The sequence below is a fragment of the Streptomyces sp. NPDC059957 genome, from assembly GCF_042730015.1.
Lineage (GTDB): Bacteria > Actinomycetota > Actinomycetes > Streptomycetales > Streptomycetaceae > Streptomyces.
Genome location: NZ_JBHWMB010000021.1, coordinates 1 through 55,435, shown reverse-complemented (window position 1 = coordinate 55,435; position 55,435 = coordinate 1). Strand labels below are relative to the sequence as shown.

At 69.2% G+C, this 55,435-nt stretch carries 54 protein-coding genes and 8 pseudogenes (1 of these 62 cut by a window edge); 33 read left to right on the top strand and 29 right to left on the bottom strand.

All coding sequences use genetic code 11. The features are described 5' to 3' along the window. Positions 1 to 244 carry the 5' portion of a hypothetical protein gene (locus ACFWBW_RS16530; protein ID WP_385372984.1) on the bottom strand. Its footprint begins 62 nt before the window's first position, so the window shows 244 of its 306 coding nt (coding positions 1-244); its start codon is at positions 242 to 244; its stop codon lies beyond the left edge, outside the window. A 48-nt stretch (positions 245 to 292) separates the two neighbouring features. Here ACFWBW_RS16530 and ACFWBW_RS16525 point away from each other — a divergent pair. Together ACFWBW_RS16525 and ACFWBW_RS16520 are read left to right on the top strand one after the other, a co-directional pair. Then, positions 293 to 474, top strand: a pseudogene (locus ACFWBW_RS16525) (Loki-CTERM sorting domain-containing protein); the annotation flags it as partial. A 113-nt stretch (positions 475 to 587) separates the two neighbouring features. Next, positions 588 to 929: a DUF5713 family protein gene (locus tag ACFWBW_RS16520; RefSeq protein ID WP_385372982.1), complete on the top strand. Its 342-nt coding sequence runs from the start codon at positions 588 to 590 to the stop codon at positions 927 to 929. 27 nt (positions 930 to 956) lie between these two features. Here ACFWBW_RS16520 and ACFWBW_RS16515 read toward each other — a convergent pair. The 3 genes and pseudogenes from ACFWBW_RS16515 to ACFWBW_RS16505 form a co-directional block, all read right to left on the bottom strand. Beyond that, positions 957 to 1,831, bottom strand: a pseudogene (locus ACFWBW_RS16515) (IS5 family transposase). A gap of 145 nt (positions 1,832 to 1,976) precedes the next feature. Next, positions 1,977 to 2,144, bottom strand: coding sequence for a hypothetical protein (locus ACFWBW_RS16510; RefSeq protein ID WP_385372980.1), 168 nt, complete (start codon positions 2,142 to 2,144; stop codon positions 1,977 to 1,979). A 53-nt stretch (positions 2,145 to 2,197) separates the two neighbouring features. Then, the gene (locus ACFWBW_RS16505) at positions 2,198 to 4,156 is read right to left on the bottom strand and encodes an amino acid transporter (protein ID WP_385373094.1); all 1,959 of its coding nucleotides are present in this window, start codon (positions 4,154 to 4,156) and stop codon (positions 2,198 to 2,200) included. Between the two features lie 588 nt (positions 4,157 to 4,744). Between ACFWBW_RS16505 and ACFWBW_RS16500 the strand changes: the two genes are divergently transcribed. Next, positions 4,745 to 5,194 carry an SRPBCC family protein gene (locus tag ACFWBW_RS16500; RefSeq protein ID WP_385372978.1) on the top strand — a complete coding sequence of 150 codons (450 nt, stop codon included), beginning with the start codon at positions 4,745 to 4,747 and terminating at the stop codon, positions 5,192 to 5,194. Between the two features lie 297 nt (positions 5,195 to 5,491). Then, positions 5,492 to 5,923: pseudogene (locus ACFWBW_RS16495) on the top strand (SUMF1/EgtB/PvdO family nonheme iron enzyme). 180 nt (positions 5,924 to 6,103) lie between these two features. Here ACFWBW_RS16495 and chrA read toward each other — a convergent pair. Beyond that, on the bottom strand, positions 6,104 to 7,513 hold the full coding sequence (chrA, locus tag ACFWBW_RS16490; RefSeq protein ID WP_385372976.1) for a chromate efflux transporter: 1,410 nt from the start codon (positions 7,511 to 7,513) through the stop codon (positions 6,104 to 6,106). A gap of 192 nt (positions 7,514 to 7,705) precedes the next feature. Between chrA and ACFWBW_RS16485 the strand changes: the two genes are divergently transcribed. The 9 genes and pseudogenes from ACFWBW_RS16485 (at position 7,706) to ACFWBW_RS16445 (ending at position 17,931) form a co-directional block, all read left to right on the top strand. Then, positions 7,706 to 8,197, top strand: a complete 492-nt coding sequence (locus ACFWBW_RS16485) for a Chromate resistance protein ChrB (RefSeq protein ID WP_385372974.1) — start codon at positions 7,706 to 7,708, stop codon at positions 8,195 to 8,197. Next, the gene (locus ACFWBW_RS16480; protein WP_385372972.1) at positions 8,194 to 8,628 is read left to right on the top strand and encodes a chromate resistance protein ChrB domain-containing protein; all 435 of its coding nucleotides are present in this window, start codon (positions 8,194 to 8,196) and stop codon (positions 8,626 to 8,628) included. The genes ACFWBW_RS16485 and ACFWBW_RS16480 overlap by 4 nt, the downstream gene beginning before the upstream one ends. Before the next feature lie 659 nt (positions 8,629 to 9,287). Next, positions 9,288 to 9,923, top strand: a pseudogene (locus tag ACFWBW_RS16475) (PP2C family protein-serine/threonine phosphatase); the annotation flags it as partial. Position 9,924: 1 nt separating this feature from the next. Continuing rightward, positions 9,925 to 10,284: an STAS domain-containing protein gene (locus ACFWBW_RS16470; RefSeq protein WP_385372971.1), complete on the top strand. Its 360-nt coding sequence runs from the start codon at positions 9,925 to 9,927 to the stop codon at positions 10,282 to 10,284. Positions 10,285 to 11,436: 1,152 nt separating this feature from the next. After that, positions 11,437 to 13,116, top strand: a complete 1,680-nt coding sequence (locus tag ACFWBW_RS16465) for a CocE/NonD family hydrolase (RefSeq protein ID WP_385372969.1) — start codon at positions 11,437 to 11,439, stop codon at positions 13,114 to 13,116. A 711-nt stretch (positions 13,117 to 13,827) separates the two neighbouring features. Beyond that, complete coding sequence (locus ACFWBW_RS16460) at positions 13,828 to 14,007, top strand: CsbD family protein (RefSeq protein ID WP_385372967.1); 180 nt, start codon at positions 13,828 to 13,830, stop codon at positions 14,005 to 14,007. A gap of 406 nt (positions 14,008 to 14,413) precedes the next feature. Then, positions 14,414 to 15,667, top strand: coding sequence for a globin domain-containing protein (locus ACFWBW_RS16455; RefSeq protein WP_385372965.1), 1,254 nt, complete (start codon positions 14,414 to 14,416; stop codon positions 15,665 to 15,667). 36 nt (positions 15,668 to 15,703) lie between these two features. Further along, positions 15,704 to 16,345, top strand: a complete 642-nt coding sequence (locus ACFWBW_RS16450) for a pyridoxamine 5'-phosphate oxidase family protein (RefSeq protein ID WP_385372963.1) — start codon at positions 15,704 to 15,706, stop codon at positions 16,343 to 16,345. A gap of 215 nt (positions 16,346 to 16,560) precedes the next feature. Continuing rightward, entirely contained in the window at positions 16,561 to 17,931 is a 1,371-nt protein-coding gene (locus tag ACFWBW_RS16445) for a family 43 glycosylhydrolase (protein ID WP_385372961.1), read from the top strand. A gap of 24 nt (positions 17,932 to 17,955) precedes the next feature. Here ACFWBW_RS16445 and ACFWBW_RS16440 read toward each other — a convergent pair whose 3' ends face one another. Further along, positions 17,956 to 18,942 (bottom strand): RICIN domain-containing protein, encoded by a 987-nt coding sequence (locus ACFWBW_RS16440; protein WP_385372959.1) that lies wholly within the window; start codon positions 18,940 to 18,942, stop codon positions 17,956 to 17,958. A 272-nt stretch (positions 18,943 to 19,214) separates the two neighbouring features. On the opposite strand from ACFWBW_RS16440, the gene ACFWBW_RS16435 reads away from it, so the two are divergent. Further along, positions 19,215 to 19,721: a ricin-type beta-trefoil lectin domain protein gene (locus ACFWBW_RS16435; protein ID WP_385372957.1), complete on the top strand. Its 507-nt coding sequence runs from the start codon at positions 19,215 to 19,217 to the stop codon at positions 19,719 to 19,721. Between the two features lie 259 nt (positions 19,722 to 19,980). On the opposite strand, the gene ACFWBW_RS16430 is transcribed toward ACFWBW_RS16435, so the two are convergent. Together ACFWBW_RS16430 and ACFWBW_RS16425 are read right to left on the bottom strand one after the other, a co-directional pair. After that, positions 19,981 to 20,388, bottom strand: a complete 408-nt coding sequence (locus tag ACFWBW_RS16430; RefSeq protein WP_385372955.1) for a PPOX class F420-dependent oxidoreductase — start codon at positions 20,386 to 20,388, stop codon at positions 19,981 to 19,983. A 2,051-nt stretch (positions 20,389 to 22,439) separates the two neighbouring features. Beyond that, a complete protein-coding gene (locus tag ACFWBW_RS16425; RefSeq protein ID WP_385372953.1) occupies positions 22,440 to 22,856 on the bottom strand; it encodes a CBS domain-containing protein in 417 nt (138 codons plus the stop codon). Between the two features lie 380 nt (positions 22,857 to 23,236). On the opposite strand from ACFWBW_RS16425, the gene ACFWBW_RS16420 reads away from it, so the two are divergent. The 4 genes from ACFWBW_RS16420 (at position 23,237) to ACFWBW_RS16405 (ending at position 26,780) form a co-directional block, all read left to right on the top strand. Further along, positions 23,237 to 23,464, top strand: a complete 228-nt coding sequence (locus ACFWBW_RS16420; protein ID WP_385372951.1) for a DUF6479 family protein — start codon at positions 23,237 to 23,239, stop codon at positions 23,462 to 23,464. A gap of 227 nt (positions 23,465 to 23,691) precedes the next feature. Then, positions 23,692 to 23,922 carry a DUF6480 family protein gene (locus ACFWBW_RS16415; RefSeq protein ID WP_385372950.1) on the top strand — a complete coding sequence of 77 codons (231 nt, stop codon included), beginning with the start codon at positions 23,692 to 23,694 and terminating at the stop codon, positions 23,920 to 23,922. Between the two features lie 536 nt (positions 23,923 to 24,458). Next, entirely contained in the window at positions 24,459 to 25,673 is a 1,215-nt protein-coding gene (locus tag ACFWBW_RS16410; protein WP_385372948.1) for a PP2C family protein-serine/threonine phosphatase, read from the top strand. 783 nt (positions 25,674 to 26,456) lie between these two features. Then, positions 26,457 to 26,780, top strand: coding sequence for an STAS domain-containing protein (locus ACFWBW_RS16405; RefSeq protein ID WP_385372946.1), 324 nt, complete (start codon positions 26,457 to 26,459; stop codon positions 26,778 to 26,780). A gap of 42 nt (positions 26,781 to 26,822) precedes the next feature. Here ACFWBW_RS16405 and ACFWBW_RS16400 read toward each other — a convergent pair. Together ACFWBW_RS16400 and ACFWBW_RS16395 are read right to left on the bottom strand one after the other, a co-directional pair. Next, positions 26,823 to 27,681: pseudogene (locus ACFWBW_RS16400) on the bottom strand (NAD-dependent epimerase/dehydratase family protein). 170 nt (positions 27,682 to 27,851) lie between these two features. Further along, positions 27,852 to 28,325, bottom strand: a complete 474-nt coding sequence (locus ACFWBW_RS16395; RefSeq protein ID WP_385373092.1) for a DUF6296 family protein — start codon at positions 28,323 to 28,325, stop codon at positions 27,852 to 27,854. A 343-nt stretch (positions 28,326 to 28,668) separates the two neighbouring features. Between ACFWBW_RS16395 and ACFWBW_RS16390 the strand changes: the two genes are divergently transcribed. From ACFWBW_RS16390 to ACFWBW_RS16380, 3 genes are all read left to right on the top strand, one after another. Then, the gene (locus ACFWBW_RS16390; protein WP_385372944.1) at positions 28,669 to 29,118 is read left to right on the top strand and encodes an SRPBCC family protein; all 450 of its coding nucleotides are present in this window, start codon (positions 28,669 to 28,671) and stop codon (positions 29,116 to 29,118) included. Positions 29,119 to 29,294: 176 nt separating this feature from the next. Continuing rightward, the gene (locus ACFWBW_RS16385) at positions 29,295 to 30,188 is read left to right on the top strand and encodes an STAS domain-containing protein (protein ID WP_385372942.1); all 894 of its coding nucleotides are present in this window, start codon (positions 29,295 to 29,297) and stop codon (positions 30,186 to 30,188) included. A 224-nt stretch (positions 30,189 to 30,412) separates the two neighbouring features. Then, complete coding sequence (locus ACFWBW_RS16380; RefSeq protein WP_385372940.1) at positions 30,413 to 30,856, top strand: DUF5133 domain-containing protein; 444 nt, start codon at positions 30,413 to 30,415, stop codon at positions 30,854 to 30,856. 191 nt (positions 30,857 to 31,047) lie between these two features. On the opposite strand, the pseudogene ACFWBW_RS16375 reads toward ACFWBW_RS16380, so the two are convergent. Beyond that, positions 31,048 to 31,722, bottom strand: a pseudogene (locus tag ACFWBW_RS16375) (HemK2/MTQ2 family protein methyltransferase); the annotation flags it as partial. Between the two features lie 489 nt (positions 31,723 to 32,211). On the opposite strand from ACFWBW_RS16375, the gene ACFWBW_RS16370 reads away from it, so the two are divergent. From ACFWBW_RS16370 to ACFWBW_RS16360, 3 genes are all read left to right on the top strand, one after another. Beyond that, complete coding sequence (locus ACFWBW_RS16370) at positions 32,212 to 32,622, top strand: hypothetical protein (RefSeq protein WP_385372938.1); 411 nt, start codon at positions 32,212 to 32,214, stop codon at positions 32,620 to 32,622. Between the two features lie 84 nt (positions 32,623 to 32,706). After that, entirely contained in the window at positions 32,707 to 33,459 is a 753-nt protein-coding gene (locus ACFWBW_RS16365) for an ANTAR domain-containing protein (protein ID WP_385372936.1), read from the top strand. Between the two features lie 46 nt (positions 33,460 to 33,505). Further along, positions 33,506 to 34,234, top strand: a complete 729-nt coding sequence (locus ACFWBW_RS16360) for a GAF and ANTAR domain-containing protein (protein ID WP_385372934.1) — start codon at positions 33,506 to 33,508, stop codon at positions 34,232 to 34,234. Between the two features lie 178 nt (positions 34,235 to 34,412). Here the strand turns inward: ACFWBW_RS16360 and ACFWBW_RS16355 are convergent, their stop codons facing one another. Further along, the gene (locus tag ACFWBW_RS16355; protein WP_385372932.1) at positions 34,413 to 34,748 is read right to left on the bottom strand and encodes a MarR family transcriptional regulator; all 336 of its coding nucleotides are present in this window, start codon (positions 34,746 to 34,748) and stop codon (positions 34,413 to 34,415) included. A gap of 340 nt (positions 34,749 to 35,088) precedes the next feature. Here ACFWBW_RS16355 and ACFWBW_RS16350 point away from each other — a divergent pair, with 340 nt between their 5' ends. Next, entirely contained in the window at positions 35,089 to 35,211 is a 123-nt protein-coding gene (locus tag ACFWBW_RS16350) for a hypothetical protein (RefSeq protein ID WP_385372930.1), read from the top strand. A gap of 72 nt (positions 35,212 to 35,283) precedes the next feature. Here ACFWBW_RS16350 and ACFWBW_RS16345 read toward each other — a convergent pair whose 3' ends face one another. The 3 genes from ACFWBW_RS16345 to ACFWBW_RS16335 form a co-directional block, all read right to left on the bottom strand. Beyond that, positions 35,284 to 35,838, bottom strand: coding sequence for an isochorismatase family cysteine hydrolase (locus tag ACFWBW_RS16345; RefSeq protein WP_385372928.1), 555 nt, complete (start codon positions 35,836 to 35,838; stop codon positions 35,284 to 35,286). Between the two features lie 334 nt (positions 35,839 to 36,172). After that, positions 36,173 to 36,646, bottom strand: a complete 474-nt coding sequence (locus ACFWBW_RS16340) for a hemerythrin domain-containing protein (RefSeq protein ID WP_385372926.1) — start codon at positions 36,644 to 36,646, stop codon at positions 36,173 to 36,175. Between the two features lie 241 nt (positions 36,647 to 36,887). Next, a complete protein-coding gene (locus ACFWBW_RS16335; RefSeq protein ID WP_385372924.1) occupies positions 36,888 to 37,238 on the bottom strand; it encodes a hypothetical protein in 351 nt (116 codons plus the stop codon). A 611-nt stretch (positions 37,239 to 37,849) separates the two neighbouring features. Here ACFWBW_RS16335 and ACFWBW_RS16330 point away from each other — a divergent pair. Further along, positions 37,850 to 38,653: a hypothetical protein gene (locus ACFWBW_RS16330; RefSeq protein ID WP_385372922.1), complete on the top strand. Its 804-nt coding sequence runs from the start codon at positions 37,850 to 37,852 to the stop codon at positions 38,651 to 38,653. Between the two features lie 928 nt (positions 38,654 to 39,581). Here the strand turns inward: ACFWBW_RS16330 and ACFWBW_RS16325 are convergent. Beyond that, on the bottom strand, positions 39,582 to 40,049 hold the full coding sequence (locus ACFWBW_RS16325; protein ID WP_385372920.1) for an ATP-binding protein: 468 nt from the start codon (positions 40,047 to 40,049) through the stop codon (positions 39,582 to 39,584). A 418-nt stretch (positions 40,050 to 40,467) separates the two neighbouring features. On the opposite strand from ACFWBW_RS16325, the gene ACFWBW_RS16320 reads away from it, so the two are divergent. Continuing rightward, entirely contained in the window at positions 40,468 to 41,028 is a 561-nt protein-coding gene (locus tag ACFWBW_RS16320; RefSeq protein WP_385372918.1) for a hypothetical protein, read from the top strand. Positions 41,029 to 41,103: 75 nt separating this feature from the next. Here ACFWBW_RS16320 and istB read toward each other — a convergent pair. From istB to ACFWBW_RS16300, 4 genes and pseudogenes are all read right to left on the bottom strand, one after another. Next, a pseudogene (istB, locus tag ACFWBW_RS16315) lies at positions 41,104 to 41,898 on the bottom strand (IS21-like element helper ATPase IstB). Beyond that, positions 41,895 to 42,710, bottom strand: a complete 816-nt coding sequence (locus tag ACFWBW_RS16310) for a hypothetical protein (protein WP_385372916.1) — start codon at positions 42,708 to 42,710, stop codon at positions 41,895 to 41,897. The pseudogene istB and the gene ACFWBW_RS16310 overlap by 4 nt, the downstream one beginning before the upstream one ends. Before the next feature lie 217 nt (positions 42,711 to 42,927). Then, complete coding sequence (locus ACFWBW_RS16305; protein ID WP_385372914.1) at positions 42,928 to 43,485, bottom strand: hypothetical protein; 558 nt, start codon at positions 43,483 to 43,485, stop codon at positions 42,928 to 42,930. Positions 43,486 to 43,684: 199 nt separating this feature from the next. After that, complete coding sequence (locus tag ACFWBW_RS16300) at positions 43,685 to 44,035, bottom strand: MerR family transcriptional regulator (protein ID WP_385372912.1); 351 nt, start codon at positions 44,033 to 44,035, stop codon at positions 43,685 to 43,687. A gap of 1,108 nt (positions 44,036 to 45,143) precedes the next feature. On the opposite strand from ACFWBW_RS16300, the gene ACFWBW_RS16295 reads away from it, so the two are divergent. Next, complete coding sequence (locus tag ACFWBW_RS16295; protein WP_385372910.1) at positions 45,144 to 45,536, top strand: ATP-binding protein; 393 nt, start codon at positions 45,144 to 45,146, stop codon at positions 45,534 to 45,536. 60 nt (positions 45,537 to 45,596) lie between these two features. Here ACFWBW_RS16295 and ACFWBW_RS16290 read toward each other — a convergent pair whose 3' ends face one another. From ACFWBW_RS16290 to ACFWBW_RS16280, 3 genes are all read right to left on the bottom strand, one after another. Beyond that, positions 45,597 to 46,037, bottom strand: coding sequence for a hypothetical protein (locus ACFWBW_RS16290; RefSeq protein WP_385372908.1), 441 nt, complete (start codon positions 46,035 to 46,037; stop codon positions 45,597 to 45,599). A gap of 141 nt (positions 46,038 to 46,178) precedes the next feature. Beyond that, positions 46,179 to 46,853, bottom strand: a complete 675-nt coding sequence (locus ACFWBW_RS16285; RefSeq protein ID WP_385372906.1) for a DUF1206 domain-containing protein — start codon at positions 46,851 to 46,853, stop codon at positions 46,179 to 46,181. A 15-nt stretch (positions 46,854 to 46,868) separates the two neighbouring features. After that, positions 46,869 to 47,141, bottom strand: coding sequence for a DUF1206 domain-containing protein (locus ACFWBW_RS16280; RefSeq protein ID WP_385372904.1), 273 nt, complete (start codon positions 47,139 to 47,141; stop codon positions 46,869 to 46,871). Between the two features lie 448 nt (positions 47,142 to 47,589). Here ACFWBW_RS16280 and ACFWBW_RS16275 point away from each other — a divergent pair, with 448 nt between their 5' ends. Together ACFWBW_RS16275 and ACFWBW_RS16270 are read left to right on the top strand one after the other, a co-directional pair. Beyond that, entirely contained in the window at positions 47,590 to 47,784 is a 195-nt protein-coding gene (locus ACFWBW_RS16275) for an isoamylase early set domain-containing protein (RefSeq protein ID WP_385372902.1), read from the top strand. Between the two features lie 44 nt (positions 47,785 to 47,828). After that, a complete protein-coding gene (locus tag ACFWBW_RS16270; protein WP_385372900.1) occupies positions 47,829 to 48,176 on the top strand; it encodes a PRC-barrel domain-containing protein in 348 nt (115 codons plus the stop codon). A 511-nt stretch (positions 48,177 to 48,687) separates the two neighbouring features. Here the strand turns inward: ACFWBW_RS16270 and ACFWBW_RS16265 are convergent. The 3 genes from ACFWBW_RS16265 to ACFWBW_RS16255 form a co-directional block, all read right to left on the bottom strand. After that, on the bottom strand, positions 48,688 to 49,137 hold the full coding sequence (locus ACFWBW_RS16265; RefSeq protein ID WP_385372898.1) for a DUF2267 domain-containing protein: 450 nt from the start codon (positions 49,135 to 49,137) through the stop codon (positions 48,688 to 48,690). Between the two features lie 49 nt (positions 49,138 to 49,186). Then, complete coding sequence (locus ACFWBW_RS16260; RefSeq protein WP_385372896.1) at positions 49,187 to 49,582, bottom strand: DUF2267 domain-containing protein; 396 nt, start codon at positions 49,580 to 49,582, stop codon at positions 49,187 to 49,189. 110 nt (positions 49,583 to 49,692) lie between these two features. Next, positions 49,693 to 50,127: an Hsp20/alpha crystallin family protein gene (locus ACFWBW_RS16255; protein WP_385372894.1), complete on the bottom strand. Its 435-nt coding sequence runs from the start codon at positions 50,125 to 50,127 to the stop codon at positions 49,693 to 49,695. 130 nt (positions 50,128 to 50,257) lie between these two features. Here ACFWBW_RS16255 and ACFWBW_RS16250 point away from each other — a divergent pair, with 130 nt between their 5' ends. The 3 genes from ACFWBW_RS16250 to ACFWBW_RS16240 all read left to right on the top strand — a co-directional run bounded on the left by ACFWBW_RS16250 (position 50,258) and on the right by ACFWBW_RS16240 (position 51,985). Beyond that, the gene (locus ACFWBW_RS16250; protein ID WP_385372892.1) at positions 50,258 to 50,926 is read left to right on the top strand and encodes an HSP18 transcriptional regulator; all 669 of its coding nucleotides are present in this window, start codon (positions 50,258 to 50,260) and stop codon (positions 50,924 to 50,926) included. Positions 50,927 to 51,004: 78 nt separating this feature from the next. Further along, complete coding sequence (locus ACFWBW_RS16245) at positions 51,005 to 51,403, top strand: STAS domain-containing protein (RefSeq protein ID WP_385372890.1); 399 nt, start codon at positions 51,005 to 51,007, stop codon at positions 51,401 to 51,403. Between the two features lie 144 nt (positions 51,404 to 51,547). Further along, positions 51,548 to 51,985, top strand: a complete 438-nt coding sequence (locus tag ACFWBW_RS16240) for a hypothetical protein (RefSeq protein WP_385372888.1) — start codon at positions 51,548 to 51,550, stop codon at positions 51,983 to 51,985. A gap of 796 nt (positions 51,986 to 52,781) precedes the next feature. Here ACFWBW_RS16240 and ACFWBW_RS16235 read toward each other — a convergent pair. The 3 genes and pseudogenes from ACFWBW_RS16235 to ACFWBW_RS16225 form a co-directional block, all read right to left on the bottom strand. After that, positions 52,782 to 53,057 (bottom strand): isoamylase early set domain-containing protein, encoded by a 276-nt coding sequence (locus ACFWBW_RS16235; protein WP_385372886.1) that lies wholly within the window; start codon positions 53,055 to 53,057, stop codon positions 52,782 to 52,784. Positions 53,058 to 54,736: 1,679 nt separating this feature from the next. Continuing rightward, a pseudogene (locus ACFWBW_RS16230) lies at positions 54,737 to 55,153 on the bottom strand (anhydro-N-acetylmuramic acid kinase); the annotation flags it as partial. 83 nt (positions 55,154 to 55,236) lie between these two features. After that, the coding region (locus ACFWBW_RS16225; RefSeq protein WP_385372884.1) for a restriction endonuclease at positions 55,237 to 55,435 on the bottom strand (199 nt) is incomplete at its 5' end.

Here is a 55,435-nt window from a genome sequence, read left to right as displayed (position 1 = left end):
CCAGGGGACCCAGCGGTGTACGGAAGACCAGGACCTCGTTGTCCAGGGAGACGACGACGCTGCCTTCGCTCAGCAGCAGCGCACGCCCAATGACTGCTCGGCTGTCGTCCATGGCGAACAGCTCGTGTCCGGTGAGATCCCTGTCCACGGCGAGCAGCTTGCCGTCGCGCCAGAACACCACGGTTCCCTCGCAGTCCATCGCGGGGTCGGACGTGTAGTAGCCGGTCAGCGCCGGCCCGTCCACGAGGCTGTTGTCCGGTGCGAGCCGTCGGAAGCGTGATCTCGATGGCACATGCGCCGCATCAGCGCCTGGGCGGCATCGCCGTCCCCACCATGATCGTCGGCGTCTACGGCATGAACTTCGAGCACATGCCCGAACTTCGGTCCCCGTACGGCTACCCGGTCGTCTGGGTCCTCATGGTGACCGCGTGCACGGTCATCTACCGAGCCCTGCGCCGCAACAAATGGCTCTAGGGGGTGTTGTGAAAGTCCTGGTCGCGTGGGGTCTGCCCTGCATGGGTAGCGTCGTTGTCAGTGGTGCTGTGCATGATCGACGCATCAGCTCTTCACGGAGCTAAGGAAGCGCCATGCCAATCACAAACCAGCAGGTCGCGGGGCACGCGTTCCTGCAGCCGATGTACGACGACTCGTACTTCCCTGATCACGTAATCGACAGAGGGAAGACGATCCTGCTGCGGCTGTGCGAGCGCATCGAGACCGGGCAGCCATCGGATCTGGGAACCCTGTACGGGCTCACCCAGGCCGCGACGGAAGAGTTCAACCTGCTGGACAGGGAGTTCGTGGCGGCCGGGAGCGGGATCGAGACGGTCGCGCGCGAGTGGATCTGCGACGAGTTTTGTTTCGTCGCATCGGCATACGGGTTCACGGACGCGGATGCGGAGACACTGACCGCCGGCCGGGACTGGTGAACGAGGAGGGGGAGACCCCACCTCCGTTCAAAGCCATTCGTTGAGAGCTGCGATCAGCACGGTCACCTCATAGCGGACGGCGAGCTTGTCGTATCGCGTGGCGACCGCACGGTGCCTCTTGAGGCGGTTGATCCCGCACTCGACCGCGTGGCGCTCGCGTTAGTCGACCTGGTCGAAATGCGGCGGCCGGCCGCCGCGGGAGCCGAGCTTTTGGCGGTTGCGCGCCTGGTCGGCCTTGTCCGGGATGGTGCAGCGGATCCCGCGACGGCGCAGGTAGGCACGGTTCCTGCGGGAGGCATACGCCTTGTCAGCACGCACCCGATTGGGGCGGACGCGTGGCCTGCCCGGCCCGGTGCGGGGCACGCGGACCCTTCCAGTACGGGTTCGAACTGTGGTGAGTCTCCGCGCTGTCCTGCCGTCACCACGATCGACATGGGCTTCTGGCCCTGCTCGACGGCCAGGTGGAGCTTGGTGGTGAACCCGCCACGCGACCTTCCCAGCCCGTGATCACGGGGCTCGGTGAAGATGCCGCCCGGTGGTTCCTTCTGAAGGTCGCCCTGCTTGCGGGCCCCAGCCGCATGCTGATGGGCACGGCACACCGTGGAGTCGACGCTCAGGTCCCACGTGATCGCACCCTTCGCGTCGGCCAGGGACTGGAGCCGGCTGAGGATCCGATGCCAGGTGCCGTTCCGCTGCCACCGGCGGAACAGGTCATAGACCCGGTTCCACGGTCCGTACTGGGCGGGCACGTCTCGCCAAGGAATACCGGTCCGGACCCGGAATCGTATGCCGTCGATCAGCTGTCGCCGAGGCCAGACGGGCGGCCGCCCCTCTTTCATCCCCTTCGGCAACAACGGCTCCAGCGTTGCCCACTGCTCGTCCGTGAGATCTCCCCGACCCATGAACTGTGATCATTCACAGCCCAAGATCCACTTTCGATACACCCCCTAGCAGCCTGGCCGATTCCTCGTTCCGCCGCCCTGGAGCGCGTCCCCTTGACGCCGGTCCGTCGCCCCCAGGACCGGCCGAGACCCAGATGGGGCCCTCCTATGGCCGGTAGATCATCTCGATCAGGAACGCCGTGATCAAAACCCAGACGCCGATCCCGAGCAGCCACCACCAGCCGGCGACTGCTCCCACAGCGGCCAGGACTGCCGCGGCAACGGTGAGGGTGAGGATCCTGCGCCGCATCTGCTGTTCCGGCGTAGACGTCATCTGGCCAGCCTCTCGATCCTGCCCGTCCTGGGGACGCTGCACATGAGTGTGGATCAGCCGCCGACGTGAATGCCCGGACGGCGCTCGGGGTCGGCTTCGTGGCTGCGGATGATCTCGCGTGTGACGGGTGCGGTGTCACCGCGGCCGAGGAGGAAGTAGCGGACCATGTGGACCAGCGGACTGCCCTCGGCCCAGGCGAAGTAGCAGTGCGGCTGGACCCCGGTTGCATTGCGCAGGGCCAGCAGGATCGCGGCGATGGCGTTCGGAGCCGCCGGGGCGTCGGCGCGCAGGATGCGGTACCCGTCGACTTCGACCCCGCGGACGGTGAGGGTGTCACTGAAGTCTGAGGGGTCGACCACGTCGATTTCGAGGAAGAGTACGTCGGCGGTGCCGGGCACCGGGTTGACGCCGCGCTGTTCGCGTTCCTTGTCGCTGTATTCGGCAAGGTCGCCGGCCTGGCGGCGGTTGGCGATGATGTTGATGGCGCCGTCGTGGGCCAGGGTGTCGTCGATGAACCGGCGAGCCGTCTCGTCGAAGACAATGCGATCGGCGCGCAGCTCGGTGGTGCGTGAGACCCGGGAGACCAACGATACGAGGATGATCCCGGCGATGAAGAATCCGGAGATGACGAGGCCGTCGGGCTTGTCGATCATGTTGGCGACCAGGGCGTAGAGCAGGACCGCGGTCAGGAGGCCGAAGCCGACGGTGGGAACGCGGCGGCGGTGGCGTGCGGTGGAGACGGTGACGGCGAAGGCGCCGGAGACCATCATGGCCAGGATGCCGGTGGCGTAGGCGCCGGCCTGTTCGTCGACGTCGGCGTTGAACGCGATGGTGATGAGGATGCACAGGGCGGTGTAGACGATCACGACGGGGCGCACCGCGCGTCCCCATTCGGGGGCCATGCCGTAGTCGGGCAGGTAGCGGGGGACGATGTTGACGAGGCCGGCCATGGCGGAGGCGCCGGCGAACCAGAGGATGAGGATGGTGCTGATGTCGTAGACGGTGCCGAACGCCTCGCCTACGTGCTCGTGGGCGAGGTAGGCGAGGGCGCGGCCGTTAGCGGCGCCGCCGGGTTCGAACTGCTCATGCGGGATGAGGAGGGTGGTGACGAAGCTCGCTGAGAGCAGGTAGACGCTCATCACGAGGGCAGCGGTGGTCAGCAGGCGGCGGGCGTTGCGGATCCGCGAGCGCAGCCGCTGCTCGGGATCTACGCCGTCGGCGGCAATGAGGGGCATCATGCTCACGCCGGTCTCGAAGCCCGACAGGCCCAGGACCAGCAGCGGGAACGCAAGCAGGGCTGGGCCCATGAGGTCGCCGAAGCCACCTCCGCCGCCAACCAGGGCGTCCGTCCATGCCGACCACGCGCCGGGAGTGGTGAACACGTGGACCAGGCCCACCGCGATAACGACCGCGTTCAGGACGAGGAAGATGGCGACCAGGGGGATGGCCACGCTGACGGCTTCGCTGAACCCGAGCAGGAACACTCCGCCCAGGATCAGGAGTAGTGCCACCGTCAGGGCGACTTCGTGGCCGTGCAGTGCTGCGGGGAAGAAGGGGTTCTCCACGACGTGGACGGAGGCGTCGGCCGTGGACAGGGTGATGGTGATGATCCAGGAGGTGGCGACGAAGCCGAGGAGGACCAGGACGAAGAGCTTGCCCCACCAAAATGGCAGCAGGTCCTCCAGCATCGCCACCGAACCGGCGCCGTGCGGGCTCTCCTTCGCCACCCGCCGGTACATCGGCAGCATCCCCAGCAGCGTCAGCGCCACGATCAGCAGCGTCGCCAGCGGTGAAACCGCTCCGGCGGCGAGGGCAGCGATCGCGGGGACGTAGGCCAGGCTGGAGAAGTAGTCGACGCCGGTCAGGCACATCACCTTCCACCACGCGTGCGGCTCGGTGTGCGCCTCCCCCGCGGCCGGCCCCACCGGCTGCACCCGGTGGCGCAGCATCCACTGCGCGACCTTGCCCGTGGGCTGGGATCGCAGCGCCGGGCTGTCGACCGTCTCCGGCATCACCGGCTCGCTCGCTTCCTTCATGTCCCCCATCAACCTTCCCGGCCCGCCCAGCACATGCCGCGCAACGGTTCCGCGCGACGATCACCGAGTATGCGCACGCGGCGCCGCTACCCCGGACCCGACAGGCCAGCTCCCGTACCCGCCCTGCCCTTGTGCCCAAAACGCCACCTGCAACCCGCCTACCGGTCCCCGAACCTCAACAACCCACGTAGAGCGGGCGACGCACCGCAGGGGGCCCTGCCTACCGGCCTCCTGCCACCGTGCCCGGAAGAAGCCGCAGAGCCTCGCCGGCAGATCCCCGGCCCAGAAAACCTTTACGCATCCCTAACGCCGGCACTGGACAGCGAGCTCCTCGTGGCACGGCCAGACCGGGCCAGCGCCGCAACTCTCCGCGCGTCCGTCCGCTCGCACGCCGCGACCTGGCGCGCAAGCGCTGCCAGCCGGACGGTGTAGCAGGACGGCCCCTTCGGTGAATGCAGCCGACCGGCCGGGGCAGGCGCGACTGCGGCGGGCACCGATGACGTGCACTGCCCGGGCCGGACACACGAACCGGCCCGCCCGCCAAGACATCACCAGGAGGACCGCATGTCGCAGGTCAAGGAATCCATCGAGGTCGACGTCCCCGTCCGGACCGCGTACGACCAGTGGACACAGTTCGAGTCGTTCCCGCAGTTCATGGACGGTGTCGAGCGGATCGAGCAACGCACCGACACACTCACCCACTGGGTCACGAAGGTCTCCGGTGTCGAGCGGGAGTTCGACGCCGAGATCACCGAGCAGATCCCCGATACCAAGGTGGCCTGGGTGACCGTCGGGGGAGAGAGCGAGCAATCGGGCCTGGTGACGTTCGAGCCCATCGATCCCACCCATACACAGGTCACGCTGATGATGGACTTCGACCCCGAGGGCATGGCGGAGAACATCGGCGACAAGCTCGGCTTCGTCGACCGGCAGGTCAAGGGCGACCTCAAGCGCTTCAAGCACTTCATCGAGGAGCGCGGCACCGCCACCGGTCAATGGCGAGGACAGGTCTGACCTGACCCTGCTCCCGGCGCAACCCGCAGGGGCGCACTCCGGATAGAGATGAACCCGGCGGCCGCCGCGCAGTCCCCGCGCGGCGGCCGACAGCGTGCTGCACGACTTGCCGGCGTACACATGAAGATGCTCCGCCTGGTACACGAGAGCGCGCACCCTGCCTTATGCCGGAGCACAGCTGGTCCGTGGCCCGAAGTCCTGGTTCTAAGGTCGCTCTCGGGATGGGTCCATCGGCCGATGCCCGCCCCGACCACCAAGGTGATCATGAGGGTTGTCCGCTCGAGCCGAGGAGGAGCCATGCAGGTAGAGCAAGTGAACTGGGTAGAGATTCCCGCCGGGTTGCTGCGTCGAGGTACGCCGGTCGACGAGGTGGCGGCAGTGGCCCGCCGCCACGCGGACACCAGGGTGCCGGTGGAATGATACGCGAAAGAAGCCCCGCGCGCGGAGATCCACATCCCGACGTTCAGGATCGCCCGCACCCCGGTCACGGTCGGCCAGTGGGCACTCTTAACGCCGACGAGTGGACCTCTACGCTCTACGTTCTCTACCCTGGCGCGCCCGCAGGGGTGCCGAGCACCGAGGATTGGGCCGTCGACCGGCACATCACCCGTGGCGGCGCCTTCTGCCACGACCGGGACCTGGCCCGGTGCGCCCGCCGCCACGGTGCCTACGCGCCGGGACCTTGAAGCGATCGGTGTGGGCTTCCGCCCGGCGGCACCGGCCGCTTAGAACCGGGCACCATGCCAACATCGCATGACGGGTCGCATCCCCTCAAGACTGTGCATTTACAGCTGTACCGACCTGCGCACATTCCGGTGTACGCCGACACGACTCGACGAGTGGATGCTCGGCACTGGCCCCGGCGGCTGTCACTGTCGCCGGGTCGGCATGGCCCAGTTCCTCGGCGGCTCAGATGCCGGGGAGTCCGATCAGGGCCGCGCCAAGTCCGAGGGCGGCGCAGATTCCGAGGGTGCGCAGGACGCTCCAGCGAAGTTTGAAGATCAGCAGTGCTGCGATCACGGCGATCGCCAGAGCCGTGGGGCGCAGGGTGGTGAGGTCGGGCAGGGCGATGCGCAGGGGGCCGAGGGTCTTGTCGTCCACGTCGGTAAAGAGGGCGTGCTCGGCGAAGTAGAGGGCGAGGTTGGCGATGACGCCGACGACGGCCGCCGTGATCCCGGTCAGCGCGGCGGAGATCCGGCGGTTGCCGCGCAGGCGCTCGATGTAGGGGGCGCCGAGGAAGATGAACAGGAAGCACGGCACGAACGTCACCCAGGTGGTGAGCAGGGCGCCCAGCAGGGCCGCCACCCACGGGTCGAGGCTGCCGGGGTCGCGGTAGGCGCCGAGGAACGCGACGAACTGCACGACCATGATGAGGGGGCCGGGGGTCGTCTCCGCCAGGGCCAGGCCGCTGACCATCTCCTTCGCGCTGAGCCAGCCGTAGGTCTGCACGGCCTGCTGTGCGACGAAGGCCAGGACCGCGTAAGCGCCGCCAAAGGTCACCAGGGCGGTGCCGGAGAAGAACAGGCCCTGGGTGGTGAACACGCTTCCGGTGCCGGTCAGCAGAGCGACGGCGGCCACCGGGACGGCCCATAGCAGCAGACCGGCTCCCAGGATCCGCCAGGTACGGCGGCGACTGGGCTGCTCGTGGTGCAGCGCGTCGTCCGGGATCAGCGGCGGCGGCCCGTCACCGGCCCCGTGCCCCGCCGGAGGCTTGAGGGCGTCGGGCTTGTAGCGGCCGATGAGCCAGCCGGCGAGGGCGGCGGCCGCGATGACGGCGGGAAACGGCACCGAGAACAGCGCCAGCGCGGCGAAGGAGACCGCGGCGAGGGCGATCAGGAGCGGGTGGGTCAGGGAGCGCTGGGCGACCCGGGACACGGCCTGGACGACGATGGCGACGACCGCGGGCGCAAGGCCCGCGAAGACGCCGACGAGGGCGGTGGTCGAGCCGAAGGCGACGTAGAGGGCGGACAGCGCGAGCAGGGCCAGGACGCCGGGCAGGACAAACAGGCTGCCGGCGATCAACCCTCCGCGGGTGCCGTTGAGGAGCCAGCCGGTATAGATCGCCAGCTGCTGGGCCTCGGGTCCTGGCAGGAGCATGCAGTAGCTCAAGGCGTGGTTGAACCGCTGCTGGCCGATCCAGCGCTTTTCCTCCACCAGTGCCCGCTGCATCACCGCGATCTGCCCGGCCGGACCGCCGAAGGTCTGCCACGAGATCGCGAACCACGCACGGGTCGCCTGCCGCAGCGCAATGACATCGCCGCCGACGGGAGCCTGGTTGGCGTTGTCCGGTGGGCTGGGGGGCTGATCGGTGGCGGTCATCGGCACTGTCTTCCGTCCTGATGAGGCCGTACGAAGCGGCCGGGATCCGGACGGCCTGGGCGTACGCGACCGCACTCCCAGCCCGCCCGCTGCTTGTGTAACCATGGTTACATCACACTTCGGGCCGTCGGAAGGGAGGTCTCGGGGGATGGACATGAACAGCTCGTTGCAGGACCGGCCGGGAAGCCGCGCGTGAACGGGCCCGCCGCCGAACGGCAGTGGGTGCTGCTCTCCTACCGCGTCCCGCGGGAGCCCTCCACCCCGCGCATCACGGTGTGGCGCAAGCTCAAGCGCCTGGGCGTCGGGCAGATCAGCGACGGCCTCGTCGCGCTGCCCGCCGACGCCCGCACCCAGGAGCAGCTGGAGTGGATCGCCGAGGAAGTCACCGACTTCGGCGGCACCGCCACCGTGTGGATCGCCCACCCGGCCGCCGCCGGCCACGAACAGCAGCTCGTGGTGGACATGGCCCAGGCCCGGACAGTCGAGTACCAGCAGGTCCTCGCCCAGGCCGAAGACGCCCGCGGCGCCGGCGACACCGAACGGCGGCGCGTACTGGCCAAGCTCCGTGCCGAACTGCGGCGCATCCAGCGGCGCGACTACTTTCCCCCGCCCGCCCGGCTCGCCGCCGAGAGGGCCGTCGAGGCCCTGCATCCCGCCAACACCACGGAAATGAGCACCCCATGAAGTGGGCTACCCGCGCCGGCATCCACATCGACCGCGCCGCCTGCGCCTGGCTGATCGGCCGCTTCATCGACCCCGAAGCCCAGTTCCTCTTCGTCACCGACCCCGCCCACGTCCCCGCCGACGCCACCCCCTTCGACATGCGCGGCGCCGAACTCGGCCACCACCACGGCGACTGCAGCTTCGAGACCATCCTGCGCGTCCACCGCCTCACCGACGACCCCGCCCTCGCCCGCATCGCGCAGATCGTCCACGAAGCCGACATCGACGACGAACGCTTCCACGCCCCCGAAGCCCCCGGGCTCGACGTCGTCCTGCGGGGCCTGTCCATGACCCGCGACGACACCCACACCATGGCCATCGCCAACCCCGTCTTCGAGGGCCTGTACGAGTACTACCGCCAAGCCGCCGCCCTGGGCCGCGAACCCGCCTGACACCCCGACCGGTCCACCCACGAGGCGGACTGAGCACTCCCCGCCCCGCCGGAGCGAGGAGGCTGCCCGCAGACGCGAACAGGACCCGGCCGGAGTGACTACGGGCCCCGGCCGGGTCCTGCTCGTGCGGGGCAACCCGTCGTCGTGGCCATCCCATCCGCACTCTCACACGCACAGCACCACCACGCACCCCGGCATAGGGCGAACGGGCAAACCGATACGAGGGCAACCGTCGCTTGAGGGTGCTGTCGGCCGGGGCGGTACGGCGACGTGTGACGGCTGCCGAACCGCCCGCAGCCGACAGCTCCACGGGGCCGGGACCAGCAGGCTCCTCCAGCCGCCACTCCCGCGACCGCAACTGCGCCACGGCCCCGGGATGTGTCCCAGCGACCCGCTGACACAGCGTCTTCGGCCCACCCAGACAGCGGCCACGGGCCCACCCCGCCGGCCCATGTGCACCGGATTGCCCGCTCGAAAGTCGACAACCGCCGAGGCCTGCTTTCCGAGGCCACCCGCGAGGGTGCCCTGCGACGTCACGTCGCGGAGTTCCCCTGTCGCGAGGGCGTCAATGGGCAAGCCCGCGCCCAGGTCCTGGGCGCGGGGCACAGCGCCCAGCGGGCTTTCAGCCGCCTGCGCCACCCCGGTGACGGACAGAGCAGCACCAGAGCGAACTGCTGCGCAGCCGCCAGGCCGCCGAAGAAGCCCGACGCCAGGCCGAGGCCGACCGTGCACGGCTGCAAGAGGCCCTGGCCGTCCTCCAGCAGAGCCTGCTGCCGGCCGAGCTGCCCACCGTGCCGGGGCTGGATGCCGCCTCCTACTACCACACCGCCTCCCCGGACCTGCTCGGCGGAGACTTCTACGACCTGTTCCCCGTCGGCACCGACCGGTGGGCGTTCTTCCTCGGCGACGTGTGCGGAAAGGGCCCCCAGGCCGCCGCGGTCACCTCACTGACCCGCTACACCCTCAGAGCCGCAGCACTGCACGACCCCGACCCCATCAACGTGCTGAGCACCCTGAACACCGTGCTGCACGAGCGCTTTACCAGCGGGGACGCCCGCTACTGCACCGTCGTGTTCGGCTTCCTCCAGCCGGGCAGCGACCGTGTAGATGTGCACCTGGCCTCCGGCAGCCATCCCTCCGCGCTCATCCAGCGCGCGGACGGCACCGCCCACTACGCCCTAACGGGGCTCCTCGCCTCATTCGGCGACGGACTCGACGACGACACCGCACTGCTCGCCCTCGGCGTACCGGCACCTGCACCGGCTGCTGATCCCGCCCCCGGGAGTGAAGACTGAGATGACCTCGCTGACGATCACCTCCCGTACCACGGACACCGGTCCCGTGTTGGAGATCACCGGTGACCTCGACTACGCGACCGCACCCGAACTCCGCAAGACCGAAGACGGCCTCACCTTGGCCCCCGGACAGCTACTGGTCCTCGACCTGGCGGGTCTGAGCTCCTGCGACTCCAGCGGCATCACCGCCCTGCTGGCAGCCCGCAACCTGGCGATCGAACAAGAAGGTGACATCGTGTTGGCTTCGGTTCCCGCCAACACCACCCGCATCCTGCGCATCATCGGTCTGGACCGGGTCTTCACCATTCACCCGGCCGCGAACGCGGACACCAGCACCACGCCCCGCTCCGCCGCCGGCTGATCAAGCCCGGTGGGGCAGCGGCAAGGCAGCAACCAGTGTGATCGCACCGTACGCGCCGGCTGACCGGGCACCCCATCGACCCCTCGGGCACGCTCGGCGGCCTCGGGACACTGGGCAGGCGGGGCGTCAGGGAGGTGAGCTGCGGCCTCAGCCTTGCACGGGCCGGCGTCGGCACGCGTTCACTGCCCCTCGGCCGGATCCGGTCCGCCACCAGATGAGGACACGCTTCCGAATGCCAGGTCACCAGCACGGCCCTGCGAAACACACAACGTCCGAGTATCGCCCTGTCGGCCAGTAGCACCACAGACGGCACAGGAGACGGGACGCCTAATTCCACCGAGCGGCATGCCCTCGTCCTTCCCACCCCACGCGAAGAATCCCCTCTCCTGAACAGAATTCAAGCTCTGTGTACCAGCCGAATCGGTTACGGCCGTGCCAGCCAGAGTCTCCCTTCGCCCGTCGGCCTCGAATCGATGGCGGAATGGCATATACGTCCGCTCGATTCGGTGTAGCCCTGGCCCCCTCGCTCTGAGCTGGCCCTACAAAATCGGCTTGCCCTGGCACCAGTTGGCTGCTGCTTCAACTCCGGTGCGAAGTAGCTCCGGTTCCGGCCAGGGCATGGGCGAACCGTCGGCCTTAGCTCGAACATCCGTTGGGGCCAGGGCGGGCCGGAAGGCGGTAACAATTCAGAGCGAGGGAGCCCGTATCCCCAGCCCCCGGCTCCCGCAGACCTCCCCGCTCTCCCCGACAGGCGCCGCGACTGGCAACTGCGCGCTGTAACTCCGCTTCGGCGGGAACCGGGACCCGCTATCCCCTTGCTTCGGCCAGCTTGCTCCACATTTTGAACGAGCATCCTGCGCATGCCGTCCGGCCTGTGGGGAGCCACAGCGGGGGAACCTGCCGATGCCCGCGAACACCAGGGCTAACTGAACCCGGCCTTCAGGGAGGGCCGAGGGCCTGCTCCACGTACAGATAGTCCGGTCCCCTGGCCTTTGTCCCTTTACGAGCGGGGTCGGTTCCATCCGAGGTTTCAACAGCCGCCCATCACTCGTTCGGGTGACGAGCTCGGTTTGCTTGCCGGGGGTGATCGCGCCGGAACGATCATGCCTATGACATTTCGTCAGAAGCACTGCCACGGAAGGCGGAACATCCATGCCGGTCAACGGAACCCCCGAGAGTCCGTTCGCTCTGAGCCCCGACGACGTCGCCAAGCTGGAGGCGATCCGCGAGGCACTGCTCGACCCGTCGCCGCGCCTGATCGGCAGGCTCGACCAGTGGGGTATTGCCGACACCTACGAGGTGCAGGCGGAGATCGCCGAGTACCGGGAGTTCCAGATCGCCATGGCGGACGGGACCCGGATCGATGCCGGGCTGAGCACGCCGCGCCACCTCGCGCCGGGGCAGACCTGTCCCGCGATCCTCATGCCCGCCCCGTTAAACGACTTCGGGCGGCTGGCCTACTTCGGCACGGTCCCGCGCTGGACACAGGGCGGCTATGCCGTCCTGACCTACAGCCAGCGCGGTCTGGCCCGCTCCGAAGGCAAGATCCAGGTCGCCGGCCCCCAGGACGTCGCCGACGGAGTCGAGATCCTCAACTTCCTCACCGCGCAGGAAGGCATCGACCCGGAGCGGATCGGATGCTTCGGCGCCTCCTACGGCGCCGGTACCAGCCTGCTCCTGGCGGCACAGGACCCGCGGGTCAAGGCCGTTGCGGGCGCCAGCGCCTGGGGCGACCTGTTCACCTCACTGTTCGAGAACGGCACCCGGCACATCAAGGCCTTCGAGGCACTCGTGGCCCTATTCCACGAGGAGCGCTGCTCCCAGGAGTTCCAGGGGATCATCAGGAAGATCCGCGGCAACGTCATCGACGACGAGGTCAGGAAGTTCGCCAAGCTCCGCTCTCCGATCGAGCAGCTGAAGGCATACAACGACCGTGCGCTGCCGGTCCTGATGACCACCTCCTGGCACGAAACAATCTTCTCCGTGCCCGCCGTCGTCGACCTCTTCACCAAGCTGCAGGGCCCCAAGTCGCTGCTGGTGCAGATCGGCGACCACGGCAACAGCGAACTGCCCGGCCTGCTCGGCGGTATCTCCAAGCCCACCGAGATGACCTACCGGTGGATGGACCACCACCTCGGCGGCACCGCCGGCGACGGCGCCCAGCCACAGTTCGGCATCCGCTCGGAGTACATGCACAACCTGCTGTCCGACCTCACCCACGACGACTGGGCGGACTACGCCCTCCCCAAGGAGCGCTTCCACCTCGGCGACGTACCCGCCGGGAAGCAGGACGCGCCGTTGGCGCAGGGCCAGCCGCAGCCGGGGTGGACCCGCTCCGTCCAGGCCGCCGGCCCGGACACCGGGATCGTCGTCGCGCCCAAGCTCGTCCAGAGCGGCCTGGCCGAGCGCGTGGGGCTCCCGCACGTCTACAAGACCGCCGACATCAAGCGCGACGTCGCCGCCGTCTGGACCACCGCGCCACTGGACCGGCCGATGCGCGTCCAGGGCGACCTGGAGGCCCGGCTCACCGTGAGGCCGCAGACGAAGAACGCGACCTTCACCGCCTACCTGCTGGACTGCGACCCCGCGACCGGCAGGGCCGCGATCATCACCCACGCCCCCTACACCCTCACCGACCAACAAGCCGCCACGGTGACCTTCCGCCTCCAGCCCACCCACTACATCCTCGCCAAGGGCCGCCAACTGCAGCTCATCATCGACAGCTACGACCCGTTCTACGCGGACGAGAACACCATCCCCGCCGCCCTCGAGATCACCTCCCCCAAGGGCAACGAGTCCTACATCGACATCCCCTTCGCCACCCTGCCCTAACACCCACCGGGCACCCACGCCCACCACCAGGTCCGGCCCGCGACACACGCGGACCGGACCTGTCCCACACCCGGCCACACGTGCGCTGCGGTATCCGGAGGTGTTGACGTGAGGCGGCGTACTCGCCGGGCAGGACCTCGCCGGTGCGCGAAGTGAGCGTGACCGGGCCCATCAGCCACGGTTGAACAGGTCGGGATCCACGAACCGATGCTTGCCGGCCGGGGTCCTGGCGGATCCTCCTCGGCAGGGCACCTCCCGGCCCTCCTGAAGCCACAGCCGTTCAACAGCGTCGTAGATCGGCGCATCAGAAACCCGCCCCTCGCCCGCGCCCGGATCAGCGGAACACCTCGGTAACGGAACGGTTCCCTGGTCCATGGCTGCCCAACGACCCACACCGCGGCACCGTCGCGGGCCGTGACCCATCTCAAGGAGTTCATCGGGGAGCGCGGCACGGAGATCGGAGCCCGGCGCGGCCAGGTCTGATCCCGTCAGGCCCGCCCCGCGCATGCAGGCGGCCCTACGACCTGCGCGGGCGCGTGAGCAGTCGGCTGGCCGTTGCCGCAGTCGTTGAGAGCAACGCCGTGAAGCCACCCGCCCCAGCGTGGAGGACCTGCCTCGGCGAAGTCTGTCCCCGGTACGGGGTTTGCCGGTACCGATCTCGAGCAGGAGGGTCGTCACGACCAAAATCCGGTACATCACGTGGAGGTCCCGATGCCGGGCACGGAGAAGAGCAAGGCGCACGCCGAGCAGGCCAAGGGCAAGGCCAAGGAAACCCTCGGCCGGGCCTTCGGCAATGAGCGGATGACCGCCGAAGGCCACGCAGAGCAGGCCAAGGGCAAGGCCCGCCATGCGAAGCAAGACGTCAACGACTCCTCCGCGGTGCGCAGCTAGCGCCGTCGCCCCCCTCTTGGGGCCCTCGACCTACTTCCCCAGGTCGGGGGCCCAGCCATGTCTTGTCCCCGCGTGCAATCCACCTTGGATCCATCATGAATTGGCCCCTAAACGCTGGTATTGACGAGCGTGAAATCGGCCGGGCCCGTCGTCTCGGCCCGTTGCTACTTCTGAGCCGCCCCCGTGATCGCGTCACTTCCGGGACCCCTTGCTCCGCTTCAACGTCCCCCATCACAGCAGGAGTACTCATGCAAGCCCCCGTCGCCGCCACGCCCGCCACTTCCCCGGGAGACAGAGCGGGTGAGGGTTACGCCCTCGGCTTGCTGCGAGACGGCGACGTCATGTACGACACCGCCCTCGGACGATCGGGGCCAGATCACATACCGGTAGGAGGAGCATTGGTCTCTTGAGATTCCGTATCGCACGATCCACCACCCCGCCCACTCACCCGCACCCGGAAGACACCGCCCCCCACGCGGCTCCCTCGCAAGCCGCCGCCAGCGGCGAGGCAGCCACCGCCGAGCCGCCGCTCTCCGCCCACGAGATAGCACTCATACGGGCTTCCGTCTCCATAGTCGAACCTTTCGCCGCGGACATGACGGTCTATTTCTACGCGATCCTCTTCACCCGCTACCCCGAGGTCCGTCCGATGTTTCCCCCGGGAATGGACGCCCAGCGCGGCCGTCTGCTGCGTGCGCTGTTGCGCATCGTGGACCTGGTCGACGACCCGGAGAGCCTGGTCCGCTTCTGCGGTCACCTCGGTCGCGATCACCGCAAGTTCGGCACCCTCAGCGCACACTTCCCTGCCGTGGGCGAGTGCCTCCTCGCATCTCTGGCCCGTTATGCCGGACCCGCCTGGACCGCGGACATGGCCGCGGCCTGGACCAAGGCGTACGGGGTGGTCGCCGACGTGATGATCGGCGCTGCCGAGCAGGACGAGGCCCAGCGGCCCGCCGTCTGGCCCGCCAGGGTGGTGCACAAGGTCCAGCGTGGACACGGCATCGCCGAGGTCACGGTGCGCCCCCACGTGCCGTACCCGTACGTCGCCGGGCAGTACGTCAGCCTCGAGACGCCGTGGTGGCCCAAAGTCTGGCGCTACTACTCCCCCGCCAACGCGCCCCGTCCCGACGGCACCCTCACCTTCCACGTGCGCGCGGTGGCCGGCGGCTCTGTCAGCGACGCGCTCGTGCACCGATCCGCCGTGGGAGATGTGGTCAAGCTAGGTGCGCCGATGGGTGACATGGTCCTTGATGCCGCCGTCCACAGGGACCTGCTCTGTGTAGCGGGCGGCACGGGTCTCGCACCGATCCGCGCGATCGTCGAGGAAGTCGCCCGCCGTGGCGGACGGCACAAGGTCGACCTGTTCCTCGGGGCCCGTACCGGTGCCGAGCTGTATGGGGTCGACGACATGCTCCGAATGGCGCAGCAGTACCACTGGTTGTCCATCAGGGGTGCCGTCTCTCACGAGTACATCCCCGGTATCCGGGGCTCCCTGCCGCAGGTGCTGGCCGAGTACGGGCCGTGGTATCAGCACGACGTCTTTCTCAGCGGACCGGCTCCGATGGTGGTCTCCGCCAGCGAGACACTCACGCGGCACGGCACTCAGCCCGACCGCATCCACTACGACCCGTTCGAAACCCCCGTCCTGTCCGCTTCTTGAGCCACACGCTTGCCGATCCTGCCAGGAGAACGCCCCGTGACTTTCCCCCCGCCGCCCTTCGGATCAGAAGGCGAACACCGGCTGCAGCAGAACATGGGCAGCGCCGACCGCGCCGCCCGGTTCTACGACCAGCAGGTGCGCCCCTGTCTCACGGCCGAGATGCAGGAGTTCATCGCCCGACAAAGCATGGTCTTCCTGGCCACCGCCGACTCCCGCGGCGAGTGCGACGCCAGTTTCCGGGCAGGCCGGCCCGGCTTTGTGCGTGTACTGGACAAGAAGACCCTTGTCTACCCAGAGTTCCGGGGGAACGGCGTGCTTGCCAGTGCCGGCAACATGAGCGAGAACCCACACCTCGGCATGCTCTTCGTCGACTTCACGCACCATCACGTCGGCCTGCACGTCAACGGCGTTGCCCAGCTCTACCTCGACGGCGACCTCCGCACCGCACAGCCCGGCCTGCCCAACGACGTCGGCCCGGGGCGCGGCCCTGAGATGTGGGTCCACCTCACCGTCGAAGAGGCCTACATCCACTGCTCCAAGTACATACCGCACCTGGTGCCGGCCCCCCGCTCCAGCAATCCCGCCGACCGCCCCAAGGACGCGGACTACTTCACCGGCTCCCACACTGCACCGGCCGACCCGGTGGGCACGGCAAGTACGTCGAAGCGGGCCGGATGACGGGCCGATCGTGACCTCCACATCCAGGCGGGATGCCGTACCGCCAAGCGAATCCTTTTCTCACGTTCGATCCAGACGGCTCTTCAGTGCTGTGACCGCGTAGGTTCGCCGGGTTGGGTTGGGTCGATCCGCCGAGAGGAACCTGCGGGGCAGCGGATCGTTCTCCGGTGGGAAACCCGTACCGGACATCCCGCCGGCCCTGAAGAGGCGACGCCATGGACCGCCATACGCACTCACCCCGGACCGGGCGTCGCACCCAGCTCGCCGTCCGCGCCGTACTCGCCATCTGCGCCGCCTTGGCGGCCTGCCTGGCCGCGCTGCCCGCACGGGCAGCGGCCGGCGGCCCGGTGCTCGACCGGGACTTTGCCGACCCCGACGTCATCCAGGTGGCGGGCACATACCACGCGTACGCCACCAACGGGAACGGCCGGAACATCCAGCACGCCACATCGCGCGACCTGACCACGTGGTCACCGGCAGCGGCCGACGCCCTGCCCGTGCTCGGCGGCTGGGCCGCGACGGAGCCCCGCGGCAAAGTGTGGGCCCCGGACGTGTTCGACAACGGCAACGGCTTCACGATGCACTACACCGCCCGCGACGCCGCAAGCGGGACGCAGTGCATCGGCGTCGCGCTGTCGCGCTCCCCCGACGGCCCGTTCACACCGGTGGGTGAGCGGCCGCTCATCTGCCCGGCCGAGGAGGGCGGCGCGATCGACGCGGCGGGCTTCACCGAGGGCGGCCGGCGCTACGTCGTGTGGAAGAACGACGGCAACTGCTGCTCCCGCGACACCTGGCTCCACCTCCAGGAGACGTCCTGGGACGGCACCCGCCTCACCGGCGAGGCCGTACGGCTGATCACCCGGGACCGCGACTGGGAGGGTGACCTCGTGGAGGCCCCCACCCTGGTCCGGCGAGGCGACCGCTACGTGCTGTTCTACTCGGCGAACGCGTACGACGGAGAGCGGTACAAGACCGGCTACGCGGTCGCGGACCGGCTCACCGGCCCGTACACCAAGGCTGCCGATCCGCTGATGACGACCGACAGCTTCTCGGGCGCCATCGTCGGGCCCGGCGGCCAGGACATCGTCGCTGGCCCCGACGGCCGTGACCGCATCGTCTTCCACGGCTGGAGCGGCCCCAGCCGGGTCCTGCACGCCGCCGACCTGGGGTTCGCACACGGCCGGCCCGTGGTGCGCGGCAGCAAGGCGCGCCACCAGGCAGAGAACGCGCGCGTGCACCGCGCGATCGTACGGGCCGCGCCGAGCGCCCAGGGCGACCGCGCTGTCGGGCACATCGACCACCCCGACAGCTTCGTCGAGTTCGACGTCTTCGCCGCTTCCGGCGGGCACCACACCCTCACCCTGCACTTCGGCAACGGCTCCCTGGACCACACCGGCGCCCCGACGGCCTCCTCGCACCTGCTCTCGGTCAACGGCAGCGCCGCCGGCGCCGTGCACTACCCGCACAGCGGGTGGGACACCTGGCGCACCGCGAGGGCGCCACTCACCCTGCGGGAGGGCTGGAACACCGTCCGGCTCGGCAAGGGCGAGTGGTACGCCGAACTGGACAGCGTGGATGTCGCCTGAAACCGGCGGCCCGGCCGGGCGGTGTCAGCCCCACCTCTGGTGGTCCGTACGGGCGCATGCCAGGGCCCTCAGGCCAGCCTCGGCACTGTCTGCGAGGCATGCGCCCGTGGCCTTGCTGCGGACCTCGACCGACTCATCGGGCCAGGGAGTGACCACCCACTTCTGGGACGGGGCGGCGGTACAGGCCGCCGTGTCCAGGCCGTCCGGGCTGTGGGCGAGGCAGGCGCCGGTGGCGTGGTTGCGCAGCCGGAAGGTGCCGTCCGGCTGCCGGTGCTGGGTCCACCGCTGATAGCTCATGCCGTTGCAGGGGAAGGTGCGCAGCCGTTTGTCGAGGCTGTGGTCCAGGCAGGCGCCGGTCCGGCGGCTGACGAAGATGCGCACGGTGTCGGCCGGCCCCGGCCCTCCCGTCGCGGGCTCCCCTGTTTCGGGTGCCGTTCCGGCTGGTTCTTCGGCTGCGGACCCGGCCCGGTTGGTGTGGGCGCCGTCCTCGGGTGCTCCGGGCGCTGCCGGCAGGAGGAACCAGGTGAGCACCGCGCCCAGCGCAGCCCCGGCCAGGGCGCCGGCGAGGGTGCACGCGCGGCGGCCGCCAGGCAGCGACCACGCCCTGCGCCGCGGCGCGGCGGCCCGGGGATCCGCGCTGTCGGACGCCCCCGCAGATGCCGGGGTGGGTGCAGCGACCTCGGCGACCTCGGCCACTTCCTCCTCGTCGGCCGCTGCCTCTGACTGATGCGCACCGACCGCAGGCGGCCGGGGCTCGTTGCGCGCGGCGGCCTCCCACAGCGCGCGGTACTCCGCAGACTCGGCTCCCAGCGCCCGGCACAGGTCTTGGACCACGGTCCAGGGCGGAACGGTCTGCCCGCAGAAGTAGCGCGACAGCGACGAGTCGCTGATGGGCATCCGGCTCTCCAGGTCGCGCAAGGTGCATCCGGAGCGCTGTTGGAGGGCACGCAGCGCGTCGCCCAGCCGGCGGGCGTCCGTGGTGTGCCGGTCCGTGCCGTCGAAGTAACTCATCCCTGCCCTCTCCCCGGAAAGTCGCCGAGGTGTCCCATGGGGCGCGCCCTGTCCCGGGATGCGCCCGTCCCAGCAGGTCAGAAGCGTAGGGATCCCGACATAGCTGAAACAACCGGGACAAGGTTGCCCGCGCTGCCAGACCGCCACAAACTCGGAACATCCAGTCGGCGGTTCACCCCACGAGGTGAAGCACGCGGCTCCCCTCCTCCGCCTCCATGCGGCACGGGTGCGCCCACAACCGGCCCGCTCACCGATCGAAAGGTCCCTCAGCGATGCGCTTCGACTCCCGTACGGCCAGGACGCTGTCCACCGGCTTCGCCCTCCTACTCCTTCCCCTGACCACCGTCGAGAGCGCTGTCGGCGCCGACACCAGTACCCGGAGGGCTGCCGCCGGCATGGTGTACAAGGTCCAGCTCAGCAACCGGTGTCTGGACGCGGACACGAACACCATCAACAACAACCCGGCCCGGGCTCAGGTGTGGGACTGCAACCACGCCGCCAACCAGCGCTGGGTCCTTCACCCGTCCGGTGAGCTGAAGGTCGACTTCAACGGAAAGTGCCTGGACGCCGACACCAACACCATCAACAACAACGGCGGCATCGTCCAGCTGTGGAACTGCAACGGCCAGCCCCAGCAGGCCTGGTACCGGGGCGCGGACCATTCGATTCGTCTGAAGTACAACAACAAGTGCCTGGATCACGACACCACCCAGAACCGCAACGGCGGGAAGGTCCAGCTCTGGGACTGCAACGGCTCCCCGCAGCAGTCCTGGCGCTGACCGCGGTCACAGCGGAGAAGTGAAGGGGGCCGACGCCTGACAGCGGCAGCCACCGGAACGACGGCGTCGGCCCCGGCATGTACTCGGGGCCGACGCCGTCGACCGTCCGGCGACGCCCACCGGCACCGGCACCGGCACCGGCACCGGACGGTGGCTCTCCGACCGGCGCCGCGCGTTTCACCTAAGCCGAAAGAGGCAGTGCCGAGCCGGCCAGCACAGCTGATCAGGGGCCTCCTCCCGTCGGCCCGTCCGTCGGGTGTCAGATCGAGCCGACGACCTTGCGCGGGGTGACGCGGACGACGACACGCTCGGCGTCGTCCTTCGACGCCGGGTTGAAGTCCGCGTAGTCCTTGCCGGTGTACTTGCGCGACAGCGCGTCGATCAGTTCATAGCCGCCCTCGGTGGTCATCGAGGCCGAGCCACGGACCTCGGCGTAGCTGTAGGGCGCATTGTGCGGGTTGATCATGACCGTGATCCGCGGGTCCGCGCGCAGGTTCTTCTCCTTGCGGCGGCCGACCGTCGTGGAGACGAGCAGGTCGTCACCGTCCCGGGTGAGCCAGGTGATCGACAGCTGCGGGCTGCCGTCCGGCTGGATCGTGGCCACGGTCGCGAAAACCGGGGTGTCGTCGATGAGCTTCTTCAGGTCGTCGGAGAGTACGGCGGACACAGAGCGGTTCCTTCCCTCGGCTGACTGCCGTCCCCGGGCGACTGGCCTTGGCGGGGACCGGCAACCGACAGCCTGCAAAACCCCTGCCGTCCCGAGCAAATCCTCCGCCCCCGCACCTCAGTGCACGCCGCGACGCCGGACACCCCCGATTCCGGTTCATGACCGGGCCGACCCGCCCCGGCCTGGTGAGCGGATACGTGCGCACGATCCACCCGTCCGGCCGAGGACAGGAACCCCCGATGACCCTGACAACCCCGACCGGCCTGAGCACCACCACGACCGCCCTGGCCCCTGCCCCTCGAGGAACGGGGCAAGCTCTCCGACGCCGTGGTCCGAGGCCCTGGGGTCGGGTGCCACCGTGGAGGTCGTCAACTTGGCCGCACGTCCCCGCCGCGCCTGGGCGACGAGGGCACTCGCAGACGCGAGCAGGACCCGGCCGGAGTGACTACGGGCCCCGGCCGGGTCCTGCTCGCTTGGGGCACCCGTCTCGTGGCTTTCCCATCCGCACTCTCACACGCGCGTCGCCACCACGCACCCCGGTAAGGGGCGAACGGGCAAGCCCGTGCGACGGTAACCGTCGCTTGAGGGTGCTGTCGGCCGGGGCGGGTAGGCGACGTGTGACGGCTGCCGTACCCGCCCGCAGCCGACAGCTCCACGGGGCCGGGACCAGCAGGCTCCTTAGCCGCCACTCCCGCGACCGCTATTGCACCGCGGCACCCGGGCGGTGTCCCAGCGACCCGCTGACACTGGGACTTCGGCCCACCCAGACAGCGGCCACGGGCCCACCCCGTCGGCCAGCCGACCTATGGGCGCGCCGGGTTGCCCGCTCGGGAGTGGCGGCGTCCATCCCGCCGAAGCGGAAGGACCGGCGTGGAGAGCTACTTTCCAAGGCCGCCCGCGAGGGTGCCGACCAGCCCGCCCTGCGACGTCACGTCGCCGAGTTCCCCTGTCGCGAGGGCATCAGTGGGCAAGCCCGCACCCAGATCCTCAACTCCGGGCACAGCGCCCAGCGGGCTCTCAGCCGCCTGCACCACACCGCTAACGGACAGAGCAGCACCAGCGAGAGCGACCGCGGCAAAGACACGCTTCATTGTGTTCATGCCCTGCCAACGCCCCCGAGCCCGGTGCGGTCACGCGCAACTCCGCCCCGCCCCATCACATCCCGGCTTCAAGACTGGCATCCGTCCCTCAGCCCATGCTCGGTGCACCGTCCGCACCCCCTGGATAACAGGCGGCCCAATTTGAGGGAACGGGCTTGCCGCGCGTTCCCCCCGAGACAAGCCTCTCTGCACGTCCCTCCCTGGCGCGCCGCAGGGGTACGGCCGGTTGAGCCAACCTGCCGCCCGGTCAGCGTCCGTCAACCCAGCAGGATTACATCCGTGACTCGCGGCGGACACGGGCGTTACAGGTCTGCTGCCGCCGGCGTACTCCCCCGCACGCCGCGCGAACGCCTCCCGGCGATGGGGCCCTGCCCGGACACCCACCGCCGGGACACCGACACATCACAGCCTCCCCCGCCAGACCCGTTCCAGCAGCCCAGGCCCAGAGGTGTCGAGATCTGACTGGGTGTCGTCGCGGGGACCGGGCGGCCGTCCGGGTGGCAGCAGAAGCAGGTGACCCAATCATTCGCTGCCAGCGCCGGCGTAGCGGGCATGAATGGCGGAGCCATTCCCCCCTTGATGTGAGGAGCTGAGCGTCGATGCTGGAGCGCACCCGGCGTAAGAAGCAGACCGAGATCACGTTCGTCCTGCCGGCCGGCCATCCGGCCGGCGAGGTCAGCGTGGTCGGTGGCTTCAACGACTGGCGGCCCGGCGCCCACCCGCTGGCCGCACGGGCCGACGGGAGTCGGGCGGTCACGGTCGCCCTGCCGGTCGACCAGCGCCACCAGTTCCGCTACCTCGCGGACGGCGGCCACTGGCTCGACGAGGACGGCGCGGACGGCCCCAACAGCCTCCTAAGCAAACAGTCCGTACTGGAGCGGGATGCGCAGCGCGTGCGCTCATGTGAGACTGGCCCCGCCGCCGGCCTGCGTACGAGAAAGAGCGGACCGGTCAGTCCTGAGAGACAGCCTGGAGCAGGTCTCCGACCTTCGCGTCCGGCATCGCGCGGGCGACGTCCGCGAACGCGACGATGCCGACCAGCGTGTGCCCGTCGATGACCGGCAGCCGACGTACCTGGTGCTCGCTCATGACGCGCAGGATCTCCTCCGCGTCGTCATCGGCGCCGATGGTCACGGCCTCGCCCTGGGCCAGGTCGCCGGCCTTCACCGAGCCCGGGTCCTTGCCCGCTCCCAGGACCTTCACGACAATGTCCCGGTCGGTGAGCATGCCCTTGAGCTTCTCGTCCAAGCCGCAGATCGGCAGCGAGCCGACCCCCAGCTGCGTCATCTTCTTCGCCGCCTCGAGCACCGTCTCATTCGCACCGATACACGTCGCGTCCGCCGTCATGATGTCGCGGGCCTTCGTCATCCCTCGTACTCCTTCGGTTCTCGTCCGACGGGTGCGGGCCATGCCCACTCACGTGGACCGGCCACGGCACCTATGGGTGCCCCCTGCCCTCGCCGGATAACAGCATTCGCCCGACAACCACCCCAGCTGACGCGCCTGCGCAAGGAACCTCGTCCTGGCCCCGGGGGCGATCTCCCCAGGCACCGCTGCCGACAGGGAGCACCGTTCGGTCTGCTTACCGGGCCCACCGGGAAGGGTGGGAGGGCCACGCGCTGCGATGCGGGGCAGGCTGCGGGACCGCCCTTTCGACTGCTGCATGCGACGCCGCTCGCCGGGTAGCCGCCCAGGACCTACCCGCACCCTGCCCGGGAGAGACCGGGCGCACAGATCCAGGAGATATCGTGATCTTCAGCATGGTGGCCGCAAGCCAGCGAGAGACCGCGCCGCTCCTCCTCATCGTTGTCGGCGTCGCGGTGGCAGTACTGCTCCTCGCCGCGTTCTGGTGGGGCAGCAGGCGCGTGGCCCGCCGCCGCAAGGCGGCAGCCGCGCCGCCTTCAAGCCCCGCCCCCCGCCAGGACTCCTGGCAGACCCCCGAAAGTGACCCGGAACAGGGACACCCTCATCCCTGACCCATCGCCTCACCCCGCTCGGCACTTCCGGGTCGGCCGCCACCTTGTTCCCGCGCACGACGAGCGAGCGGCCAAGTTGTTGCTTCCCGCAGGGGCAGGGCCCGGACCCGGACTGAGGCCGTGACCTACGGGTAGGCGCTCGATAGCCCCGGCTCGTCACCGGCGTCGTGAACCGCTGCTGGTAAGCCGCACGGCCGAGGCCAACACAGAGTCGAGGTGGCAGAGCAATGACCGAATTCCCACGGCCGAACCCACCGCACGACGACACCGGCCAGGGCATCGAGGGCGGCGTACGACCGGAGGAGACACCTCCCGGGGAGTCGAGCACCGGGTCCGGGGCGGGTCCATACCGGCCCCTCACCCGCGGCTGGGCAAAAGGGCCGCTCGTACTGATCTGTCTGCTAGCTGTCGTGGTAGCGCTGTTCTTCCTCGCCTACGCCGTCATGCTGGATCTCTAGGCTTGCCGCTTGACCCCGGAAGTGGGAATCATTCGATCACTTTGCCGAGGTCTCTCATCACCGCGCGCGCCGTCCCCGGGACGCGAGCGCGCCCAAGATGTCGTCCCGACCCCGCGCTGGTCGTCCAGGTGCGGTGAGACTGCTGCATGCCTCGCCGTTGCCAGAGGAGTTCGGTCTGCCACCCCCGGCTCTCGTCGGTTCGGGTGAGATAGACCGCTACGAGCGCGGGAGGCCCACGGCCCGCTGCTGGTGAACCAGGTGGCGGTCGCTGGACTGGCTCTCAGAGCAATGATGCGCCTCTGCCTCCGCATGGCCCGGACATGGCGCACCCCCCTGCCTTCGCCGCCGGCAGGAGTTCGCCGTGTTGGCGGCAGATTCAGGATTTCGGCATGACTGTTCGGGACAATCGGTCGACGAGGAGACGACTCGATCGTGCATCCGCAGCGCGCCTTGGAAGCGAAGAGGAAGGCGCGATGTCCTCCCTCCGGTGACGAACTGTCCTTCCTGCCGCACGAGCGAGGAGGCGAGTCCTATCGATGGAGGCTGATGTAGCGCAGGATCGGATCGGGCTGGCCGAGGTGCTGGCGGCCGCGGAGGCTGCCGCGCCGGTGGACTCCCTGGACGTGGTGGCACGCAATCTGCGCGACCGGTTCGGGGCTCGGTATGTGTCGTTCCTGTTCGTCGACGTCGTGGGTCGTCGTCTGCTGCGCGTGCACGACACCGCGGCCGTGGGTCAAGGGGACCGTGCCGCGCAGGTTCCACTCGCGGGCAGCAGCGTCTACGACGATGTCCTGCGCTACCAGAAGCTGCTGCTGGCCACGGACGGTGGGCAGGGGCAGCGGGTGCTGGCCCCGGTGACCAACCGCGGCGACACCATCGGCGTCCTGGAGCTGTTCCTGCCCGAGGTCACACCGGAGGTGCTGGTGCAGGTGGAGGAGGCCGCGCACGCTCTGGCGTACATCCTGGTCACCGACCGCCGATTCACTGACCTCTATCACTGGGGCAACCGCACCACCACCGTCAGCCTGGCTGCGGAGATCCAGCGCCAGCTCCTGCCCACCGCCGCAGCGTGTGAGGCCCCGCAGTTCACGCTCGCCGGCGCCTTGGTCCCCGCCTCCTCCATCGCCGGGGACACCTACGACTACAGCCTCGATAACGACACGCTGCACCTGTCGATCACCGACGCCATGGGCCACGACGTCGACGCCTCCCTCATGGCCACCCTCCTGGTCAACGCCTCCCGCGGTGCCCGCCGCGCCGGCGAAGACCTCACCGAACAGGCCAGCCAAGTGCACCAAGCCCTTCTCGACCACGGGCGCCAGACCATGGCCACCGGACAACTCCTGCGAATCGCACTCGACGGAAGCGGCGCTCAGCTCGTCAATGCCGGCCACCCCTGGCCGTTCCTGCTGCGCGAGGGTGCGGTCACCGAACTGCGCCTGGCCGTGAACCTGCCCTTCGGCTGCCCCTCCCTCCAGGGCTCGTACGCGGTCCAGGACCTTGACCTGCAGCCTGGTGACCGGCTCCTGCTCCACACCGACGGCATGCAAGAACGCGACGCCGAAACCGTCGACCTGCCAGCACTGCTCCGCAAGACCGCCGCCGAGCACCCGCGGGAGGTTGTACGCACGCTCGTCGGTGCAGTCAGCGACGCATACGACGGCGGCCCGCCGAAGGACGACGCCACCGTGCTGTGCCTCGACTGGCACGGCCCCCACAAACGAAAGCCACCAGACGAACACCTGAGATAAGACCAGAGCGGGCGGGGCGAAATAGGGTGTATGCCTGCAGGAAGGGCAGGCGCTGTGTGGGAGGCCCACTGCGGAGGGAGCACTCGTGGCAACGCCCGTCCTCGTCTACGACGAGCCCGTACCCCGCACTGGGCTGCCCACGACGACAGTACGGGGCGCCGTCCAAGAGTTCCTCGAGCACGCCGCGCAGGTCAGAGCACCGGCCCGGCCCGAGTACAGCGATGCGGTGCTGTTGGTCGTCACCGAGCTCGTCACCAGCGCACTCCGCCACACCGAGGGGTCCGCCGCCCTCCACCTCGAACTCCGCGAAGACCACATTGAAATCCGCGTCACCGACACCAGCCCATCCCCGGTGCAGCACGTACCGGGAACCGATGGAAGCGGCGGCTACGGCTGGCACCTCATCAACAGCCCCACACCCACACCCACACCGAGCCCACCCCCGACGGCGGCAAGACCATCTGCGCCCACGCCGCCTGGTAACAGTCGCCACCGCGGTCCGACGCACCCCCCGCTCGAGCGGGCCGGTAGCGCCAGGGACTGCGATGGCGGCCTGGTCCGTTCTGGCGTTCGCGGCGAGAGCGTGGCACGCTCGAGGGACAACCAGCCTGGTCTGGTGGGAGACCCCGCGCCGCCGGGAGGCCAACCACGTTGGCCGGTGGCAGCCGCGGGTGGTCTCGCTTGGCTTTGCACGGCCTCAGTCGGCCGTGCGCTTGACGGCCTTCTCCGCCCGAATCCGGGAGCCGACCGCAATGGGTTCCGATCCGATTGGCGGATCTGACCATGCCCCCCACCTCGAACATCGTCGTCACCCAGCACGCCGACCGCACCGTCGTCACCCTCACGGGGCCCCTCGACATGGACACCTGCGCCCGTATTACAGACGCCACCGACGCGCTCGCCTTGCAGGGCTGCACTCTCACTCTGGACCTGTCGGACGTGAGCTTCATGGACTCGAGCGGCCTCAACATGCTCCTGACACTCCGCAACCGAGCCCACGCCGAAGGCGCCGTCCTCGAACTGCACGGTCTCCCGGACCAGGCTCTGCGCGTCCTGGACATCACCGGAGCACGCGACCTCTTCACCCTCCACCCCGCCACGCCATAGCCCCCACCACAGCACAGCAGCGTGAGTCTTCGGTCATGCGGCTCAGCTGCGCGCAGCGAGTGGGGGCGTGGCCATTGCGCTGCCGGTCTGCAGTCCGGCGAGGAATTCCTCAAGGGCTTCAACGGAGGTACGAGCGGGTTCCCAGGCGAGTTCCTTGCGGGCGCGGCTGGAGTCCATCAGAGGCAGTCGGAGAACGGCGTCGAACAGGTCGGGCGAGGCGGGCACCAGGCGTAGCCTCCAGGCCGCGGCGAGAGCTGCGCGAACGGGGGCGGCCGGCATGGTGAAGCTTCGCGCCTCGAAGATTTCGGCCAGGACGGAAGCATCGACCACGGGGGCGGCGGCCAGGTTGAAGGTGGCCGGCGAAGATCCGCCGCTGCTCGGAGGCGGATTCCCGCTTGAAGAGGAAACCGGGGCGCATGCGCACCACGCGGATGCCGGGGTGGGTGTGCTCGTAGGCGTCCAGGACGCGCTCGAGGTAGGCCTTCTCGCGGGTGTAGGCGGCCTGCGGCCAGCCGTGCGTGGGCCAGGACTCATCCACCGTGCGGTCCTTGGGACCGGGCGAGTACGCGCCGACCGACCATGCGTGGATGAGGGTGGGGACGCCGGCTGCGGCGACAGCGTCGAAGACACGCATGCTTCCCAGTACGTTGGTGCGCCACGTGGCGGCTGGGTGGTGAGTGGGCTGGAACTTCCAGGCGAGGTGGATCACGGCGTCCGCACCGTCGAACAGCCGGACCAGGCCGGCCCCGCCCGGCTCGACGTCAGCGGCCTCCCACACGGTTTTCGCAGGCCGCCACGACGGCACTCGCCGCGCCAGCCCGAGCACCGAATCCACACCACGATCCTGGGACAGAAGCTGGACCACGCTGGTACCGACGTTGCCCGTGGCACCGGTGACCACGACGCGCGCGCCGCCGGCGCTCGATTGTGAGGATCGGGCCCTGCCGTGGGGATTCACGATGAGCTCCTGTTCCTGAACCCTCCCGGCGGGTCGGGGCGTGCGGGGCCGCTCGCCGCTGCGCCAGGTGTGCGCTGGGTGCTGAGCGGATAGCGTCGGCACAGCGGGAGGCCTCAGCTCGAGGGGCGTGCCATGACGCCGAGGACTGAGTCCTGGCCGCTTCCGGTGGCCAGGATCCGGACTTCGGACTGGTCGCTGATCTCGGCCTGGATGATGCCTGTCGCGTCCTGGTAGACGGGGTAGCCTCCCGGTCCCGTCCGGTTGATGCGGGTCACCTCCACGAGGTCCGCACCCTCGGATCCGCCGGGGAAGGCCAATTCATACTTCTGTGGTCGTTCCTCTCTCGGTTCGACAGGGTTTACGGGAAGCCGGGCTGACGCGGTATCGGGGCGAGGGTTGCTTGCGCGGTTTCCCCCTGATGCGTTGGCTTCGCGGACTCGTTCGGAGTTGCTGGGTAGCGCTGTCGAGCCCGTGCCCACCCGGGAGGGTGCGCCTGGAGGCCGTCCGTGATCGTCAGCGGTTCCGCCCTCGTGCTGCAACAACGGAGGAACCGACGGGGCTGCATCGGGAAGTGCGCCTTCGGCCATCTTGCTCATCGGGTGTCCTGTCTATGCGAGCGTTACCGCTCTTGCCGCAACCTCACGACTTCGTTGTGTCCGGGTTGTCCGAACGCCCTCAGCATGCGCATGCCCCCGCACGTGCCGACAACACGGACGCCTCACGGCCTCTTCGCGGGGCAGCGCCCGGACGGGCACCGCGAGCGACAGGGCGAGGCCGGCCGCACCCACGCCGGGAAGGGTGTCGGAGCAGAGGCTGGAGGGCGGGGGTCATAGAGCGGGCTCGATGGGGCAGGCGAGAACGCGCGGGAGAGGTTCCCGTGCCAACAGACCGGCTCTGGAATGGATGCCGCGAACCAGAAGGGATTGACTCGTGTCGAAGGTAGAAGAGTCCGTCGAGGTGGATGTCCCCGTACGCACCGCCTACAACCAGTGGACGCAGTTCGACTCGTTCCCTCAGTTCATGGACGGTGTGGAGCGGATCGATCAGCGCACCGACACGATGACGCACTGGGTGACGAAGGTTGGCGGTGTGGAGCGGGAGTTCGAGGCGGAGATCACCGAGCAGATCCCCGACGAGCGGGTCGCCTGGACGACGCTGGGCGGCGAGGTCAGGCAGGCGGGAGTGGTCACCTTCCACAGGCTGGACGACGCCCGGTGCAAGGTGATGCTTCAGCTCGACTACGACCCGGAGGGCTTCGCCGAGAATGTCGGCGACAAGCTCGGCTTGGTCAAGCGGCAGGTCACCGGCGACCTCAAGCGATTCAAGACGTTCATCGAAGACCGCGGCCGGGAAACCGGCTCCTGGCGCGGGAAGGTCTGACACCGCCGAAATGCGGGCCCCGGAAACATCCGGGGCCCGCTCGCGCAGGGAACCGGACCCGCGTCTGCGGCGCGGCGTGGATTGGGTCGCTTGACACCAGTATGCGATGAGGTTTTCATGTAATTAGCTACGTGCGTTCCCATAGGGACATACCCCTCGTTCGGCCGGGAGAACTCATGACTCCCCACGCACCCCTCCCACCCGCCCCCGAGTGGTCCACTCCCGCGGCCCCAGGGCTGTACCTGAGCGTGTGCCCCTCCGCGGACGAGGTCCTCGTCACGGTCCGGGGGGAGATCGACTTCGACAGCACCCCCCACCTGCGGAACATGCTCGCGGCCGTCCTCTGCTCGTACGAGGGCCCAGTGGCCCTGGACCTGGCAGGCGTCACGTTCTGCGACTGTTCCGGGCTGAACGAGTTCCTGCGCGCCCGCCACCAGGCTGAAGGCCGCATCATCATCCGGGCCTCAAGCTGCCCGGTCGGCCGGCTGCTGGAGCTCACCGGGACCGCCGTCCTCTTCGGCCCGCCGGGGCGCGACCCGCAGGAGCGACGTCCCGAGGTGCACCGAGCCGCGCCTGACCAGGAACCGCGCAGCCAGCAAGCGGGGACAGCACGTGATTTCGCAGTGCACCTCCAGCACATTGGGGACACCCTCTTGATCACCTTGCACGGAGACCTCGCCCTCCGCCGTCGTCCGGGTTCGCTGCAGCTTCCCGTGCGCACCGTGGCGGTCGTGGTCGATCTGCGGGATGTCCCGTTCGTGGACCTGAGCGGCCTGCGGTTCCTCGCCGAGCTGGAGAAGAGCGCCAACGAGCAGGGTGCCGTGCTGCTGACCACCGGCTGGCAGGCGGCCCCGCTACGCCTGGCTGAGACCGTCGCCCGGTCCCGCCGGGCCATTCCCGTCCTCTCCCGCTACGTCCGGATGCGCCGGACGCGGGAACTCCGGGCCGCCCTCTCCTGCCGGACGGCGCTGCACAGAGCCCTCGGGATCGCCGATGCGCGAGGCTGGAAGGCGTCCGCGGCGGCCCTGGCCACTACATGCACCCCAGTGCACCCACCGTCGGCACTGTGAGGTTTCGCCGCGCCCCGGGCAGTCAGCCGACCGCACTGGCCCCCACCGGGACTGTTCCTGGTGGTGGCCGGGTGGTGCCGGAGCCCGGGGCCGTCGTTTGTGAATTGCGCCCCCGCTCTCTTCCTCATCCCGCGCTGAATGGATCCCCCGTGGCCCTACCTGCCGATCCGCCGCCCGCTCCCCTTCGGCAGGACCCTGCCATCGCCCCAGGTGACCGGCCGCTGGTGGCGAAGCCCGTAACAGCGTGGGCGACCGGCATGCTCATGGCGGCAGTGCCCTGCTCGGCCCGCGAGGCAGCCCAAATCCTGCAGGCCGCCGCAGAGCGGGTGAACGTCTCAGCAGCCGACATCGCCGCAGTGCTGGTCGCTACGGCCCCCGGTGAAGTCGCCCCGGACCACATCGAGCGGGCACTGCACCTCACTGTGCTGGCCGTGCGGTCCCTGCCCGCCGGCCCCCGGGAAACTGGCCTCCTGCCCAGCCTGCCACGCACCCAAGAGGTCCTCGCCCGCTTGCAGCGTTGCCGGGCCCGCCTGGCGAGGGCCCCGGGTGACCCCGACGCCCTGCGCGCCATGGACGACGCCGCCTACACGCTGTGTGTCCTGCTCGGCCAGCCCCATCTCCGATTGGCCATCAGCGCCGCTGAACAGCACGTCAGCCGCCTGCGGTAGGCGCGACCCCCGGTGGCCCGTCGCGTCGGTGAGGTCCCGGTGATGGCAGTTCTGGAAACGATCATCCCTCCTCCTCGCCCCGTTTGCCCTCACCGGCGCAGGATCTGTCGGGGATGCCAGGCTCAGGGGTGAGGGCGAAGCCCCGGGGGTCGGGGCCGACGAGACTCTGCGGCACTCAGATGGGGGGGGGCCTGGGCCCGGATGATGACGAGCTCTTCTCGTTGCTCGCCTCCGGCCGCGAGACCTTGGGCTTCCAGCCAGGCGCGCCGTGAACGCAGGACCGGGCCCCACAGGAAGAAGACGCGCGCCGTCACCTCCGCCGTCAGACGCGGACCCTGTAGCCGGTCAAGCGTCTCCTTTGCTCCGCACATCCCCGAATGAACCATGAGTAGCACTCCCCCAGGGCGCAGCGCCGGCGTTCGCGCAGATGCGGTCGATGACGGCACGCCCGTGGGGGCCGGCGTCCCATGCCCGTTGCGGGCCGTCGGCGGGTACCCGGGTGTCGGGGGCGGGGACGTAGGGCGGGTTGGTGAGAGGACCAGGTCGAAGCGGCGCCCCTTGGTACGGGCCGCGTAGTCCCCATGCAGCACCCGCAGTGGAAGCCGGCGCCGCAGGGCATTGAGGCGCGCGGTGGTGACGGCAGCCCAGGAGACATCGACGGCCGTGACCTGTGCGCCTCGCTGGGCGGCCTGCAGAGCCAGGGCCCCGGTGCCGGTGCCGATCTCCAGTACGTCCGTGCTCGCGCCGATCTCCTCGTTAGCCAGAGCATCGGCCAGAAAATGGGTATCGCCCTGCGGCCGGTAGACACCGGGCAGGGTGATCAGACCGAGGGGCAACGCGGGCAGAGAAACTGTCGTTGTGGACACCGCAACCTCCGATGCTCCAGAAGGAAACGGCGGGCCGTGAAACCCGGCCCTCGCGTGTACGGGGCTGCTGTGCGCTTGCCGCTTCGTCGCGGGCCGGCCGGAAATTACTGGCCTTCGCGGATCTCGTCATGAGCTCGTGCGGCGGCTACCCGACCCCCTCGTTTCACCCCTGGATTCGGCGGACTCTGCGTGCCTTGCCGTCCGCGTTCACCTCCGGTTGCAGGTGTGGGATGGTGGAAGAGATAGATATTCCGGTTCCGTCGCTCACGGCCCGGCCCCGCCCGGCCAGCGGCATCCGCTGAGTGGAGTGGCCCGGCGGACCCCCACTGACGGGCATGAACACGTCCTGGAACTGACGAGCCGTGTTCCGGGACCCAGCGGTGGTAGTCGGCAACCGCCGCCCCTTGGCCCTTCCGTTCGGAGCTGGTACCCGTGCGAGGCGAGCCCGCTGTGAACTCATACTCGGTACGGGTTCACCGCTACGGTTCCGTGGCGGTGCTGACCCTGTGCGCGGGGGCATGCTCTGGCGACAGCGCCACATCCCTGGAGAGTCTTACCGACGCCTTGGAGGGCATCGGGGCCGGGCCTGGTTCGCTGGTTTTGGACCTTGACCACGCCCCGTTCCCGGTGCCTGCCGACGCCCTCGCCGCGATCGACGCGCGGGCGGCCAAACTGAAGATGACCGTGGTGGCCCTCGCCCCCTCCCGGCAGCGCGCCGGGAGTCAACAAGTCGCCCCCGCATTGCGGCTGGCTCCGGCCGGCCGCGTGGCCGCGCGAGGGGCGGCGGACGGTGAAGCCGCCCTGGCACGCGAGCTGTACCGGGCGCTGGGTGATGGGGTCCTGATCCATCGGGCGGCGGGAATCCGCACAGCGCGCCGCAGGGCCCATCCTTGTTCCTGAGGTGTGTTGCGAGTGTTGGGGTGTGCTGCGGGGGTAGCCGCCGGGAGAGAATACGAGCCGGCTACCGGTGGGGAGGTGAAGGTTGTGGGAGCCTATTCCGCCTTCCCCGAAGACGGGGGCGGATCGTTTGGCGCAGAGGACCTCAAGCGGCTCTCCGAAGCCCTGGCCGCTTCCCTCGCCGACACCCCCGGGATCGAAACGCCGGCCGCACTGTGCCGGGCGTGCGTAGACGTCCTGGATGTCACCGGTGCCTCGGTTTCCCTGAGCGGGGATAGCGATGACCACACCCTGTGGTGGTCCAGCGACCCCGTTGCGGGCCAGCTCGCCGAAGCCCAGTACACGCTCGGTGACGGCCCAGGCCGTAAGGCCCTCGCGCTGGCGGCCCCCGTCCTGGCCGAAGATCTGACCGGCGGCACGGACGCGCGCCGCTGGCCCGTCTTCGCCCAGCAGGCTGTCGACCTAGGCGTACGAGCGGTCTTCTCGCTCCCTCTGGGCCTGCCCGGCGTCGCGGTGGGAACCCTCGATCTCTACCGTGACCGCCCCGGTCCCCTCTCCGAGCGGGACCGCTCCTTCGCGTTCCCCGCGGCGGACGCGATCACCACCGCCCTGCTCGCCCTCCAGGCCCAGGAGCCGCCCGGGGAGCAGCCGGCGTGGCTGAGCGAGGCCGAAACCGACCATGACGAGGTCCACCAGGCCACCGGCATGATCATGGTGTATCTCGACCTGGACGTTCCCCAAGCACTGGCGCGCCTGCGAGCCCACGCCTTCGCCCAGGGGCAGAGCATCACCGAAGCAGCCCGTGACGTCCTTGCCGGACGGGCCAGGTTCGATGATTAGGTTGACCCCACGCGGCCGGACCAGAGCACAGAAGGTGAGGACGGACATGAACCGCGAGCAGGAGATCACCGAGGCGTTCGTCAGCCTCACCGATACCGTCGCCGACGACGTGGACCCCCTGACGCTCCTGCGCCGTCTGGCCGACCACTGCGTCAGCCTCACCGGCATGGACGCGGCAGGCGTCATGCTCGTCAACGCCCGCGGCCGCCTTCAGTCGGTCACCGTCACCGAGGACCGCGTCGAACTCACCGAACTGTTCCAGCTCCAGGTCTCCGAAGGCCCCTGCATCGACTCCTACAACACCGGCCTCCCCGTCCACGCCGACGACCTGGCCGCCGCCGGGCGCTGGCCCGCCTTCACTCCCCTGGCCCGCGCCGCCGGATTCGCGGCGGCCCACAGCTTCCCCCTGCAACTGCGCGGCCAGAACATCGGCGCCCTCAACCTCCTCGCCCGCACCCCCGCTCCCCTGCCCCCGGCCGACGCACGCCTGGTCCAGGCCCTCGCCCACACGGCCACCACATCAGTCCTGACCTGGAGCCGCGAACCCCTACGGCCCTACGACATCGTCACCCGAACCCAGGCAGCACTCTCTGCCAAAGCCGTCCTGGACATCGCCATCGGCATGCTCGCCGCCACCGCCCAGACCAGCCCCGCCCAAGCCGCACACCACCTACACGCCTACGCCGTCCACCGCCAAGAGCGCGCCGTCGACATCGCCGAACACCTCGTACGCCGACGCCTCACCCCCCAGGCTGTTCTCACACCCGAGCCCTGAAACGCCTCACCGCTCCCGAGAAGCCACGCACTGCGGCCACAGCGGAGGGGCAGGCAGGCACGGTCGCTCTCCCCTGACCGTGGGCCCGCCCGGCGGGCCTGTACGGAGGCGGCCGGGGCACGACCGGCTGGGCCTCGCGGCCAGACCGCGGGCAGCTACACATGGCGTGCGTGGGGCGTCAGGCGTCGGCGCCGGCCTGCAGGTGCCCGGGCGAGTCCGCCAGGAGCCGCAAGAGCCCGGCGATCTCGTGACCGGCCTCGGCCGGATGACGGAACATGGCCCCGTCAGCGACGGAGTACTGATTACGACGGGCATCGTCCGCACGGACCTCCCGCGTCAGATACCCCCCTGCTTCGAGATCCGCAACGATCGCCTGCGCGGTCCGCTCCGTGATACCGCACGTCAGCGCCACATCGCGAAGCCGAACTCCGGGATCACGGGAAATCGCGAGAAGGACCCGGGCATGGCTGGTCAGGAAAGTCCACTCGGGGCGGCGGCCATTCAGTGCTCCCATACGTTTAATTCTGCCCCCACACGCGCCTGCGCGCGATTGCACGCACCAGATTTCACGTAACCTCCGACGTGCGCCGACCCACCGGGCGGGCGCGTGGCGGGCTCCCTGGCCCGTAGTCCTGCGCCTACGGTGCATCCATGACGACGGAACCCGAACGCGCGGCCATCGCCGCCTACCTCAGCCGCACAGCCGCACAGATAGCACTGCCGGCGCGAACACCTCCGAAGCTGAGAGGCGGGTCGGCGCCGAGGTCGCGGAGTTCATCGCCCGTGACGCCTGGGATGCGGTCATTGCGGTAACCCCTCGCCCGCCGGACCCAACAACCGACCCCGGCCCCGTCGTGGAACCGCCCGAAGTCGCCGAACGCCGCGCACAGGCGAACGCCATCACCCGCGGGCTGCAACAACTCGGATACCACCGCGACGAAACCCTGCTCCCCGGCCCCGGCATGGCCGCCGGATAGCCGCCCCGTCACTACCAGTCGATCGAGCACTGCACGGACACAGCCGCCGGGCCTGAGCTGGCTGGGGCTCCGTCACTGCGGCGGCTGCGCGTCGAAGGTGACGTCGCCCGCCGCGCGGATGTCCGCGCCCATGTTGCGACGCATCATGCGCAGGGCAGCATTGGCCAGGTCGGCGTCGATGTGGGCGACCGCGTCGGACGGCACGACGACGTCGAAGTGCCGGATGTGGGCGTCGAGCGCCGAGTAAAGCACGCACTGCTCGGTCACCTGCCCGCACAGGACCAGGCGCTCGGCCTTCAGCTGGCCCAGTAGGTAGGCGAGCGGGGTTTCGAAGAAGATCGAATGCCGGGCCTTGACGACGAAGAGCGCGTCCGCGTCAGGAGCGACGGGCTTCACCAAGTCTCCGTGCCGGCCCTCCAGGGCGGCCTGCAGGATCTCGCCGTGGTGCGAGCGCCACTGACCGAAGTTGTCGTTCACGTAGAGCACGGGCGAATGGCTCGCCCTGGCGTGGCCCAGCAGGGTCGTCACACCTGGGAGCGCTTCACGGACCGACGGGACCAGGGCCTCGGCATCCTCATGAGCGTATGTGTTGAGCATGTCGATCACGATGAGCGCCGTAGGAGGCATCGGGTCGTCACCTCGTCTCGTCCTAACCACACCCACGTTGCGCCTTCTTGGCGGCCGGCACTGGGCTGCGGTATGGCGCCTGTCCGGGGCCCGAAAAGTGGGGTCAACCAGCTGCGATTGTGACCAGGGTGGGCAGTGTGCGCCTCGGTTGGGGGGTGGAGCTGCTGGGGGGGCAACTCCACCCCGGCCGCATGAGCGCTGGAGAACGGAGGCCTACGCCCGAAGCGGCCCCTCGGGAAAGCCTGTCGCATTCACGCGCCTGCCCTCATCCAACCCGGCTCAACCGTCTGCAGCTGCAAGCAGCGACGCAGGCGTGGACACCCGGCAGTAGAAATCAGCTCTTGGCGCTGGGGACGGCGAGCGGCTCGCCGGGAGCCTTCTTCTTCGCCTTCTCCATCTGGTCGCCGAGTTCGGTGAGCCGGTTGCGGCCCATGGCCTTGCGGACGTCCGGGAACCACTCCTTCTCCTCCTCCTCGACGTGATGGCGCACGTTCTCCATCAGGACGCTCATCTTGGCGTCGAAACGCTCGTCGGCCGCATCGAGGTCCTTGAGCTCGGAAAGCATCCACAGCACGACGTGGTGCTCCTCAATGCTCTCCAGGACGTGGTCCTTGGTGTCGGGGGCGGCCTCCCGCGCGGCCGGGTAGAAGATCTTCTCCTCGATCCACGTGTGAGTGGTGAGCTCGTCGATCACCTGGTCGGCGATCTTCCGCTTCTCCGCGTGTGCGTCCTCGCCGGCCTTTTCGAACTGCTTGAACAGCTTCTCCACCGTCTTGTGGTCTTCCTTGAGCAGCACGATCGCGTCCACCGGGTACCTCCTTGCGTTGACCTGCCAGGCAGCGCGAGTGCACGCCCTGACCTCGTGTACCCGGTGCCGAGGGGCATAGCCCGCCCCGCCCCCGGGGTTGGCCCGGACGGGCCGGCCGCCTACGCCGTACGCCCACCCCGGTGCGGCCGCCGCTGGCTCTGTCGAGAGGGAACTCGTGAACAAAGCCACCCCTCGCTCTGCCGCGGCGCAGGGCGCGGGTTTGTGCAGCACTGCCCACCGGTCAGCGGCGCAGGAGGGTTTTGGCGGTGAGGAGGGCGTGGTCGGTGTGGGAGTGGACGGGCAGCGCGGTTTCGTTGGACCGGATTAGGTAGCGGGTCGCGGGGTGGGGGGTCACGGCGGCCATGGGGATGTTGTGCTCGGCGCAGTGGCGGTGCGTGCGCAGGATCACGGAGACGGCGGCCGGGGTGCCGGCATCCGGGTCGAGGGTGATGACGAGGGCTGCGGGGTGGTGTTCCTCTATGAGCAAGTCGATGGCCTGCGCGAGGGCGGCGCGCTCTTCGCTGGCGACGGGCTCGTGGACGGTGATGATCAGGATGTTGTCGTCCAGCAGGAGCCGGTTGTGCAGGTCCATGGTTCTCCCTCTCGCGGGGAACCGGCAGCAAGGGACGGCGGCTCGGGGAGGAAACCCGGTGAGGGCCCGGCCGGTCACGATCCGCGAGGCCCGGTGTTGACCGGCGACAGCAACCGCGGCACCAGACCGGGCTGGTTCCTTTCGGGCGTGGCCCCACCCGGCCGGAAGACCAGGTAGCCCCCACCCCACCGGGACATTAGGCCGAGGTGGTATTGCAGCATGCGCTGGGACGGACGGGGGCAGAAGCCTTGCGTGCCGCAGTCCCCCGACCAGGGCTGGGCAACCAAGGTCTCGTGCCTGCTGCGGCACGCCAAGCTTCCGCCGTGAGCTGCCACCCGCGTGGAGTCTGCGTTGAAGGTCACGAGCCGGCCATGAGTAGCGGTGGGCTCACCCCGGTAGAGCGGACCCGGCTTTAGTGGCACCACGGTCGCGGGCGGGCCGCCCTGGAGGATCCGTCGACTTCGGCGCCCCTCACCCGCCTGGGATGGCGCATGGGCAGGAGGGATACAGGGTGGCGCGGCGCCGCCGGGAGAATCGGTTCGCCGGCGCAGGCGTCCTCTAACGTCCTGTTCATGCTCCAGGCAATGCGAACCAGACGTTCCCTCGCTCTTATGACGGCGGCTTTCGTTCTGACCGGGACGAGCGCCGCTGCCGCGTACGAGAGGCCCGCCCCACGCGACCGGGCCGCGGTGTCCGTGCCGGTGACCGTGGTGGGCCAGCCCAGACAGATGGGCGTGGGCGAGGTGCAGACGGCCTGGGCGGACTGTCCCGCGGGCTACTACGCGACCGGTGGGGGCGCGCACACCAGCGGGGGAGCCCCCTACCTGAGCATCTCAATCGGGCATCCCCGCAGCGACGCAGCCAACCGCTGGTTCGTAGACGTCCGGAACTACGGCACAGGCCCGGCAACCGTCGCGGCCTACGTGATCTGCGACCAGGCCACGCACTACGTGCGGGAAGTGATCACCGAGCACGTGCCCCACGGGCAGACAGCCTCGGCGACGGCACACTGCCCGGCCGGTACCACCGCGAGCGGAGGCGGCTACTCGGTGGTCGGCGACCGGTCGCAGTTCCTCGTGACCGACTCCGGCACAAGCAGCGGAACCGACTGGCGGGCAGAGGGAGTCAACTACTCTGCCGAGCCCGGCCTCATCGTGTCCCAGGTGATCTGCTCGACGCAGACCCACCACCCACGCCTGGGCAATCCAGACAACCCGCTGCCGCGGTCGAACGGCTCCTCCGTGTCGGAGTGCCAGCCCAACGAGCTCCCCACGGGCGGCGGCCAGTTCGTCGGCGCCTTCGTGCACCCCTACAACTCGTACTTCGAAGGCCGGCGCTGGACCGTCGCGGCCGCCAACTACAGCGACTCCCGCCAGCACGTCATCGCACAGGTCATCTGCCGCCCCACCGGCTGAGCCGGCCTGGCTTTGTGATCGGGTAGCCGTCCCGCAGCCACCTCATCGGGTGGAAATCCAGGGAGCCTCGTCAGAGCGACAGCTGTCCCGGTGCTTGAACGCCGCCTGCGGACCCTTCGGCGCGGTCGTCGTCCCTGGTCGCCCCGCGGGGTGCGGCGCTCAGCATGGCTCCTCGCCACCCTGGCGGCCGCTGCCATGGCCCTCGTGGTGGCAGCCATCACCACCGCCTCATGCGAGTTGCCTTCGCCGTGGTGTGGCCTGCGGCTCCTGCACAGACTGAGCAGACGCTACTTCACCCGGTAATCCGAAAAAGGGCAGTATCCCAGCTCGAGGTAGTCACTCGACGAGCCGGTCGCCGATGCGGCGGCCGCTGTTCAAAGCAGGTCAGCAGTAGTCCCCCGCTGAAGCTCGGGATGCAGGACGAGAACCAGCGCGCGGCCGGCGCCCTGGCGCCCGAGCGGATCGAGCAGCTGTCCCGGGCTGGAATGAGGCGGGCTCAGATCCTATGAGCCCGGTCCACGCGGTAGGTGCCGGGTCCTCACCTGGTCACGGCCCCGACCGGTTCCGCTCCGCCGACGGCCATCGGCGGCCTGCTCCGTTCGTGGGCCCGGCCGCTATGCCGCAGAACCCGTCCACCAGCCCGTGCGAACGGGACTTCCGTACGTATATCTGCCGGGGCCCTCCGGCTCCCTCGGCCAGGACCTCGACGACCTAGCGCTCCGATCCATCCCGAAACTGATACACCCAGCACGTCCGCATGCGGACCATTGTTCCCAGCGCCTCTGGCCTCCCGGCGCCAGACACCCTCCAGCCTGCGCTGGATCACCGTCCTGGGCTCGGCTCTAGGCCACCCGACTGACAGATGCCTACGAATTGCCAGAGCTGCGAGCGCTCCCTTACCCGTATGGTCAGAGCGTGACGAGCATCGTCACAGCAGGCGGCCGGCCGGGTGCCCACCGGGATCGTCGGCCAGTCCTATGGTGACTTTCACCCGCTTGCCCACAGGCTCGCGCCGCACCTCGAAACTGCGGCACACCGCCATCGCGATCTCCAGCCCATGCTGCCCGATCCGACCCGGATCAGCCGGGCTGGCCACGGGCATGGGAGCTGCGCTATCCCACACGCTAATCTCCACGGCGCCCTCGCGGACTTCCAGGTCCAGCAGACAGGGCCCGGGCGCATACTTGCGTGCGTTGGTCACCAACTCGCTGACCACCAGCTCCACCATGCTCATCGCACGGTCCGACACCGGAATCCCGTGCTCGGCCTGCACCACGGTCATGAAACCGCGGGCGGCACGCCTGGCCCCAGCGATCGGCTCACTGCCGTCCAAGGCCATCGCCGACACGATCGGACGGCCGACCAGAAACTCACCTTGGGGCACCACAGCAGCCATATCGCCACCCTCATCCTGAGCAAGCCACACGCCTGCTCCCACCCGGATACCCCGAAACGGCAGCCGTACGCGAGAACACAAAACGAAAATCAGACCGCCCCTCACTCCGAGCAAAGCCGCTCCGAACCGTCGGGCCGCCGCAACGGCGCTTCCCCGGACTGGCTATGACGACTTTCCAGGGAGTCGTTTGTCGAGGAGTTCGGGAGTCGTGTGGAGCGGGCCGGTTGATCAACATCGATGAGATTTGATGTCGCAACCTTGTGCGGGCTGGTCTCGGAATGCTTGGCCCCAACGGTCGTGCCCCAGTGTCGGCCACTGATAGTTGACGGGCTGGCGGGCAGGGAGTGATCCGGATGAAGGGCTCACCTTCCCTGGGCCGCAGTACCTATGATCAGCTTCGTCGAAGGGGGGCCTCGCCGTGCCCGAGTCTCGTATTGAACCGTCCTGGCGCGCTCCGTTAGCCGAGTGGATCCAGCCGGCGCCCGAACGCGGCCCGTATGCCGTTATCCCAACGGCATACGGCGAATACACGCTCTTTCGGGGGCCCGGCAAGCGCCTGAGCTCTACTGCGAAAGCCGAGGCATGGGAGCAGTGGCAGCTCATCCTTGGTGAGGACGTCGTCCTGGAGATCGACGACGCCGCAACGCCGTGGTACCTCTTGCGGGCCAGGATGCGCCTCGGACTCCATGGCACGCTTGATGGCGTGCCGTTCACGGCGCGGGCTGCGTCCAGGTCGTTTATGCCGCGCCGCCGCGGCATTCACTTCGAAATGAGTGACGGCCGAACCCTCTCGATCACTGCGCATCGTTTCCACCGGCACTTCGTCCGGGGCGGCGGCGGTAAAGAGCGTCTCACCCTGCGTTCCAACGGCGCCCGATGGGAGACGGACCGGCTGGACCGGGGCGAGTTGGCGCTCTTGTGCTTCGTCCTCATCTCAGGCGCCGACGTGCTCCTCACGTCTCCCCTCTGGAATCTCTAGCCGTTACCTCAGTAGGACGTTGGTCGGTGGGAGGTTGCTGTCCAGGTTCAGGCCTCGCGGTCCAGCGTCTGATGGTCAGGCCGCTTCGGCGCGATCGGTCTGGGCTTTGGTGTGGGCGAGGCGGTAGGACTCGGTTCCGGTCTGGATGATGTTCCCGCCGAAGGTCAGGCGATCGACAATGGCCGCGCAGAGCCGCGGATTGGTGAACGTCTTGGTCCAGCCTCCGAACGACTCAGTCGAGGCGATGGCCACACTGTCTCTTTTCCTCCCGTTCCGTCAAAACTTGGAAGAGAAGTTCGGCGTCGCGGCGGTCGAGTTCCATGTAGCCGAGTTCGTCGATGCAGAGGAGATCGACGCGGCCGTAGCGGGCGATGGTCTTGGTCAGCTGCTTTTCATCGGCGGCCTCGACGAGCTCGTTGACGAGTTTCGTGGCGAGGGTGTAGCGGACCCGGTGGCCCTTCATCGCGGCCTCGGTGCCCAGCGCGATCAGCAGGTGTGACTTGCCGGTCCCGGAGTCACCGATCAAGCAGAACGGCTGGCCTTTCCTGAATATTCGCACTTAGCCAGCGTGTGGATCGCTGCCGGGTCGACGTTGGGGTTGGCGTCGAAGTCGAAGGCACGCAGGGACTTGTCGCGGGGGAAGGCGGCGGCTTTGATACGTCGCTCGGACCGGCGGCGGGCCCGATCGTCGCACTCGGACATCAGGAGCTCGGCCAGGAAGCCCCGGTAGGACATCTGCTCACGGGAGGCTGCGGCCGCGAGGTCGGGGAACTGGCTTCGGATGGTGGGCAGCCGCAGCATGCGGCATGCCTGGTCGATGGCGGTGGCGGCGGCTTCTTCGGTGATTTCGCGCTGGCGGGGGACGTTCATGTGGCTTCCCCCTGGCTGGTGCCCTGGCCGCCGGTCCGGCGGCGGTTGCGCGGTTGGTCGTAGGCGGCCACCGAGGGCAGAGGCCGGGTGTCGGGCGGCAGATGGGTCAGCCGGTAGTCGGCGAGGAACGTCACCGTCGCGTGCTCCTCCACGGGCAGGGCAGGCACCCCGGGTGCGGGAACCGAGGACGCGGCGGCGTCGCCATCGGCGGCCTTGCGGGCCTCCAGCGCGACTGCGTCCGCCGTCAGAGCGCTGGCCCGAAAGACCTCTGCCAGACCTGCGACCACGTGCTCGTGGCGCATGTGGCGTCCCAGAAGCAGGACCTGGATCAGGGCTCGGGTGCCTTCGGCGTCTCCGTGGGCAGACCGGACCGCGGCCCACCAGTTGTCATGGACGGGGGTGAACCTGCCGGCCGAGCGGGCCTGCTCCAGTGCGGTCGAGCCGGGGAAGGCGCCGGGCTTGCGGAGGAGGGCTTCGAGGTAGTGGTCCAGGACCAGCTGGGAGCCGCCCCTGGTGCTGAGGCGCTCGTGCCGTGCCACTTCGCTCCGGCCGTCGTAGACGACGAGGTCATTCGCGTTGAGGAGCACGCGGACCGACTGTCCGATCAGCCGGACGGGGACCGAGTAGCGGTTGGAGCGGACGGTGATCTGGCTGTAGCGGTCCACTCGCGGGGTGAACCAGCGGCCCGTCTCGAACGGCTCCTCCGGCAGCGGCTTGAGTCGTGGCTGTTCGGAGCGGAAGTACTCGCCGATCGTGTGGGGGCGGGAGCTGATCCGGCGGGCCTCGTCGTCGATGTCCCACTGGTCGACCATCCGTTGAGCTGGGCCAGCGAGTCGACGACGGGCACGGGCACGAAGTGGTTGCGCCGGAAGTATCCGACCTGGCCCTCAACCCCGTCCTTCTCGTGGGCGCCCTCGATTCCGGGCCGGCAGTAGAACGCATCAACACCCCAGTGCGACCGGAACTGGGTCCAGCGTTCGGCCTCCACCCGCATCCGCCCCAGCCCGATCACCCGCGAGACCGCCGCCTTCAGGTTTCGTAACGAACCCTGCCGCGAGGGACGCCTCCCAGGGTCTTCAGTGCATGGACGTGGCCTTCGATGAACGCCTCCTGGCCGCACGAGGCGAAGACCCGGTGGACCGCCTTGCCCGAGTACGACAGGCGGAAGGAGAACAGATAGCACCGGGTAGGAACCCCTGCCAGCACGACGTGCACGTCCCCGAAGTCCACCTCGGCCTCCGCGCCCGGGATGTGTGACTGCCGGATGAACGCCGACTCCTGGCCCCGGCCGGCCAGCAGCAGGATCTGCTTGCGACGGCCAGCGACGTAGGAACGGACCATCTGGTACGAGATCTCGTAAGCCCCGTGCTCGTCGACCAGCCGATCGAAGATCCGTTTCGCGGTGTGCTTATGCTTCGGCGGCGCGTCCAGATCCGCCTGCAAGAATCCGTCGATGATCCGCTTGTAGGGATCCAGGCGGGTCGTCCGAGGGCGGTGCTTCTTACGCGGCTGCGCTTGTTTCCGGTGACGAGCCGGTAGAGAGCCAGAAGGATGATCGAGCCGGCGATAGCGGCGCTCAAGCCGCACCCCCAGACCACCCTCGATCGAGAGCCCTGACCCAGCGCGGCGCCGGCACGGCGCAACGGTGCACGATCAGGCAGCGGTGAACGGGCCGCGTCCCGGACTGCCACGTACGCGGACGTCGCCCCTGCTGGAGCAGTGGCTGAATGGTCTTCGCCGACACCGGTGTGCGGGACCCACAGGGTCCCGGGCGGGCGCGACCGTCTCAGCCAGAGGGCGGGGAGCTCGCCGACTCGGCCGCGCGGCGGTACTCAGTGTTGATTCGCTGTGCCTCTTCGAGCTGGTCTTCCAGGATCACGATCCGGCATGCGGATTCGATCGGGGTGCCCTGGTCCACAAGCTCCCGCGCACGGGCGGCTACACGCAGCTGGTAGCGGGAGTAGCGACGGTGTCCGCCGGCCGAGCGCAGCGGGGTGATGAAGCGGGCTTCGCCGAGGGCGCGGAGGAAGCCCTGGGTGGTGCCGAGCATATCGGCGGCCCGGCCCATGGTGTAGGCGGGGAAGTCGTCGTCGTCCAGGTGGCCACCGAGGGGACCGGTCGGAGTGTCCGCTGTCATCGAACCTCTCTGTGAAACGCGTGGAGGGGCCCTGGCGCCTATAAGCGCCAGGGCCCCGAAGGAACTGCTACACCATCTGCCGGCCCTGATCATGCGCCGGCCTTCTGTGTCCGCGTGCCCGACCGCAATGCTGTCGGGGCTGCGGGGATCGCGGTTGCTTGACCGGAGACCACCTCGCTATCGATGTCCTGCGGTACCCGGACTCAACTGTCCGTCCGGGCGATCCTGATGGTGCTCGGCTCCTCCGCTCTTCCCTCTGGGAACTTCACTGCCGGGTACTGCTCTCACTGCGGTACTGCACCTACGGGTCCTGCTGGTGACGCGAATTGCTCGGCGGCCTGTCGTAGCGCCGCTCTCCGGCAGCCAGCCCCGTCGCCCGTCGTGCGTCTGCTCTGGCTTGGAACCCCGCTGCCGAACTTCCCGATGCGCGCGCCCGCAGCCGACGCCTTCACCGAGGTACCGCTCCTGTTGCTTCACTGCTGGGTACTGCCGATACTGCGAACTGCACTGCGGGTACTTCTCTTACCGCTGTACTGCATACCGCTTTGCACTGCTCGTGGCCTGTCCGAGCGCCACGTTCCGGCAGCCAGCCCCGTCGCCCATCCTGCGTTCACTCTGGCTTAGAACCCCACTGCCGAACCTCCCGGTGCACACGCCCACACTTCAGCGCGCTTACCGAGGTACTGCTCAATAACTGCACTGCGGGGTACTGCGAACTGCTGGCACTGCCACTGCGTTAACTGCGGTACTGCTCTCGGCGGCCCCTGATCACTGCGGGCCACCCGGTCCGATAGCCAATCCCGTCGCCGTCCTGCAACAACCCTGGCTTCGACACTCCGCCACCGCACCGTCCTGCGCACTGCAACTACGGGTACTGCGTACTGCGTGGACTGCTGCCCGGCAGTTCGTCTCTGCCAGGCCCTGCTGTCTCTCTGGGCTACGAGAGAAACCATAACCACGCCGCAGCCCAATGTCTACTCCGGTCAACATAGATTTTTGAGTGCCCGTCACTGAGGTAATCGAGTGTCGTTAGGTTCGACAACTGCTGGCACGGGCACAACGTCCGGGCAGGCACGGCCCGACACCAAAGACGGACCCGGAGCGCGCGATGACCACTATGAGCCCCGACCGCACAGCCCTGAGCTCCCTGAACGCCGTCGCTGGAGCACGCCAGACCGCGCGGGCGTTCCTGGAGTCCCTCGGGCACCCGGCGATCGATCCGGAGTGCGCCGACAGTGTGGTCCTGGTCGTCTCCGAGCTGGTGACCAACGCCCTGCGTCACGGGGGCGGCGCCTGCACCCTGCGTCTGACCGCCCACCCCGGGAGCATCGAGGTCGCCGTCGACGATCCCAGCGCCGAAGCACCGCGCATGCGTATCCCCGACCTGGCGGAGGGGACCGGTGGGTTCGGCTGGCACATGGTCAACGGCCTCGCCCTCGCGACCGTCATCACACCCAGGCCCGAAGGCGGCAAGACCGTACGCGCCCTCCTCCCCCGCTAGGCCAGCGGGGCGCCGGCGCTCGAAGGGTCACGTCTCGCCAACGGCAGGGTGCTCCGGCTGCTAGCGGGGATCGCTGTGCCCGCCGAGCCACTTGGCGCGTCGGTGACCCGCGGCCGGAGCGGCCGTGGTGGCGGGGTGGTCGTCGCCGAGGGCCTGGGCGGTTTGCGCGCGGGCGGCGTCGCGCTGCTCGATGAGGTCCTCGCGCTCGCGGTCCATGATCGCGCTCTCCCGCCTCGAGGTGAGGGAAGCCTCGTGGCGAGCCAGGCGGTTGCGGCGAGAAGCCCGGCGGGCAGCCGCCAGGATGAGGGCCAGGCCCAGGACGGCAGCGGCGCCGACGGCGATGCCGTAGAGGAACAGAGCACCGGTCGAGCTGGTCACGTGGTAGCCGAAGACAGAGAAATCGTTGGTGAGCTCGTGAGCACTACCAAGATTCGCCATCACCCCGGCCACCGCGAAGATCAGCGCCGCGATCAGAAGGATGAGACCGAGGATGAGGATCATGGAGCACTCCCTGCTCCGCACTGCCTCGTGCGAATGAGCGTCGGCCAGCGGAAGCCCGCCGATCCACACCTCGTCTACCCGAAGGCGGAAGGGCCAAGCGATCCCGGCATGGAGTAACCAACGGCCCGCTGCACCTGCAGCTCAGTTCCCGGGGCCAGGGGCCGGCACCCTCCTCTCGCAGAGCACGGGCAGGTGCGAGGACATGAGGGTCAGCCGGCAGGGTGGCTGGCTGGCTGCTCCGTCGACGCGTCGTGTTCGGGAGCCTTGCGCCAGCGGGCTTCGCAGAAGGAGTAGAAGGCCGACCAGCAGAAGGCCCACGGCAGCGGCGATCAGCAGCACGGGCCCCGCGGGCGTGGCGGCAAACGAGCGCAGCGCCTCGTCCAGGCCTTTGGCCTGGCTGGGGTCGAACCGGATTGCGGCGAGCAGGACGAACAGGCCGCTCACCACGGCGACGATCCCGCAGGCCATGCCGCCGATGATGCCCAGGGCGGCGACGATGCACCGCGTCGGCCCGCTCATCGCGTCCGTGCGGAGGTCCACCTCGAACCTTCGCATCAGGCTGCGCACGACGATGACCACGCCCACGACGGCCAGGACGGCCCCGAAGACGCCGACGATCAACCGGCCCAGGGGCCAGTCCAGGACCCTCGCGGTGTATTCCTTCGACGTCTCGTCACCGCCGCGGGTCCCTCCGGACCCGCCGACCAGCGCGGTCTGCACCACGCCGACACAGATGACGGCGTAGAAGACGGCCAGTCCCAGGGAGCCCAGGCGCCTGGTCCATGTGTCACCGCCCGCCGTCGCCTGCCCGAACACGGCCTCGGACAGGCGTCACAGTGCCATCGCCGCCAAACCCACAACCAGCGCCCACAGCAGCACCCGGCCGAATGGCTGCTCGCCGATGGCCCACACCGCGCCGGACCGGTCGGCCTCCTTGCCACCGCTGTCACCGCCGAAGCCGACCCGGACGGCCAAGAGCCCGACCAGAACGTAGATCACTCCCCGGACACAGAGTCCGACCCGGGCCGCGACTTCCATTCCGCGGCTGTCGGCCACACGCTGTCCCTGGGTCCTGGCCTGGGCGGCACCTTTGCCGGTTTCCATACCTGGTACCTCTCCGAGCCCTGCAGGGTGCGCGCTGCGCCAGCGGCTTGAGCCCCGCTCTGCCGGCCAGCGGTAGGTGCTGCGGCCATTGCGTTCCCCGCGATTCGGGGCGGATGACGTCGATCCGCATCGCAGTGACGGCTCTCTGCCCCAATTTTCCCACCGCCGGGCCTCAAGGCCACCGCCTCTCGGCTGACAGCCGCGCCCGCCCAGGTCCGGTACCCCCGCCCCTGGGTCGGGGGCCGTCGAGCCGCGGGAATGTGCGGCCGAGCGGGGGACAGCTGGAGCGGGTGGCCTAGCCACCCGCTACCAACGCCGACCCAGCGGGCAGGGATGGCCCAGCCATTTCCCCCGTAGGCGAGGAACTGACCGTCGATGTTGGAGCGCACCCGGAGTAAGAAGCGGACCGAGATCACGTTCGTCCTGCCCGCCGGCCGGCGAGGTCGGCGTGGTCGGCGACTTCAACGACTGGCAGCCCGGCACCCACCCGCTGGCCGAGCGCACCGACGGCAGCCGCGCGGTCACGGTCACGTTCCCGGCGAACCAGCACCACAGGTTCCGCTACCTCGCCGACGGCGGCCGCTGGCTCGACGAAGAGGAAGCGGACGGCCACGACGGCCGCAACAGCCTCCTGCATACCTGACCCCACCACCCAACAACGGGCACAGACCCAGAAGGAGAACTCCAATGACCGACATGTGGAGCTACAACCCCGAGTCGCACTACACGCCCGGCACCAGCCTGGTCGGCTTCAAGGTGGAAGCCACCGACGGACACATCGGCAAAGTCGACGAGGACACCGACGAGGTCGGCGCCTCCTACATCGTCGTCGACACCGGCCCCTGGATCTTCGGCAAGGAAGTCCTCATCCCCGCCGGCACCGTCGTACGCGTCGACATGACGGAGAAGACGGTCCAGGTCAGCCTCACCAAGGACCAGATCAAGGACTCCCCCGAATACGACAAGGAAAAGCACCGCGGCGACGCCGCCTACCGCAACCAGCTCGGCCAGTACTACGGACGCGACCACAGCTGACCCCGCACTCCTCGGCCACGGCGCGCGCCAAGTCGAGTACCAGCGCCGGGTATGACGACGGCCCTGCCGCCGGGTGAGGTGGCAGGGCCGCCACACGGCTACCGGCCCCGGGGGGGGGGGTGAGCCGGCTGGCACGCGCTCCGCTTTCAACGCCCGCCGCGGCCGCACGTCACGCAGGTCGGGCCATCGGACAGCGGGCAAGGGCCGCAACGGGCCGGGCAAGGACCGCGAGGAGGAGCATCCGCAGAAGCCCGGCCAGGACGGCCCGGTGTCCCCCGAGCCCGGTACCCCGCCCCTCGGCGGCCAGCGTCCTAAGGAACTGGAGCAGCGCCTCGAGGAAGACCTGCTCCGCGACGAGCGCGACGACGACTTCCAAGCACCCCACGCACGCAGAGCCCGGCCGGGCCCGTAGCCACGGGGCCGGGCTCTGTCACGCCTCCAGGCGCGGATCGTTCCCCAGCAACCTCCCGCCTGCTTACGACTCTCCCGCCGGCTCCACACCGGAGGGTGGTCAGGCAGTTGCCGGCTGGGGCCGGAGCAGTTGCGGCTGGCCGAAGAGCAGGGCGTAGCCGTCGGGGAGCCGGCGCAGGATGCGAGCGAGGAGGTCGGGGCCGGCGAGGGCGGAGACGGGAGCGAGGACGGCTCCGGTGTCCCAGCGGGTGGTGGCCGGGGTGGCGCCGGTGCGGGCAGCCAGGTCCTTGATGAACCCCCACCCGGTGAGCTGCTGGATGTCGGGGATCTGGGCGGTCAGGGTGAGTGCGGCTTCGACGGGCAGGCGGCGGGCGAGGTCCACGCGCTCGTCGCCGGTGATCTGCCGTCCGAGGGCGCCGAGAACGGTCCGGACGGCTTCTTCCGCGCGTTCGCGGGTGGGGTAGGCGCCCTCGTAGCGGACGCGTTCGAGGAGCTGGTCGTACGTCATGGCCGCCGCGATGGAGCGTTCCGGTCGGGTCTGGTCGTACATGACGGGGCGCTGGCCTTTCTCGGTCAAGTGAGGGGGCGGGGCTGTTCCGTTAGGTGGGCTGGGGGTGGCCGAAGAGGAGGTCGTAGCCGGGCGGGAGCTGGAGCAGGACTTCGCGGATGAGGACGTCTCCTGCGGCGGCGGCCGCGGTGGACAGGACGGCGCCGATGTCCCACAGGGCCGTCTTCTCGGTGGCGCCCTCGATCCAGGCCGCGGTCGCCCGTACGAACCGTTCGGGTGAGAGGGGTTCGGCGGCCTGGAGGGGGTTGAGGAGGATCAGGGCGTAGGTCTCCGGGAGCCGGGCCGCGAGCTCGGCCCGAACGGTGCCCACCAGGTGGGCGCCCAGCAGAGCCAGGACGACGCGGGCCACGCGGTCCGCCTCCTCCGTGGTTTCGTACTCGCCGCGTTCCTGGACGTGGGCCAGGAACGACTCCCTGCGCATCGACATCACGGCACCTCCGAGAAGGGGTGAAGGGGCGAAAGGGGGTGCGGAGGGCGGGGTGCCGGAGGGGAATCGGCGCTCCCCCGCCCTCCACTGGCCGGCTGGTGCGGGAGGGTTCAGCCGGAGATCTGCTTGCGGCCGGACTCGCCGCCAATGCTGATCTTGCGGGGCTTGGCGCGCTCGGCGATCGGGATCCGCAGGGTCAGGACACCCGCGTCGTAGTCGGCTTCGATGCGCTCGGTGTCCAGGGTGTCGGCCAGCATGATCTGGCGGGAGAAAACGCCCAGGGGCCGCTCGGAGAGCTCCATCTGTACGCCGTCGGACTTGCCCGTGGGCCGGCGCTCGGCCTTCACGGTCAGCATGTTCCGCTCGACGTCGATGTCGATCGCCTCCGGGTTCACACCGGGGAGGTCGAAGGCGATCACGTACTCGTCGCCCTGCCGGTAGGCGTCCATCGGCATCACGGACGGCTTCGACCACGTACCCGACGTGCCAGACAGCTGCTGGACGATCCGGTCCATCTCGCGGAACGGGTCAGTGCGCATCAACATCGCGAAACACCTCCAGTTGGTTCAGGCAGAAACTGCCAATGCGCTTCAACGTGCATCCGTTGTAACATGTCATCGAAACGATGACAAGTAGGATGTCACCTGAAGGGTGACGAGGCCGTGGAGAGTGCCCATGAACGAGTACGCCGAGTCACTCCCAGCGATCCCCTTTGTTGCCGCCGCGGCGGCGCTGGAAGCCATCAACCAGGCCGTAAGAGACGCCCAGCAACCCTCGTCGGCAACGTCGGCAGCCAGGAAGGAGCCCGCTCAAGCACCCGGTCCGGATCCTGCGCTGGCCGCGCTGGTCATGCTGCGCGAGATCCGCGAGGAGCTGGCCAGCTGGGAAAGCGGACTGATCGAAACCGCCCGCGAACACGGGGCGAGCTGGGCCGACCTCGCAGGCCCCCTCGGAGTCGCCAGCCGCCAGGCCGCCGAGCGCCGCTACCTGCGCCTGCGCCCCGGCACCGCCGGAAGCACCGGCGACCAGCGCGTCCAGGCCACCCGTACCACCCGCGCCGCCGAACGGACCGTCACCGCCTGGGCCCGCGACAACGCCGCCGACTTGCGCCGCCTGGCTGGCCAGGTCACCTCGCTCACCGGCCTGCCCGCCGGCGCCGAGGGCGCCGTGGGAGACCTGAATCAGGCCCTCGCACACGACGACGCCGCCCGCCTCGTCCGCCCACTCGCCGACACCCGGCCCCACCTGCGTTCCCAGGACGCCGACCTCGCCGAACGCATCGACGCTCTGACCCGGCACACCGACCAGCTCCGCCAGGACACCCACGACCAGCGCCACACCTGACCCACTCCCCCGGCCGGCGACCGTCCGTCGAGCCCGGGAGCCGAGGGCGCACCCACAGAGCCAAGGAGGGACCCAGCCATGGCCGAACACCTTCTCCGCGAATCCGGCGGCAACGACATGGCCATCGAAGTCCTGGACCACACCGTCGCCGTACGGCCCACTGGAGAGATCGACATCGATACGGCGCCCTCCCTGCACTCCGCCCTCACCCAAGCTCTCCGCCACGCCTCACCGGCCAAGGACCTCGTGATCGACTGCAGTGGCGTCACGTTCTGCGACTCCTCCGGACTCAACACGCTTCTCGCGGTACGGCGCGCAGCACAGGAGACCAGCACCGTCATCCGCCTGGCAGCCCCTAACACCCAGCTGCAGCGCATCTTGGAAATCACCGGCACCCTCTGCCTGTTCCCCGTCGACCAGGACCCGCCGGCCGCCGGCGGCCCCCTCGGGCTATGCCCGGACGGGCTCCCGCAGTAGGCCGACCGGTGGTGTGTGGGGCCGGCAGGTCGCCCGTCCGGGCCAAACCCCTGGCCGGGACGGTCCGCGCGACTCCGCACCGGGTACACGCCGTCAGGGTGGCCGTCCGCGCCGCCCGCAACAGCGGAGCCCAGGAGGCACTTGGTGGACGGAATCGTGCTGCTCAAGGAAGACCACAAGACGGCGGAAAAGCTGTTCAAGCAGTTCGAGAAGGCCGGCGACAACGCACACGCGGAAAAGCGGAAGATCGCCGACAAGGTGATCGACGAACTCACCACGCACACCTGGATCGAGGAGAGGCGGCGAGTCCACCGAGGCTCGACCGGAGTTCTGACGGCAACTCAGAGTCTTTTTGCCAGGGGGCGTTTGTCCGACCGGAAGCGGGTCAGACGCATAGACAGCGGAGCACGCAGCCCGGACTGCAGCGAGGCTTCGTCGGCAGGAGCCGTACGGGAGAACGATGCTCACGCGGCCCCGGCCACCGGCACCACGACTGCCGCCCGGGATCCGCGCGGCACCGGGAAGCCCCACGCCCCGACCGCCTCCCCCGGCCGCGGAATGGCTACCCGACAGCCCCCGTAGACGGCGCTCAGACCACCGTCCCCGGGCCTCGGACCCGGCGGCAGCCGCCCTCCCCACGCAGGGCGCGGAGCCAGTGCCCTTCCCCGGCAAAGCCGGCGGGACGCAACGGCATCACGGAGCGACCAGCGCAGCAGCTCGGTGGGCCCGCCGCAGCGAATACGACGTCACCCAGGGCCCCAGGTCGAGCAAGTCGACCCATCGGCGGAGGGGCACGGTAGGCACTCACCCCGCGAAAAGAGCCCCCTGCCGGACCTCCGGCAAGCCGGCGCCGCAGCGCTCCGTCCGCGCTCCCCGCGCCAGGAGGCCCTGGCGATGTCGCCGTAGCCGTGCTGGGCGCGGCCCGGAAGCGACGAACCTCTCGGTCCGGCCATGCGGACACCGCACAGTACTACTGGCCCCCGGAAGCGTTCTCTGCAATCTGGAGAGCCTGATTGGCGAGGGTGAGGGCCTCTTGGTCGTGACCTGCCGTCTTCGCCGTCTGGGCCTGACTGAGGGCAACGCGTAGCAGCTCGACGGTGTGCTCCGGCAGAGCATTCATGCTACGGCGCCTTCGAGTTTCCGGATGCTGTCGGCGGCCAGGTCATCGGACGTTAGGGCATCTCCTCTGTTACGGACTGCGTCGCCCTGCGCGCGTTCCAAAGTCGGTAGACCCAAGCCGGGTCCGGTCCGGAGGCCGGATGGCTTGTGGAATCGCCATGCGTTCGCGGGCTGTGGATCATCGAGCTTGCGGTAGGGCCACGGTGAGCGCACCGCGATCGCCACGCATTTCACCTGACCGAAAGAGGCAGTGCCGAGATCAGGTGTGAAGGCGGCTGTTGGAACCGTCCCGGTCGCCGGCCGTGTCGTCGTTGAACCAGTAGTCCCCGGCGGCCAGATATCGAAAGGAGTGAACGCTCTTGCTCGGCAGCGCCACCGTGACCGCCCGCTTTCCGTCCTTGCGGGTTTTGAGGGTGTGGACACCCGGCTGCCAGCCGTTGAAGTCACCCACCACGCTGACCGGGCCCGGTGGAGTGTCCGCGGGAAGGATGAAGGTGACCTCGGTACGGTCCTTCTTCAGCATGCGCTCCAGCATGAGCGGTACTCCTGACCATCGCAGCGGGTGTGGCAGAGGCGCCCATCGTCGGCTCTGGACAGGCCGGGCCGCACGGCGACGCCCGGTCCCTTCCCGAACGTCACCCGGTCAGCACAGAAAACGACAGATGCGCTGCGATGAGTCACCGTCCGTGTCTGCGTGGTTGAAGAGGATCTTCATGCACGCGTCACCGAGGGAGTCGCTGTCATGGACGGTAACAGGACAAGGGCCGGCAACCGGGCAGGATCGTGAGCGAGAGGATCTGGAGGCCACTGGAGGCTGTTGATGCGCCTGACACTGACGCGCCGGGCCCTTCACTAAAGGAGACCCGGCCGCCTTATGGTGGTCGTGTCAGGGTGTGAGGACAGGAGGCACCTCATGGTGATACGCCAGCGCCTTCACGTCGATCAGGACGGCCACTCGATCACCGTCTGGTGCAGCCGCCCTGGGCGGCCAGTCGAGCTGCTCGTCGACGGCAAAGTGATCGCCGCAGATCGCGAGCGGCGGTCCGGTCTGACCCCGCTGCAGGGCGTCGTGGCAGGCAACCCTCCCAAGACGTTCACGGTGTACCTCAGCCGGCCCGCGGGCCCCGATGGCGAGTCGTTGTGCACCCTGGATATCGACGGCATGCGCTACCTCATGCCCGAGGTCCCCCTGTCCCGCCGTCCTGCCGCAACAGGGCTGCACCCGCCGCCGGCCACCACTCCCGCGCAGCTCCTGGCTCGGCTCCTGGAACGCCGACGCCACGCTAGCGGCGGACAGCACTTACGGCGCCCAGCTGCGCCAAAAACGCGCCTACCCGTACCCCGTGACCGCGGCAGGCGACTCCTGGTCATCGACAGGACCCCGATACTTCACGGCTCAAACAGCCTGCTCCATTTCTGACGGATCCCGTCTACAAGGGCTGTGCAGAGCCGCCGGCGCGGCCGCGAGCCCCGTGGAAGAGAGGCTGCCAGGGGCGTACCGGTGGATGGGACGTCGTGTCGACATCGAGTCCCGAGACGTTCGGCGCTCCCTGCTGGGGCAGTCGCCAACAAGGCGCGACGGGCTTCTTTCCCGGCTCGACCAGCACAGCCTGAGCAGTGGGCATCGACGCCACCTACGAAACACGGCCGTTCGCGCTGCCCAGACCACCCAGACAAGCACTGATCAGGTGCTCAGCCTCTTCCGACAGCCACGCCCGCCGGGACGGCTCCCGGGCTCCTTCGAGTTCCATCCTCAGCGCCAGCTCGGCGCCGGGCTCAAGTGGCGCCCCGTCCCACACCTTGCAGGCCGCCTTCAGCTTCTGACCGCACCCCCGTGACACCCGGGCGCCTCGATACTGCATTCACATCAACGTCGGCCCTTTTCGGACTCGTCGTCCTCGGGCCGCAGACCGAGCATGTCGAGCAGCGTATCGAGGTCTGCGGCGCCCAGGGCCCTCGAAGCGACAGCCCGACGGGCGGCAGCCCGGTCCAGGCCGGCCGCACGGGACAGAACCTGTTTCCCCCCGATCGAGCGACCCGGGGGCCACAAACTGTTCAAGCGGTGGAAGGCAGGGACGGACTTTCCGCTTCCTCGGTACGGAGCCGGTGCCTCTCGCGCGCGGTGAGACCGCCCCAGATCCCGAGCGGCTCGCCGAACAGCCCGCCGGAGTGTGCTCCGGGTGCGCGCGATCTCGCACGGGGACCGTGCCCTGCTCACCGGGATGTGCGCGGGGCGCGGACGACCAGGCGGCCGGGCGCCGTCGCCAGCGGCGCGGGCAGGCTCCGGCCCGCCGCGCCGGGTGTGATCGAGCCGAGGACGCTCGGGTGCCGGGCGCCGGTGCACGAGGGGAGGCTCGCGGGCAAACCGTGCGCGGTGAGCCAGCCCAGGACAGCGAAGGCGTACGCCTCCTTCGTGCCGGACGGCAGTCCGAGCTCGTCCGACGTCCGCAGCGCCGCGCCCGCGTCACCCCCGCCCAATTCCTCCCGCAGCCACCGCATCAGCACCGGGTTGCGGGTGCCGCCGCCCGACGCGATCACCTCCGTCGGCCCGAAGGGCCGGACGGCGTCGGCGACGGTCCGTGCCGCAGCTAGGTCCACGCAGTGCCAGCGGCGACGGTCAGGAACCGGCCCGAATGTGAGCGCGCGGGCGCTGCCCCCTCAAGGATCCGCCCCTGCAGAATCGGGCAGGTCAGAAGACGAGAGAGGCCGACTCGTCAGGCGGTGGGCACCCTGGCGGCGGCATCGCAGCTGTCCGATTCCCAGGGTGGGGCCACGGCCGAGTCGGTCCAGGCGGCCAGGGCTTCGCCGTCGACGCAGACAATGCCGCAAGCGGCGGCGTACTCAAGGGCGGGGGTGGTGTAGGAGCTCGTGGTGACGACGATCGCCACGTCGGCGCCGTGAACGGCGAAGCAG

Coding starts and splice junctions, on each gene's coding strand:
- ACFWBW_RS16415 (WP_385372950.1), top strand. CDS start 23,692: ATGACCGAATTCCCACGGCCGAACCCACCGCACGACGACACCGGCCAG.
- ACFWBW_RS16260 (WP_385372896.1), bottom strand. CDS start 49,582: ATGTCGATGCGCAGGGAGTCGTTCCTGGCCCACGTCCAGGAACGCGGC.
- ACFWBW_RS16465 (WP_385372969.1), top strand. CDS start 11,437: ATGCCGGTCAACGGAACCCCCGAGAGTCCGTTCGCTCTGAGCCCCGAC.
- ACFWBW_RS16510 (WP_385372980.1), bottom strand. CDS start 2,144: ATGACGTCTACGCCGGAACAGCAGATGCGGCGCAGGATCCTCACCCTC.
- ACFWBW_RS16360 (WP_385372934.1), top strand. CDS start 33,506: ATGAACCGCGAGCAGGAGATCACCGAGGCGTTCGTCAGCCTCACCGAT.
- ACFWBW_RS16385 (WP_385372942.1), top strand. CDS start 29,295: ATGACTCCCCACGCACCCCTCCCACCCGCCCCCGAGTGGTCCACTCCC.
- ACFWBW_RS16470 (WP_385372971.1), top strand. CDS start 9,925: ATGACCTCGCTGACGATCACCTCCCGTACCACGGACACCGGTCCCGTG.
- ACFWBW_RS16410 (WP_385372948.1), top strand. CDS start 24,459: ATGGAGGCTGATGTAGCGCAGGATCGGATCGGGCTGGCCGAGGTGCTG.
- ACFWBW_RS16255 (WP_385372894.1), bottom strand. CDS start 50,127: ATGTTGATGCGCACTGACCCGTTCCGCGAGATGGACCGGATCGTCCAG.
- ACFWBW_RS16480 (WP_385372972.1), top strand. CDS start 8,194: ATGAAGTGGGCTACCCGCGCCGGCATCCACATCGACCGCGCCGCCTGC.
- ACFWBW_RS16235 (WP_385372886.1), bottom strand. CDS start 53,057: ATGCTGGAGCGCATGCTGAAGAAGGACCGTACCGAGGTCACCTTCATC.
- ACFWBW_RS16460 (WP_385372967.1), top strand. CDS start 13,828: ATGCCGGGCACGGAGAAGAGCAAGGCGCACGCCGAGCAGGCCAAGGGC.
- ACFWBW_RS16325 (WP_385372920.1), bottom strand. CDS start 40,049: ATGGCTGCTGTGGTGCCCCAAGGTGAGTTTCTGGTCGGCCGTCCGATC.
- ACFWBW_RS16335 (WP_385372924.1), bottom strand. CDS start 37,238: ATGGACCTGCACAACCGGCTCCTGCTGGACGACAACATCCTGATCATC.
- ACFWBW_RS16405 (WP_385372946.1), top strand. CDS start 26,457: ATGCCCCCCACCTCGAACATCGTCGTCACCCAGCACGCCGACCGCACC.
- ACFWBW_RS16295 (WP_385372910.1), top strand. CDS start 45,144: ATGACCACTATGAGCCCCGACCGCACAGCCCTGAGCTCCCTGAACGCC.
- ACFWBW_RS16520 (WP_385372982.1), top strand. CDS start 588: ATGCCAATCACAAACCAGCAGGTCGCGGGGCACGCGTTCCTGCAGCCG.
- ACFWBW_RS16290 (WP_385372908.1), bottom strand. CDS start 46,037: ATGATCCTCATCCTCGGTCTCATCCTTCTGATCGCGGCGCTGATCTTC.
- ACFWBW_RS16505 (WP_385373094.1), bottom strand. CDS start 4,156: ATGCCGGAGACGGTCGACAGCCCGGCGCTGCGATCCCAGCCCACGGGC.
- ACFWBW_RS16280 (WP_385372904.1), bottom strand. CDS start 47,141: ATGGAAACCGGCAAAGGTGCCGCCCAGGCCAGGACCCAGGGACAGCGT.
- ACFWBW_RS16425 (WP_385372953.1), bottom strand. CDS start 22,856: ATGACGAAGGCCCGCGACATCATGACGGCGGACGCGACGTGTATCGGT.
- chrA (WP_385372976.1), bottom strand. CDS start 7,513: ATGACCGCCACCGATCAGCCCCCCAGCCCACCGGACAACGCCAACCAG.
- ACFWBW_RS16500 (WP_385372978.1), top strand. CDS start 4,745: ATGTCGCAGGTCAAGGAATCCATCGAGGTCGACGTCCCCGTCCGGACC.
- ACFWBW_RS16250 (WP_385372892.1), top strand. CDS start 50,258: ATGAACGAGTACGCCGAGTCACTCCCAGCGATCCCCTTTGTTGCCGCC.
- ACFWBW_RS16445 (WP_385372961.1), top strand. CDS start 16,561: ATGGACCGCCATACGCACTCACCCCGGACCGGGCGTCGCACCCAGCTC.
- ACFWBW_RS16395 (WP_385373092.1), bottom strand. CDS start 28,325: ATGGCCGAAGGCGCACTTCCCGATGCAGCCCCGTCGGTTCCTCCGTTG.
- ACFWBW_RS16265 (WP_385372898.1), bottom strand. CDS start 49,137: ATGTACGACCAGACCCGACCGGAACGCTCCATCGCGGCGGCCATGACG.
- ACFWBW_RS16270 (WP_385372900.1), top strand. CDS start 47,829: ATGACCGACATGTGGAGCTACAACCCCGAGTCGCACTACACGCCCGGC.
- ACFWBW_RS16300 (WP_385372912.1), bottom strand. CDS start 44,035: ATGACAGCGGACACTCCGACCGGTCCCCTCGGTGGCCACCTGGACGAC.
- ACFWBW_RS16345 (WP_385372928.1), bottom strand. CDS start 35,838: ATGCCTCCTACGGCGCTCATCGTGATCGACATGCTCAACACATACGCT.
- ACFWBW_RS16330 (WP_385372922.1), top strand. CDS start 37,850: ATGACGGCGGCTTTCGTTCTGACCGGGACGAGCGCCGCTGCCGCGTAC.
- ACFWBW_RS16245 (WP_385372890.1), top strand. CDS start 51,005: ATGGCCGAACACCTTCTCCGCGAATCCGGCGGCAACGACATGGCCATC.
- ACFWBW_RS16355 (WP_385372932.1), bottom strand. CDS start 34,748: ATGGGAGCACTGAATGGCCGCCGCCCCGAGTGGACTTTCCTGACCAGC.
- ACFWBW_RS16435 (WP_385372957.1), top strand. CDS start 19,215: ATGCGCTTCGACTCCCGTACGGCCAGGACGCTGTCCACCGGCTTCGCC.
- ACFWBW_RS16440 (WP_385372959.1), bottom strand. CDS start 18,942: ATGAGTTACTTCGACGGCACGGACCGGCACACCACGGACGCCCGCCGG.
- ACFWBW_RS16310 (WP_385372916.1), bottom strand. CDS start 42,710: ATGGTCGACCAGTGGGACATCGACGACGAGGCCCGCCGGATCAGCTCC.